At 60.7% G+C, this 55,689-nt stretch carries 54 protein-coding genes (2 of these 54 cut by a window edge); 29 read left to right on the top strand and 25 right to left on the bottom strand.

Going from position 1 to position 55,689, the window contains the following annotated elements:
- A protein-coding gene (locus BMZ35_RS13560; RefSeq protein WP_093094476.1) for a CoA-acylating methylmalonate-semialdehyde dehydrogenase crosses the window boundary here: on the bottom strand, positions 1-1,420 show its 5' portion. The gene continues 80 nt to the left of window position 1, outside the view; the window shows 1,420 of its 1,500 coding nt (coding positions 1-1,420); the start codon lies at positions 1,418-1,420; the stop codon falls past the left edge of the window.
- A gap of 100 nt (positions 1,421-1,520) precedes the next feature.
- On the opposite strand from BMZ35_RS13560, the gene BMZ35_RS13555 reads away from it, so the two are divergent.
- The 5 genes from BMZ35_RS13555 to cysK all read left to right on the top strand — a co-directional run bounded on the left by BMZ35_RS13555 (position 1,521) and on the right by cysK (position 5,979).
- Complete coding sequence (locus BMZ35_RS13555) at positions 1,521-2,417, top strand: LysR family transcriptional regulator (RefSeq protein ID WP_093094389.1); 897 nt, start codon at positions 1,521-1,523, stop codon at positions 2,415-2,417.
- Positions 2,418-2,476: 59 nt separating this feature from the next.
- Positions 2,477-2,911, top strand: coding sequence for a CBS domain-containing protein (locus BMZ35_RS13550; protein ID WP_093094388.1), 435 nt, complete (start codon positions 2,477-2,479; stop codon positions 2,909-2,911).
- Between the two features lie 108 nt (positions 2,912-3,019).
- Positions 3,020-3,517: a pantetheine-phosphate adenylyltransferase gene (gene coaD / locus BMZ35_RS13545; RefSeq protein ID WP_093094387.1), complete on the top strand. Its 498-nt coding sequence runs from the start codon at positions 3,020-3,022 to the stop codon at positions 3,515-3,517.
- Between the two features lie 355 nt (positions 3,518-3,872).
- Positions 3,873-4,832: a DUF808 domain-containing protein gene (locus tag BMZ35_RS13540; protein ID WP_093094386.1), complete on the top strand. Its 960-nt coding sequence runs from the start codon at positions 3,873-3,875 to the stop codon at positions 4,830-4,832.
- 79 nt (positions 4,833-4,911) lie between these two features.
- On the top strand, positions 4,912-5,979 hold the full coding sequence (cysK, locus tag BMZ35_RS13535; protein ID WP_093094385.1) for a cysteine synthase A: 1,068 nt from the start codon (positions 4,912-4,914) through the stop codon (positions 5,977-5,979).
- A gap of 207 nt (positions 5,980-6,186) precedes the next feature.
- Here the strand turns inward: cysK and BMZ35_RS13530 are convergent, their stop codons facing one another.
- Positions 6,187-6,687 (bottom strand): helix-turn-helix transcriptional regulator, encoded by a 501-nt coding sequence (locus tag BMZ35_RS13530; protein WP_131814377.1) that lies wholly within the window; start codon positions 6,685-6,687, stop codon positions 6,187-6,189.
- 35 nt (positions 6,688-6,722) lie between these two features.
- Entirely contained in the window at positions 6,723-7,133 is a 411-nt protein-coding gene (locus BMZ35_RS13525) for a hypothetical protein (RefSeq protein ID WP_093094383.1), read from the bottom strand.
- 304 nt (positions 7,134-7,437) lie between these two features.
- Here BMZ35_RS13525 and BMZ35_RS13520 point away from each other — a divergent pair, with 304 nt between their 5' ends.
- The gene (locus BMZ35_RS13520) at positions 7,438-8,061 is read left to right on the top strand and encodes a 2OG-Fe(II) oxygenase family protein (protein WP_093094382.1); all 624 of its coding nucleotides are present in this window, start codon (positions 7,438-7,440) and stop codon (positions 8,059-8,061) included.
- Positions 8,062-8,336: 275 nt separating this feature from the next.
- On the opposite strand, the gene BMZ35_RS13515 is transcribed toward BMZ35_RS13520, so the two are convergent.
- The 3 genes from BMZ35_RS13515 to tkt form a co-directional block, all read right to left on the bottom strand.
- On the bottom strand, positions 8,337-8,948 hold the full coding sequence (locus BMZ35_RS13515; RefSeq protein WP_131814375.1) for a hypothetical protein: 612 nt from the start codon (positions 8,946-8,948) through the stop codon (positions 8,337-8,339).
- A 327-nt stretch (positions 8,949-9,275) separates the two neighbouring features.
- Positions 9,276-10,004: an SDR family NAD(P)-dependent oxidoreductase gene (locus tag BMZ35_RS13510; RefSeq protein WP_093094380.1), complete on the bottom strand. Its 729-nt coding sequence runs from the start codon at positions 10,002-10,004 to the stop codon at positions 9,276-9,278.
- A gap of 182 nt (positions 10,005-10,186) precedes the next feature.
- Positions 10,187-12,205, bottom strand: coding sequence for a transketolase (tkt, locus tag BMZ35_RS13505; protein WP_093094379.1), 2,019 nt, complete (start codon positions 12,203-12,205; stop codon positions 10,187-10,189).
- Positions 12,206-12,438: 233 nt separating this feature from the next.
- On the opposite strand from tkt, the gene BMZ35_RS20945 reads away from it, so the two are divergent.
- The 3 genes from BMZ35_RS20945 to BMZ35_RS13490 all read left to right on the top strand — a co-directional run bounded on the left by BMZ35_RS20945 (position 12,439) and on the right by BMZ35_RS13490 (position 14,165).
- Positions 12,439-13,113 carry a hypothetical protein gene (locus tag BMZ35_RS20945; protein WP_165610081.1) on the top strand — a complete coding sequence of 225 codons (675 nt, stop codon included), beginning with the start codon at positions 12,439-12,441 and terminating at the stop codon, positions 13,111-13,113.
- Complete coding sequence (locus tag BMZ35_RS13495) at positions 13,113-13,508, top strand: cell division protein ZapA (protein ID WP_093094377.1); 396 nt, start codon at positions 13,113-13,115, stop codon at positions 13,506-13,508. The genes BMZ35_RS20945 and BMZ35_RS13495 overlap by 1 nt, the downstream gene beginning before the upstream one ends.
- Positions 13,509-13,631: 123 nt before the next feature.
- Positions 13,632-14,165, top strand: coding sequence for a cytochrome b (locus BMZ35_RS13490; protein WP_165610080.1), 534 nt, complete (start codon positions 13,632-13,634; stop codon positions 14,163-14,165).
- Positions 14,166-14,230: 65 nt separating this feature from the next.
- Here the strand turns inward: BMZ35_RS13490 and grxD are convergent, their stop codons facing one another.
- The 6 genes from grxD to BMZ35_RS13460 form a co-directional block, all read right to left on the bottom strand.
- Entirely contained in the window at positions 14,231-14,593 is a 363-nt protein-coding gene (grxD, locus tag BMZ35_RS13485; protein ID WP_093094375.1) for a Grx4 family monothiol glutaredoxin, read from the bottom strand.
- A complete protein-coding gene (locus tag BMZ35_RS13480; RefSeq protein ID WP_093094374.1) occupies positions 14,590-14,826 on the bottom strand; it encodes a hypothetical protein in 237 nt (78 codons plus the stop codon). Before BMZ35_RS13480 ends, grxD begins: the two co-directional genes overlap by 4 nt.
- On the bottom strand, positions 14,826-15,062 hold the full coding sequence (locus BMZ35_RS13475; protein ID WP_093094373.1) for a BolA/IbaG family iron-sulfur metabolism protein: 237 nt from the start codon (positions 15,060-15,062) through the stop codon (positions 14,826-14,828). The genes BMZ35_RS13480 and BMZ35_RS13475 overlap by 1 nt, the downstream gene beginning before the upstream one ends.
- Positions 15,063-15,180: 118 nt before the next feature.
- Positions 15,181-17,340: a phosphoribosylformylglycinamidine synthase subunit PurL gene (gene purL, locus BMZ35_RS13470; protein ID WP_093094372.1), complete on the bottom strand. Its 2,160-nt coding sequence runs from the start codon at positions 17,338-17,340 to the stop codon at positions 15,181-15,183.
- A 104-nt stretch (positions 17,341-17,444) separates the two neighbouring features.
- On the bottom strand, positions 17,445-19,718 hold the full coding sequence (locus BMZ35_RS13465; RefSeq protein ID WP_093094371.1) for a mechanosensitive ion channel family protein: 2,274 nt from the start codon (positions 19,716-19,718) through the stop codon (positions 17,445-17,447).
- A gap of 294 nt (positions 19,719-20,012) precedes the next feature.
- The gene (locus BMZ35_RS13460; protein ID WP_093094370.1) at positions 20,013-20,918 is read right to left on the bottom strand and encodes a LysR family transcriptional regulator; all 906 of its coding nucleotides are present in this window, start codon (positions 20,916-20,918) and stop codon (positions 20,013-20,015) included.
- A 173-nt stretch (positions 20,919-21,091) separates the two neighbouring features.
- Here BMZ35_RS13460 and BMZ35_RS13455 point away from each other — a divergent pair, with 173 nt between their 5' ends.
- The 10 genes from BMZ35_RS13455 (at position 21,092) to BMZ35_RS13410 (ending at position 32,527) form a co-directional block, all read left to right on the top strand.
- Positions 21,092-24,505: an indolepyruvate ferredoxin oxidoreductase family protein gene (locus tag BMZ35_RS13455; RefSeq protein ID WP_093094369.1), complete on the top strand. Its 3,414-nt coding sequence runs from the start codon at positions 21,092-21,094 to the stop codon at positions 24,503-24,505.
- A 91-nt stretch (positions 24,506-24,596) separates the two neighbouring features.
- Complete coding sequence (locus BMZ35_RS13450) at positions 24,597-25,469, top strand: lysophospholipid acyltransferase family protein (RefSeq protein WP_093094368.1); 873 nt, start codon at positions 24,597-24,599, stop codon at positions 25,467-25,469.
- A gap of 20 nt (positions 25,470-25,489) precedes the next feature.
- Positions 25,490-26,302, top strand: coding sequence for a glutamate racemase (murI, locus tag BMZ35_RS13445; RefSeq protein WP_093094367.1), 813 nt, complete (start codon positions 25,490-25,492; stop codon positions 26,300-26,302).
- Between the two features lie 105 nt (positions 26,303-26,407).
- Positions 26,408-27,436, top strand: a complete 1,029-nt coding sequence (gene argC / locus BMZ35_RS13440; RefSeq protein WP_093094366.1) for an N-acetyl-gamma-glutamyl-phosphate reductase — start codon at positions 26,408-26,410, stop codon at positions 27,434-27,436.
- A 22-nt stretch (positions 27,437-27,458) separates the two neighbouring features.
- On the top strand, positions 27,459-27,908 hold the full coding sequence (gene ccmE, locus BMZ35_RS13435) for a cytochrome c maturation protein CcmE (protein ID WP_093094365.1): 450 nt from the start codon (positions 27,459-27,461) through the stop codon (positions 27,906-27,908).
- 142 nt (positions 27,909-28,050) lie between these two features.
- A complete protein-coding gene (locus tag BMZ35_RS13430) occupies positions 28,051-28,662 on the top strand; it encodes a holin-associated N-acetylmuramidase (RefSeq protein ID WP_093094364.1) in 612 nt (203 codons plus the stop codon).
- Positions 28,653-29,177, top strand: a complete 525-nt coding sequence (locus tag BMZ35_RS13425; RefSeq protein WP_093094363.1) for a holin family protein — start codon at positions 28,653-28,655, stop codon at positions 29,175-29,177. The genes BMZ35_RS13430 and BMZ35_RS13425 overlap by 10 nt, the downstream gene beginning before the upstream one ends.
- Positions 29,178-29,250: 73 nt before the next feature.
- Positions 29,251-31,224, top strand: a complete 1,974-nt coding sequence (locus tag BMZ35_RS13420) for a heme lyase CcmF/NrfE family subunit (protein WP_093094362.1) — start codon at positions 29,251-29,253, stop codon at positions 31,222-31,224.
- A complete protein-coding gene (locus BMZ35_RS13415) occupies positions 31,221-31,685 on the top strand; it encodes a cytochrome c-type biogenesis protein (protein ID WP_093094361.1) in 465 nt (154 codons plus the stop codon). Before BMZ35_RS13420 ends, BMZ35_RS13415 begins: the two co-directional genes overlap by 4 nt.
- A 65-nt stretch (positions 31,686-31,750) precedes the next feature.
- Positions 31,751-32,527, top strand: coding sequence for an enoyl-CoA hydratase-related protein (locus BMZ35_RS13410; RefSeq protein WP_093094360.1), 777 nt, complete (start codon positions 31,751-31,753; stop codon positions 32,525-32,527).
- 9 nt (positions 32,528-32,536) lie between these two features.
- Here the strand turns inward: BMZ35_RS13410 and BMZ35_RS13405 are convergent, their stop codons facing one another.
- From BMZ35_RS13405 to gltX, 4 genes are all read right to left on the bottom strand, one after another.
- Entirely contained in the window at positions 32,537-33,037 is a 501-nt protein-coding gene (locus BMZ35_RS13405; protein WP_093094359.1) for a DUF2087 domain-containing protein, read from the bottom strand.
- 199 nt (positions 33,038-33,236) lie between these two features.
- Positions 33,237-34,049 (bottom strand): calcium-binding protein, encoded by an 813-nt coding sequence (locus BMZ35_RS13400; protein WP_093094358.1) that lies wholly within the window; start codon positions 34,047-34,049, stop codon positions 33,237-33,239.
- A gap of 180 nt (positions 34,050-34,229) precedes the next feature.
- A complete protein-coding gene (gene gltA, locus BMZ35_RS13395; protein WP_093094357.1) occupies positions 34,230-35,525 on the bottom strand; it encodes a citrate synthase in 1,296 nt (431 codons plus the stop codon).
- Between the two features lie 71 nt (positions 35,526-35,596).
- Positions 35,597-37,021 carry a glutamate--tRNA ligase gene (gene gltX, locus BMZ35_RS13390; RefSeq protein WP_093094356.1) on the bottom strand — a complete coding sequence of 475 codons (1,425 nt, stop codon included), beginning with the start codon at positions 37,019-37,021 and terminating at the stop codon, positions 35,597-35,599.
- Positions 37,022-37,106: 85 nt separating this feature from the next.
- On the opposite strand from gltX, the gene BMZ35_RS13385 reads away from it, so the two are divergent.
- On the top strand, positions 37,107-39,149 hold the full coding sequence (locus BMZ35_RS13385) for a ComEC/Rec2 family competence protein (RefSeq protein ID WP_341350638.1): 2,043 nt from the start codon (positions 37,107-37,109) through the stop codon (positions 39,147-39,149).
- On the opposite strand, the gene lexA is transcribed toward BMZ35_RS13385, so the two are convergent.
- From lexA to BMZ35_RS13350, 7 genes are all read right to left on the bottom strand, one after another.
- A complete protein-coding gene (gene lexA / locus BMZ35_RS13380) occupies positions 39,143-39,847 on the bottom strand; it encodes a transcriptional repressor LexA (RefSeq protein ID WP_093094355.1) in 705 nt (234 codons plus the stop codon). The two genes, BMZ35_RS13385 and lexA, sit on opposite strands and share 7 nt — an antisense overlap.
- Before the next feature lie 148 nt (positions 39,848-39,995).
- The gene (locus BMZ35_RS13375) at positions 39,996-41,171 is read right to left on the bottom strand and encodes a molybdopterin molybdotransferase MoeA (protein WP_093094354.1); all 1,176 of its coding nucleotides are present in this window, start codon (positions 41,169-41,171) and stop codon (positions 39,996-39,998) included.
- Positions 41,168-41,644 (bottom strand): cyclic pyranopterin monophosphate synthase MoaC, encoded by a 477-nt coding sequence (gene moaC, locus BMZ35_RS13370; RefSeq protein ID WP_093094353.1) that lies wholly within the window; start codon positions 41,642-41,644, stop codon positions 41,168-41,170. The genes BMZ35_RS13375 and moaC overlap by 4 nt, the downstream gene beginning before the upstream one ends.
- Complete coding sequence (gene trpC / locus BMZ35_RS13365) at positions 41,644-42,456, bottom strand: indole-3-glycerol phosphate synthase TrpC (RefSeq protein ID WP_093094352.1); 813 nt, start codon at positions 42,454-42,456, stop codon at positions 41,644-41,646. Before trpC ends, moaC begins: the two co-directional genes overlap by 1 nt.
- Positions 42,453-43,121 carry a uracil-DNA glycosylase gene (locus tag BMZ35_RS13360; RefSeq protein WP_093094474.1) on the bottom strand — a complete coding sequence of 223 codons (669 nt, stop codon included), beginning with the start codon at positions 43,119-43,121 and terminating at the stop codon, positions 42,453-42,455. Before BMZ35_RS13360 ends, trpC begins: the two co-directional genes overlap by 4 nt.
- 175 nt (positions 43,122-43,296) lie before the next feature.
- Positions 43,297-44,319, bottom strand: coding sequence for an anthranilate phosphoribosyltransferase (trpD, locus tag BMZ35_RS13355; protein ID WP_093094351.1), 1,023 nt, complete (start codon positions 44,317-44,319; stop codon positions 43,297-43,299).
- The gene (locus tag BMZ35_RS13350; protein WP_093094350.1) at positions 44,316-44,909 is read right to left on the bottom strand and encodes an anthranilate synthase component II; all 594 of its coding nucleotides are present in this window, start codon (positions 44,907-44,909) and stop codon (positions 44,316-44,318) included. The genes trpD and BMZ35_RS13350 overlap by 4 nt, the downstream gene beginning before the upstream one ends.
- Positions 44,910-45,055: 146 nt before the next feature.
- On the opposite strand from BMZ35_RS13350, the gene BMZ35_RS13345 reads away from it, so the two are divergent.
- Both BMZ35_RS13345 and BMZ35_RS13335 read left to right on the top strand, forming a co-directional pair.
- Positions 45,056-46,426, top strand: coding sequence for a divergent polysaccharide deacteylase family protein (locus tag BMZ35_RS13345; RefSeq protein ID WP_093094349.1), 1,371 nt, complete (start codon positions 45,056-45,058; stop codon positions 46,424-46,426).
- A 529-nt stretch (positions 46,427-46,955) separates the two neighbouring features.
- Positions 46,956-47,768, top strand: coding sequence for an alpha/beta fold hydrolase (locus BMZ35_RS13335; RefSeq protein ID WP_093094348.1), 813 nt, complete (start codon positions 46,956-46,958; stop codon positions 47,766-47,768).
- Between the two features lie 35 nt (positions 47,769-47,803).
- Here BMZ35_RS13335 and BMZ35_RS13330 read toward each other — a convergent pair whose 3' ends face one another.
- On the bottom strand, positions 47,804-48,259 hold the full coding sequence (locus BMZ35_RS13330) for an Lrp/AsnC family transcriptional regulator (protein WP_093094347.1): 456 nt from the start codon (positions 48,257-48,259) through the stop codon (positions 47,804-47,806).
- A 126-nt stretch (positions 48,260-48,385) separates the two neighbouring features.
- Between BMZ35_RS13330 and BMZ35_RS13325 the strand changes: the two genes are divergently transcribed.
- Positions 48,386-49,588 carry a methionine gamma-lyase gene (locus tag BMZ35_RS13325; RefSeq protein ID WP_093094346.1) on the top strand — a complete coding sequence of 401 codons (1,203 nt, stop codon included), beginning with the start codon at positions 48,386-48,388 and terminating at the stop codon, positions 49,586-49,588.
- Between the two features lie 12 nt (positions 49,589-49,600).
- A complete protein-coding gene (locus BMZ35_RS13320) occupies positions 49,601-51,997 on the top strand; it encodes a 1-deoxy-D-xylulose-5-phosphate synthase N-terminal domain-containing protein (RefSeq protein ID WP_093094345.1) in 2,397 nt (798 codons plus the stop codon).
- A gap of 19 nt (positions 51,998-52,016) precedes the next feature.
- Here the strand turns inward: BMZ35_RS13320 and BMZ35_RS13315 are convergent, their stop codons facing one another.
- The gene (locus BMZ35_RS13315) at positions 52,017-52,817 is read right to left on the bottom strand and encodes a glutathione S-transferase family protein (RefSeq protein ID WP_093094344.1); all 801 of its coding nucleotides are present in this window, start codon (positions 52,815-52,817) and stop codon (positions 52,017-52,019) included.
- A 112-nt stretch (positions 52,818-52,929) separates the two neighbouring features.
- Here BMZ35_RS13315 and BMZ35_RS13310 point away from each other — a divergent pair, with 112 nt between their 5' ends.
- From BMZ35_RS13310 to BMZ35_RS13290, 5 genes are all read left to right on the top strand, one after another.
- Complete coding sequence (locus tag BMZ35_RS13310; RefSeq protein ID WP_093094343.1) at positions 52,930-53,856, top strand: LysR family transcriptional regulator; 927 nt, start codon at positions 52,930-52,932, stop codon at positions 53,854-53,856.
- 54 nt (positions 53,857-53,910) lie between these two features.
- Positions 53,911-54,357 (top strand): MarR family winged helix-turn-helix transcriptional regulator, encoded by a 447-nt coding sequence (locus tag BMZ35_RS13305; protein WP_242654795.1) that lies wholly within the window; start codon positions 53,911-53,913, stop codon positions 54,355-54,357.
- On the top strand, positions 54,354-54,974 hold the full coding sequence (locus BMZ35_RS13300; RefSeq protein WP_093094341.1) for a cysteine hydrolase family protein: 621 nt from the start codon (positions 54,354-54,356) through the stop codon (positions 54,972-54,974). Before BMZ35_RS13305 ends, BMZ35_RS13300 begins: the two co-directional genes overlap by 4 nt.
- A 309-nt stretch (positions 54,975-55,283) precedes the next feature.
- Positions 55,284-55,490, top strand: coding sequence for a cold-shock protein (locus tag BMZ35_RS13295; protein WP_093094340.1), 207 nt, complete (start codon positions 55,284-55,286; stop codon positions 55,488-55,490).
- Between the two features lie 35 nt (positions 55,491-55,525).
- On the top strand, positions 55,526-55,689 hold the 5' portion of the coding sequence (locus tag BMZ35_RS13290) for a DUF982 domain-containing protein (protein WP_341350635.1). Its footprint extends 190 nt past the window's final position; the window shows 164 of its 354 coding nt (coding positions 1-164); it begins with the start codon at positions 55,526-55,528; its stop codon lies beyond the right edge, outside the window.

Below are 55,689 nucleotides of genomic sequence, written 5' to 3'. Positions count from 1 at the left end.
TGTAGAACTTGAACGCGTCCGGGCCATGCTGGTTCAGGTCACCAAAGGCCGATTTCTTCCAGCCGCCGAAGGTGTGGTAGGCCAGCGGAACCGGGATCGGAACGTTGATGCCGACCATGCCGATGTTGATACGGTTCGCGAAGTCGCGGGCCGCGTCGCCGTCACGGGTAAAGATCGCGGTGCCGTTGCCGTACTCGTGATCCATGGCATAGCCGATGGCCTCTTCGTAGGTTTTGGCACGGACGGTCGACAGAACGGGACCGAAGATCTCTTTCTTGTAGATGTCCATGTCCGGAGTCACGTTGTCAAAAAGGTGCGGACCGACAAAGAAGCCGTCTTCATAGCCCTGAAGCGAGAAATCACGGCCATCGACGACCAGCTTGGCGCCCTGTTCGACACCGGATTCAACGAGGCGGAGGATGTTTTCCTTGGCCGCCGCGGTCACGACCGGACCGTAGTCGACGTCATCACCGGCGGTGTAGGGGCCAACTTTCAGCTTTTCGATGCGCGGCACGAGCTTTTCGATCAGGCGGTCGGCGGTTTCGTCACCCACCGGAACGGCAACCGAGATCGCCATGCAGCGTTCACCGGCTGCACCGTAGCCTGCACCCACAAGGGCGTCTGCGGCCTGGTCCATGTCGGCGTCGGGCATGATGATCATGTGGTTCTTGGCGCCGCCAAAGCACTGAACGCGCTTGCCCTGGGCGCAACCGGTGCCATAGATGTATTCGGCGATCGGGGTCGAGCCAACAAAGCCCACCGACTGAATGATCGGATCGTAGAGGATCGCGTCCACAGCTTCCTTGTCGCCGTTCACAACCTGAATGATGCCCTTGGGCAGGCCCGCTTCTTCGAGCAGTTCCGCCAGCATCAGCGGCACGGAGGGGTCACGTTCGGACGGCTTGAGGATGAAGGCGTTGCCGCAGGCGATGGCCGGGGCGAACATCCACATCGGAATCATGGCGGGGAAGTTGAACGGGGTGATACCCGCGGTCACGCCGAGTGCCTGGCGCATCGAGTAGATGTCGATGCCGGGGCCGGCGCTGTCGGTGAATTCGCCTTTGAGCATCTGCGGCGCGCCGATGCAGTATTCCACCACTTCCAGACCACGCTGTACGTCGCCCTTGGCGTCGGGGAAGGTCTTGCCGTGCTCGCGCGAAAGTGCTTCGGCCAGCTTGTCCATGTCCCGGTTCAGCAGGTCCACGAACTTCATCAGCACGCGTGCGCGGCGCTGCGGGTTGACGGCGGCCCATGCGGGTTGGGCGGCGGCTGCGATGGCCACGGCGTGGTCCATTTCCTCCTTGGACGCCAGCGGACATTTGGCCTGCACCTCACCGGTGGCCGGGTTGTAAACGTCCGAGAAACGCCCCGACGTGCCTTTGACATGCTCGCCGTTGATGTAGTGGGTCAGTTCTTGCATGAGATCCTCCATCATGGTTTGGCCGGAGAATAGACTTGCAAAAATCCCCTGAAAAGGGACATGTTTTCAAAACGGCATTGCAAAAATGCAAGGGGGGTGAATGAAGACGAACTGGGATGACCTGAAAGTCTTTCTTGCCGTGGCCCGCGAGGAGAGTCTTTCGGCGGCGGGGCGGCAATTGTCGGTGGACCCGGCAACGGTGGGGCGGAGGGTGGCGCGGCTCGAAGCGGCCTATGGAATGCCACTTTTTGCCAAGTCACCAACGGGTTATGCACTGACGGATGCCGGGCAGAGGCTCATGGGGCATGCGGTGCGCATGGAGCAGTCGCTCGAGGAAGCCGCCGAGGAGATCGTTGGTCAAACCTCTGGATTGTCGGGGCAAATCCGTATCGGTGCGCCGGACGGGGCGGCAAATTACCTGTTGCCACAGGTTTGCGCCAAGATTGCCGAAGACAATCCCGACCTTGAAATCCAGATCGTCGCCTTGCCCCGCGTTGTGAGCCTGTCGCGCCGGGAGGCCGATCTTGTCGTGGCCGTAAGCGCCCCAACCGCAGGACGGCTGACAGTGCAGAAGATTGCCGACTACAAGCTGCACCTGGCGGCGGCGCGCTGGTACCTGAAACAGCACCCCCCCATCAACACGCTGGAAGATCTGAGGCACCACATGGTCGTGGGATACATTCCGGACATGATTTTCGACAAGGAACTGGACTATCTGCATGAAACCGGGGTGGAGCGGGTGCGGCTGGCGTCAAACTCGGCCTCCGTGCAGTTCAACTGGGTCCGGCGCGGGGCAGGGATCGGGATAGTGCATGATTTCGCGATCCCTTCAGCCAAGGCGCTGATCAAGGTTCTGCCGGAGCAGGTTTCGCTGACGCGCAGCTTTTATCTGATCCGTCACGCGGATGATCGGCGGCTAGAACGGATGAACCGTTTTTCGCAAGCATTGTGCGATGGGTTGCGACAGGAAGTCGCCAGACTGGAAGCACAAACTTGACAAGACCGATTCTTGCGGCAACGCTTGATTTTACGAATTATTTTTAGGGAGGTCCGCCTATGCTTGTTCACCAAATTCTCAAGTCGAAGGGCTCGGAAGGGGTCTTGACGGTGAAGCCCGGGACGTTGGTGTCCGAGGCGGCGGGAATCCTTGCGGAAAAAGGGATCGGGACCGTGGTCGTGTCACCCGATGGTGAAACCCCGGCGGGCATCCTGTCGGAGCGCGATATCGTGCGGGAACTCGCGCGCAAGGGCGTGGGCTGCATGGGGGACACGGTCGATGACTACATGACGACCGAACTCGTGACCTGTGGGCGCAATGACGACGCTGTGACCGTGCTGGAAAAGATGACGGCGGGCCGGTTCCGTCACATGCCGGTCATGGAAGACGGTAAGCTCGTGGGCCTTATTTCTTTGGGGGATGCGGTTAAGGCGCGGCTCAGCGAACTGGCCATGGAAAAAGATGCGCTTGAAGGCATGATCATGGGCCACTGAGGCCCGGTGACGCGGTCTACCCCGTAGGAATACCCATGTCAGAATGTCCACTTGCAATCGCGCACGCAATAATGTTGCGTGCGCGCGAGTGATTTGCGGAGTTTTGAAATGCGAACAGCGCTGTATCCGGGCACATTTGACCCGATCACCCTCGGGCATATCGACATCATCCGGCGGGCCGCCGTGCTTGTGGACCGGCTGGTCATTGGAGTCGCGATCAACCGGGACAAGGGGCCATTGTTTTCGCTGGAAGAACGGGTGGCGATGATCGAGGCGGAATGTGCGGCCCTGTCCAAGGAGACCGGGACCGAGATCGTGGCGCATCCGTTCGAGAACCTGCTGATTGATTGCGCAAAGGATGTCGGCGCGCAGATCATCGTGCGCGGGCTGCGGGCTGTGACCGATTTCGAGTATGAATATCAAATGGTTGGCATGAATCGCGCCCTGGATGACAGCATTGAAACCGTGTTCCTGATGGCCGATCTCAAACACCAGGCGATTGCCAGCAAGCTGGTCAAGGAAATCGCGCGGCTGGACGGGGACGTGTCGAAGTTCGTCACGCCGCCCGTGAATACGGCGCTGATGGAGCGTTTGGGCAAAGGCTGAGGGTTAACCTCGCAGGTCTCGGCTGGCGCTGTCGGCGCGCTTTTGAGTATTTTTGGCAAAATGAAGATGAACGGGGTGTGAACGCGCCGCGCCGGGGCAGGTTCATGCGGTGCTGACGGCGCGCAGGCGTGATCCTTGGAGAATCACAGTTAACAGGCGGGAAAGACGCAATTTTTGTTTTCGGTATCGGGTCGGTATCACGTCGGTATTGCGTCGGTATGCAGTGGCGGTTTTCCGAGGTTAACGGCGCGCGCGCCTGATGCGATGCGCAACGCTGGGCGGGGGTCTTGCACGTTTGGGCCGGGCGGGTCAGGGTGGCGAAGACGGCGTAACAGGGCGAACAGGGGCGAAAGACATGAGTGGATTGCTGGCATTGCTTGACGACGTGGCGGGGATTGCCAAGGTTGCGGCGGCCTCGATCGACGATGTGGCGGCGGGTGCGGCCAAGGCCAGCGCCAAGGCGGCGGGGGCGGTGATTGACGATGCCGCGGTGACGCCGAAATATGTGCACGGGTTCGAAGCCAGGCGCGAACTGCCGATCATCTGGAAGATCGCCAAGGGGTCGATCCGCAACAAGCTCTTGATCCTGTTGCCCGCCGCGTTGCTGCTGGCAAATTTTGCGCCTTGGCTGATTGCGCCCTTGCTCATGCTGGGCGGCGCCTATCTGTGTTTTGAAGGGGCTGAGAAGATCGCGCATGCGCTGTTTCATAGCGATGCCGGTCATCATGTGTTCAAGGAGGACGAGGCGGGCGACCCGGTGCATCTGGAAGAGCAGAAGGCCGCCGGGGCCATAAAGACGGATTTCATCCTTTCCGCCGAGATCATGACGATCATCCTGTCGGGCATTCCTGAAAGCAATTTCTGGATGGAGGCGGCGACGCTGGCCATGGCCGGGGTGGGGATCACCGTGGCGGTCTATGGTTCGGTCGCGTTGATCGTGAAGATGGATGATGTGGGCCTTGCCATGTATGCCGGAGGGCGGTTTGGGCTGACTCGGGCCGTTGGGCGCGGGCTGGTTCGGGGGATGCCGGTTTTCATGAAGCTGCTGACCATCGTGGGTACGGCGGCGATGCTGTGGGTTGGTGGATCGATCGTGGTGCACGGGCTGGAGGAGCTGGGCTTTGGCTGGCTCGGGCACCACATTCACGATTGGGCCTATGCCGTTGGTCACGCGGTGCCCGCCGAATGGACCGGTGCGGTTGAGTGGATTGCGAAGGCAGCGATGGATGGTGTGTTCGGGCTGGCGCTGGGGCTGGGGCTCATTCCGGTGGTGAGCACGGTGGCCGGGATATTCCGCGGTGAGGAGGCCCACTGACCTAAGTTCCAATAATGCCGGATATAGGTCGCGGGGCCTTTTCGTGTATTCTGGGGTGGGACAATGAAAGGATCAGACCATGACCATCCGGCAGACTACGGGGCGGGGCCGCCTGTTTGACAGCGTTCTGGACACGGTGGGGGACACGCCTTGTATCCGCGTCAACAGGATCGCGCCCGAGCATGTGACCGTGTTCGTGAAGTTCGAGGCGTTCAACCCGGCGGGGTCTGTCAAGGACCGGCTGGCGCTCAATATCATCGAGGCGGCAGAGCGCGAGGGGAAGTTGAAACCGGGGCAGACCGTGGTCGAGGCGACCTCGGGTAATACCGGGATCGGGTTGGCGATGGTTTGTGCGGCCAAGGGCTATCCCTTGGTTGTGACCATGGCGGACAGTTTTTCGGTCGAGCGGCGCAAGCTGATGCGGTTTCTCGGGGCCAAGGTGGTGTTGACGCCGCGCGCGCAGAAGGGGTTTGGCATGTATACCAAGGCCAAGGAGCTGGCCGAGGAAAACGGATGGTTCCTGGCGAGCCAGTTCGAGACGGCGGCCAATGCGGACATGCACGAGAACACCACGGCGCGCGAGATCCTTGGGGATTTTGATGGGGGGCGACTGGATTATTTCGTGAGCGGGTATGGCACCGGAGGCACCGTGTCCGGGGTGGCACGGGTGTTGCGCAAGGAGCGGCCCGAGACCAAGATCATCCTGACCGAGCCTGCGAATGCAGCGATTGTCGGATCGGGTTACGTGAACACGCGCAATGCCGATCATCAGCCGACCGAGAGCCACCCTGATTTCGAGCCCCACCCGATCCAGGGCTGGACGCCGGATTTCATTCCATGGGTGCTGCAGGAGGCGCTGGACAAGGGCTATTACGACGAACTGGTGCCGATTGCCGGGGCGGACGGGATCACGTGGTCGCGGCGATTGGCGGCGGAGGAGGGGATCTTTACCGGGATTTCCGGGGGGGCAAGTTTTGCCACGGCGATGAAGATGGCCGAGACCGCGCCGGAAGGGTCGGTGATGCTGGTTATGTTGCCAGATACCGGGGAGCGGTATCTGTCGACACCGTTGTTTGAGGGGATCGAGGAAGAGATGACCGAGGAAGAACGGGCGATTTCGTCCTCGACGCCTTCAGCGCAGATGTAGGTAGGGCACTTTCAAGCGAAGGGTTCCCCGATGTGGCGCCCTTTGCATGGGATGTTGAGATTGGAGGACGAGAAGCCAATTCAAAATCAGCGTGTTCGCGGCGACGTTCCCTGCGCACCAAAAATGGTCCTGAGTTTGGCGGCTTAGATGCATTCTGCTTTGTGGCGCGTCGCAAAGACCGCGAAAGTGTGATTGCGATCAAAGCAGTTAGAGTTGATGCTCGATCAAAAGCCTGTCTATCAGTTTCCCCAGTAATTGCGTTCGGCTTTTTACGTCGGCTTTTCGATATATCGAATTGTTCTGCGCCTTGATTGTGCCCGGGCTTGTGTTGCGAAGCTCTGCTATCTCGTTGACTGTCATGCCTTTCACGGTGAGTAATGCGACATCCCTTTCGGCTTCAGTCAATTGCCACCTGCCGAACTGCAGGTTTAGCATTTCAAAAAATTCACCTTGGGCAGATCGCAATAGTCTTTCAATTTCCTCGCGGCTTTTTTGCGAGAACTGGTAGCTGCGCCAAATAAGAAACCCACCAACTGTGAAGCCGAAAAAGGTCGCGAGTGATATGATTTCGTGAACCATCCAACTGGCGCTGAATAGGTAATAGCCTGAAATCTCTCCGACCAACTCGGAAAGAAAAGCGAATGCAGAGGCGGTGTAGAGCGCCACCCCTGCATAAAATGTTCGGTCGATCGGCCTGTTATCGCTCAAAGCTAAGTCCAGCAACTGAAGTGTTTTGACATAGTTTAGTCATCGCCTTCGCCATCGCCATCTCCTTCGCCGTCGCCGTCACTGTCTCCTTCGCCGTCGCTATCACCATCGCCGTCGCCATCTCCTTCGCCGTCGCTATCGCCCTCGCCGTCTCCTTCGCCGTCGTCATCACCCTTATCGTCGCCTTCGCTGTCATCGCTTTCGCTGTCATCGCTTTCGTCGTCATCGACCTCGTCATCATCATACTCATCATCGGATTCCGATCTGTCACGAACGATGGTTCCGTCTTTTCCAAGAACAATTTCGCGTTCGATACCTGGTCCCGTCGCTTCAAAGCGGGTGTTGCCGAACAGTGTGCGACTAATCTCGATGTGCTTGAAGCCTTGTTGCGTCAGCTCGTCGATAATCTGGTCTCTTGACGTCTGCGACAGTGCTGTGCTTGCCATCAAGACAAACGACGTACTTAACAGGATCTTTCTAGCTCGCATTGTGTTTCCTTTCCTTTGGATTTTTGTTGCAACAAACAAGCATCGAAAAGGGTGCCCAAGGAATATAACTTTGGATGAAATGGGTTGCATTCATCCAAAGAGATATTTTCTGGTTTGCCGCGCTTGTGGATACCGAAGGGCGTCAAGGAAAAGACGCGAACGCTCGGTACCGGAAACCAGAAAAGCCCTTTGTTTGATCTTGGCAATAAGAGCCAGCGTCGTGAAAACTTAAGATTTGGAATGAAACCAGAAGAACCGGAAAATGATACACCAGACAAAATACCAGAAGCTATTCTCCACACCGGTCATTCGGTTCAAGGTCCAGGATTGCGCGGTTTTGAACGCTGCTCTCTTGATGGAGGGCGAGCGACTGCGGGAAGCGAGCCCCGGTGTGTCAAAATCTAACCGCGGCGGGTGGCACTCTGAAGGCAATTTGTTCGAGAACGATGCCCCAAGCATTCAAAGGTTGCGCGACGCGGCACAGAGCGCTGTTTTGCAACTCACGAGCAAGGTAAACGAAAATTTCGACCATGAGAATTTCCACCTGAAACTCTTTGCATGGATGAATGCAAATCCGACAGGTGGGTATAACGCCCCTCATACCCATCCAGGCGCGCACTGGTCCGGTGTCTACTATGTTGCGCAGCCAGATGTCGAAGAAGGTTCTTCGGGAATGATCGAGTTTCTTGATCCACGATCGGATCTCCAACATTGGAAGATCCTCGGCGCAGGGGCTTTTCAAACGAAGAAGAGCTTTCGGCCATCTGTTGGTGAATTGATCTTGTTTCCTTCGTACCTCGTGCATTGGGTTCACCCAAATCAGAGCGACGAAGAGAGAGTGAGTATCGCCTTTAACGCAACCTTCCGACGCAAAGCCAAGAGCTAGTCACCAACCCGATCTCTTGCAGGGTAGAGCGCTTAGATGGCATGGTAAGTTACTGGAAAATTTATAAAAAAGGCGCCCCGATGAGGGCGCCTTTTTCGTGTCTCGTATCCTGAAATGATCAGAGCAGGGCGTTGACCCTGTCCGCCACATTGGGTGCGGTGATGCCGAATTCCTCGAACAACCTGCCTGACCGGGCCGATGCGCCGAAGCGGTCCATTCCGGCGAAGTCGGATTGGCCGGTGCGGCGGTAGGTTCTTTGATCCGATGCTACAGCGTCATTGCAGATCGACGAAGATTTGCGAGTCGACCCCTGCCCGGAAGAGGGCGGCCTTGATCTCGTCAATCGCGTTGGCATCAGCGGAGCTGACGATGACCACATCGTTGACGACGAGTGAATACAGCGGCGCGTCGGGCGAGAGGTTCGCCAGATATTTCTCGGCGGCCAGTTTGGATTTCGGCCCCCATTTGCCGTCATAGCCGACGCCAATCGTGTACTGGGCGTCCATGGTCAGTTCCTTGCTGACCGATCTTCCTGCGTTCAGGTCCTGCAGCACGCCGCGCAGCGTGTTTTCATCGCTAATGCGCTCGGGCACGAATACATTTGTGCAGGTCTCGACGTCCCGGTATTTGGTAACGGTTTTCTTGGCGGTTTCATTGGCGATGACACCGCCGACGATGGCCCCGGCGGCAGCACCGGCATTCTCGTCGGTCACGACCCGTCCGACCACGCCGCCGATAACGGCGCCGCCGATGACCCGCTCGGGGCTGCCGCCTTTGACCTTTTCCTGATAGGGCACAGATTTTGTTTCGCAGCGTGTTTCGTAGGACCCGGCAAAGGCCTGTGTGGCCATCAGCACGACCGCCGTTGTTGTCGCAATAATTCTCATGACTCGCTCCTTGTCATCGCAGGTCAACAATGTCTCATTCCCAACGCTCTACGTCGGACTCCGGTTCCAAGTCTTGCGAAGATAAAGCTTGCCTCGGTGGACCGGGGGATCTTTCGATCTTGTGGGTAACTGGGCATGTCCTCAATTGATATTCAATATCAAGGCGGGAAACCGCTGGTTTACGGATGCGATACGATGCGAGCGTGCAGGGCGGACAAAACGCGTACCCCGCAGATTGCCAAAGCGAGCGTTAAATGGCTGATGGGAGCGGGAAGGGGGAAAGGGCCTTAGGAAAACCTGAAACGAGCGTTCACCGACTCGGGCTGTTTACTGGATGTGTTGTCCACCGTTGATTTCGATCTCGGTGCCCGTGACGTAGCTGGACTGATCCGAACACAGGAAATAGATCACATCTGCGACTTCCGAGGTTTGTCCAATACGACGCATGGGCAGTTTTTCGACGATCCTGTCCGTTCCCGGAGACAGGATCGACGTTTCAATTTCCCCGGGAGCAATGGCATTGACGCGCACGCCAAGCGGTCCGAAGTCATGCGCCATTTCGCGGGTCAACGCAGCCAGTGCTGCCTTGGATGTCGCGTAGGCGGCCCCGGCAAATGGATGAATGCGAGAGCCAGCGATCGAGGTGACGTTTACGATGGCCCCTTGCGCTTTCTCAAGCTCGTGTCTCAGCCCGCGGGCGAGGACAATCGGCGCGAAGAAGTTGACATGAAACACTTTTCCCCAGTCGGTCAGGTCCGTGTCAATCGCGTTCAATCGCGCGCCGTCCACGCCTTTTGGAGAAATGCCGGCGTTATTCACCAGCGCATCGAGGCGACCGTCGAGTCTGTCCTTAATTACTTCGACTGCTTCAATCGTTGAAATCGGCTCGGAGAGATCAAGTTGAATGTGGTTCTCTTCACCGCCCGGCCAAGGGCAACTTGTGTCGAAGGGCTGACGAGAGCAGGTCAAAACCCGCCAGCCTTCTTCCGCAAACCTTTTGACCGTTGCATGTCCGATTCCCCGGCTCGCGCCTGTCAACAGCAGGTTTTTTTGCATGTCGCCTTCAGCTCCTGATCCCGATGGGCCGCAGCATAGTTGGCGGGAGTATCAAGACAAGGTGTTTCGGGGGTGTCTACGGCCGAAAGGTGGATGTTGGGCTGCGCGCTGTCCTGCTTGGCATTTCGCAAAAAAAAGGCGCCCCGCTGGGGCGCCTTGTGGTGTCTCGTGTCGGGCAGGGGTCAGAGCAGGGCCTTGACCTTGTCCGCGACGTTCTGGGCGGTGATGCCGAATTTCTCGAACAGCTCGCCTGCCGGGGCGGAGGCGCCGAAGCGGTCCATGCCGACGAAGTCGGACTTGCCCGGACGGGCGCGTTCGCCCAGAAGCCACTGGTCCCAACCCTGACGCACGGCGGCTTCGATACCGACGCGGACGGCTGCACCTGCAGGGAGGACCTTGCGGCGATAGGTTTCGTCCTGCTGAGCGAAAAGCTCCATACAGGGCATGGAGACCACGCGCGTGCCGATGCCCTCGGCTTCGAGCAGCGCCTTGGCTTCCATCGCGGTGGCAACTTCGGAGCCGGTGGCGATCAGAATGGCCTGACGCGTGCCTTCCGCCTCGGCGAGCACATAGGCGCCTTTGGAGGTCAGGTTGGCAAGCTTGTGTTCGGTGCGCACGGTGGGCAGGTTCTGACGGGTCAGCGCCATGACCGAAGGCGTTTCCTTGGAGGAGATCGCAATCTCCCAGGCCTCGGCGGTTTCCACGGTGTCGGCGGGGCGGAACACATAGGTGTTCGGCGTCGCGCGGCAGATGGCGAGGTGTTCGACAGGCTGGTGGGTGGGGCCGTCTTCGCCCACGCCGATGCTGTCATGGGTCATGACGAACACGGTGGGGATCTTCATCAGCGCGGCCAGACGCATCGAGGGGCGCGCGTAATCGGTGAAGCAGAAGAATGTGCCGCCGTAGGGCCGGACACCGCCATGCAGGGCCATGCCGTTCATCGCGGCGGCCATGCCGTGTTCGCGGATGCCCCAGTAGACATAGCGGCCCTTGCGGTTGTCGGTATCAAACACACCGAGATCCGCCGTGAGCGTGTTGTTGGAACCGGTGAGGTCAGCCGAGCCGCCCACGGTTTCGGGCATGATCGGGTTGATCACTGCCAGTGCCATTTCCGAGGATTTGCGGGTGGCCACGGAAGGCTGGTCTTCGGAAACCTGCTTTTTCAGGGCCTTGATGGCGGCAGAAAGCTTTTTCGGGGTCTCCAGCGCGTAGGCGCGGTTAAACCGGTCCTGTTTCTGTTTGGACACTTCGGCAAAGCGGGCTTCCCACTCTGCGCGGTCGGCAGCACCGCGGGCACCGATGGCTTCCCACTGGGCCTTGACGTCGGCCGGGACGTCGAAGGCGCCGCCGGGCCAGCCGTAGAGCTCCTTGGCGGCGGCCAGCTGATCCGCGTCGGTCAGGGCGCCGTGGCCCTTGGACGTGTCCTGTGCCGCGTGGCCGATGGCGATATGCGTCTTGCACGCGATCATCGAGGGTTTCTTGGTTTTCTTGGCGGCGGTGATCGCGGCGTCGATGGCTTCGGGGTCGTGGCCGTCGATTTCCTGTACATGCCAGCCAGAGGCCTTGAAGCGCTGAACCTGATTGGTGCGGTCAGACAGTTCGACGGTGCCGTCGATGGTGATGTTGTTGTTGTCCCAGAGCACGATCAGCTTGCCCAGCTGGTGGCGCCCGGCCAGACCAATCGCTTCCTGGCTGATGCCTTCCATCAGGCAGCCGTCACCGGCGATCACATAGGTGTTGTGATCCACGATCTTGCGGCCGTACTGGGCGCGCTGCATCTCTTCGGCCATGGCGAAGCCAACGGCATTGGCGATGCCCTGACCCAGCGGGCCGGTGGTGGTTTCCACGGCGTCCAACAGGAAGTTTTCCGGGTGGCCTGCGGTCAGTGCACCCATCTGGCGGAAATTCTTGATTTGCTCCAGCGTGACCTGCGCATCGCCCATGAGATAGAGCAGCGAATAGATCAGCATCGAGCCGTGGCCGGCAGACAGAATGAAACGGTCACGATCGGCCCATTTGGGGGCGGAAACGTCGAACTTCATGTGCTTTTCGAAAAGCACGGTCGCGACATCTGCCATGCCCATCGGCATACCGGAATGGCCGGAATTTGCGGCGGCAACTGCATCAAGGGCTAGGGCCCGGATGGCGGTGGCCTTCATCCAGTGGTCTGGGTTCTTTTCGCGCAGGGCTTGGATATCCACGGCTGCGTTCCTCTGCTTGGGAATTTGGATCGCGTGCTCAATAACAGCCTATGTGTGAAGTGCAAGCATTGAGGGTTGCATCCCCCGCCAAGTGCTTGATGTATATGGGGGCGCATTTTCCCGGGGCTTTGGCTAATATCAAGCCAAGACGGTTGGGGGCCGATTCGCAGGGCTTTTGTGACAGGCACGACCCTTGGGGCACCAAACCCCGAAAAAGAACGAGGACGAGGCATATGAGTGACATCAGTGATCTTGAAAACAGGATCAGCGCCGCAATGGACCGCATTGGCCGGGGGATCGAGGCGCTGTCATCCGCACCCGCCGCCGCGCCGTCGGACGGGGAGGCCAAGCTTGACCAGCTTGAGCGCGCACTTGAGGACGAAAAGCTTGCCGGGCAGCAGCTTGAGGAACGTATCAAGGCTTTGACCGGGCGACAGGAAGCGCTGGAAAGCGATCTGGGTGCGGCGCGGGAAGCGGCGGATGCGGCCGAGGCGGCCAGGGCCGAGGCCGAAGCTGCCAGAGAGAAGGCCGAGCAATCCCGCGCCGAGGCCGAGGCAGCGCTTGAGGCGGCACAGACAGCGGCTGCCGAGGCCGCGCCCGCGGTGTCGGAAGAGGATTTGCAGGCAACCCGCGAGACAATGGAAGACCTGGCCCAGCGCCTGCGCCGGATGCGTCGGATGACGCGCAATATCCGCGAAAACAACCAGCGCCTGCGTGAAGCGGCGGAAAAGGGCGTGTCCGATCCGGAACTGATCAATGCTTCGCTGCGTACGGAGCTGGAAACGCTGCAGACGCTGCGTGAGACCGACTTGGTGGAAACGGATGTGATTCTGTCCGGTCTGCGCCCGCTTCTGGCGGGTCAGAAGGCCGCGCCCGCGCAGGATGGCGAAGTCATGGGGGATGGATAATGCCTGAGGTGGAAATCGAAATCGGCGGGCGCGTGTTCGAGGTGGCCTGTCAGGACGGCGAACAGCATTACCTGCAAAGCGCGGCCAAGATGCTGGATACCGAGGCACAGGTGCTGACCAGCCAGACCGGGCGCATTCCCGAAGCGCGGATGCTGTTGATGGCGGGGTTGATGCTTGCGGACAAAACGGCTGGTGTGGAAGACAAGCTGCGCGAGTTGGAGGCCAAGCTGGCCGAGCAGCAAAAGGAGCTGGACGCATTGCGCAACGCGCCCGCGCCCGAACCGCAGAAGGTCGAGGTGCCGACCATTCCGGTCGAAGTGAGCGAAACCCTTGCCGAACTGGCGGCGCGGGCCGAAGCGCTGGCTGCCGAGGTCGAGGAGAAGGCCGCCGGGTGACCCAGAGGGATGGAAAATGGAACAAGCCGGGCCGGGATGCCCGGCTTTTTTGTTTTTGGGGCGACGGAAGGGAGGGCGTGCCCCGTATCAGGCAAGAGGATTTGCCGGATACAGGAGATACGAATGAGCCTTTCAGCACAAGTTTATGACCGGGTCAGCCGGATCAATCATTGGGGTGTCGCGCTGTTGATGATCGCGATGCTGATCATGGGGATTTACGTCTTCAAGATTATGCCCGACGGGCCGGACAAGGGGGCGATGGTGGGGCTGCACAAGTCCTTTGGGCTGTTGATCCTGATGCTGGGCAGCTGGCGCGTGGCGTGGCGGTTGCGGCAGGGGTTCCTGCCAAGCCTGCATGGAGGATGGCAGGCGCGGCTGGCACACCTGATACATTGGCTGTTGCTGGTCGGGATCGTGGTGATGCCGGTGTCCGGGCTGCTCATGAGCTATTTCGGTGGGCGTGAAACCGGGTTCTTCGGGCTGTTCACGTTCCCGGCGGGGCCAAAAATCGGCCTGCTGAACGAGATTGGCCATATCGCGCATGGGCTTTTTGCGATGCTGATGATCGCGGCGGTGCTGCTGCATGTGCTGGGGGCGGTGAAACATGCGCTGATGGATCGGGACAGCACCATGGCGCGCATGACGGGACGTATCTAGGCGCAAAGAAAAACCCCGGTCCGAAGGGACCGGGGTTTGATGTTCTGTTGCTGGATCTGACGGGATCAGCCGTTAGCTTCGCGAATGCGGTCAGCGGCTTCCTTGTCATAGGCGACACCGTTGTCGTCGAACATGGTGTCAAGCTCGCCCGAAAGGGTCATTTCCGTGATGATGTCGCAACCGCCCACAAACTCGCCCTTGATGTAGAGCTGGGGGATGGTGGGCCAGTCGGAATAGTCCTTGATGCCCTGGCGGATTTCTTCGTCGGCCAGCACGTTCACATCGGTGTAGTCGACGCCCATGTAGTTGAGCACGCCGGCCACGCGGGACGAGAACCCGCACTGCGGCATGTCCTTGGTGCCCTTCATGTAAAGCACCACGTCATTGGCTTTCACGGTTTCGTCGATGCGGGTTTTTGCGTCGGTCATGATCCTGATCTTTCTTTCAGGGCGCTGCCCTGTTTTCGGCGTGGGCTGTCTTCGAGGATGTCCTGAAGCAGGCTGGTATCGGTTGCAAGCTGCCCCGGCGCCCTGTGCATGACCCGTGTGGGACGGCTTTGGGCAAGGGGGCGTCTTGTCTGGCCTCTGACATAGGCTTCGATCCCGGCGGCGACAACCACCAAAAGGATCACGATGCCAATGAGCAGAAGCGCAGTGTTCATCAGTCGGGCGCCTTTGTGGTCAGGCCGAGGGCGTGAATCTCGCCATTCGAGCCGTCCATCTTGCCCTTGAGCGCGGCCATGACGGCGCGCTGTTGTTGCACGCGGTTCTTGCCGCGGAAACTTTCGTCGATCACCTCGGCAGAGAAATGCACCCCGTCATCCCCGACGACAGTGATCTTGGCATCGGGGAAGCTTTCGCGGATCAGGGCTTCGATGTCAGAAGCGAGAACGGCCATGGATTTATCCCTTGTTGGTTGTTGCCTATGAATTTAGGCGCGCGCAAAGACAGGTGCAAGCGGCCAAAACGGCCACCTGCCTCTTCTTAATGGTCAAAAATACCCATTTGCGGGCGGGTCAACCAATCGACTCGGCGAAGCTTGCACGGAACAGCGTCGCCAGTTCCTCCAGCGGCGCGCCGGACTTGCCGAACCAGACCTGATCGCCGGTGAATTTGCCCACGGAGGTGATCGGAACCCCAGCCTGACCTGCGGCGATCATCAGCGCCTCGGCCTGATCGAAGTTGCAGGCCACGAGATAGCGCGCCTGGTCCTCACCAAAGAGCGTGGCGGTGTCGTCGCTGTCGATCTGGACGCCCACACCGGCGGCTTCGGCCATTTCGAAGGCGGCCAGCGCCAGGCCACCATCTGCGAGGTCCGTGCAGGCCTTGATCATTGCGCGGTTGGCGCGGATGAATTCGCCGTTGCGGCGCTCGGCGTCAAGATCGACATGCGGCGCATCGCCGTCTTCGCGGTTGAACACCTCTGCCAGAAGGGCCGACTGACCCAGATGCCCCTTGGTTTCGCCGATGACGAGGGCGACATGACCGTCGCGCGCGGTGCCGTTGATCGGCTCTTCGTCGGCGGCAATCAGGCCCACGGCACCGATGGTGGGGGTGGGCAGGATGGCGGAGCCGTCGGTCTCGTTATAGAGCGACACGTTGCCCGAGACGATCGGCATATCGAGCGCGGCCACGGCGGCGCCGATACCCTTGATGGCACCGACGAACTGGCCCATGATCTCGGGCTTTTCGGGGTTGCCGAAGTTCAGGTTGTCGGTAGTGGCGAGCGGCTTGGCGCCCACGGCAGAGAGGTTGCGGAAGGCTTCGGCCACCGCCTGTTTGCCGCCCTCGACCGGGTTGGCGCGTACGTAGCGCGGGGTCACGTCAGAGGTGAAGGCCAGTTTCTTGTCGGTGCCGTGCACGCGGATGATGCCTGCGCCTTGACCGGGCAGGCGGGCGCTGTCGGCCATGACCATGGTGTCATATTGTTCATAGACCCACTGTTTGCCCGCGTAGTTGGGCGAGGAAATCAGGCCCTTGAGCCCGTCGATCGGGTCGATCTGGGGCACGTCGGCGAGTTCTTCGGCGGCAGGAGTTTCGACCCATGGGCGGTCGTATTCCGGGGCGCGGCCCGAGAGAGGCGACAGCGGCAGGTCGGCTTTCACTTCGCCGTTATGCATGATCAGGAAGCGGTCTTCGGCAATCGTTTCACCGACGATGGCAAAGTCGAGGTCCCATTTCTCGAACACGGCGCGGGCTTCGGCTTCAAGCTCGGGCTTGAGGACCATGAGCATGCGTTCCTGGCTTTCCGAGAGCATCATCTCGTAAGCGGTCATGTTGTCTTCGCGCTGGGGCACGTCTTCGAGGTTGAGCTTGACGCCCAGTTGCCCCTTGTCACCCATTTCCACGGCGGAGCAGGTGAGACCGGCTGCGCCCATGTCCTGAATCGAGATCACGGCGCCGGTCTGCATCAGCTCGAGTGTCGCTTCCATCAGGCGTTTTTCGGTGAAGGGGTCACCAACCTGAACGGTGGGGCGCTTTTCCTCGATCGTGTCGTCAAATTCGGCCGAGGCCATGGTCGCGCCGCCAACACCGTCGCGGCCGGTTTTGGCGCCGAGATAGACGACGGGCATGCCGACGCCCGATGCGGCCGAGTAGAAGATGCTGTCGGTCTTGGCGATCCCTGCGGCGAAGGCGTTGACAAGACAGTTGCCGTTATAGGCGGGGTGGAAGCGGACTTCGCCACCCACGGTGGGGACGCCGAAACAGTTGCCGTAACCGCCGACGCCTTCGACGACACCGTTGACCAGCTGGCGGGTCTTGGGGTGGCTGGTTTCGCCAAAGGAAAGCGAGTTCATCGCCGCGATGGGACGTGCGCCCATGGTGAAGACATCACGCAGGATGCCGCCCACACCGGTGGCCGCACCTTGATAGGGTTCGATATAGGAGGGGTGGTTGTGGCTTTCCATTTTGAAAACCACGGCGTCGCCATCGCCAATATCGACAATCCCCGCGTTCTCGCCGGGGCCGCAGATCACCTGCGGGCCGTCGGTGGGCAGGGTGCGCAGCCATTTCTTGGAGGACTTGTAGGAGCAGTGCTCGTTCCACATCGCCGAGAAGATGCCAAGCTCGGTGAAGGTGGGTTCACGGCCGATGATCTCGAGGATCAGCGCGTACTCGTCGGGCTTGAGCCCGTGTGCTTCGATGAGATCGGTGGTGATGGCCGGTTCCTGCATGACAGTCGATTCCCCAAAGGCATGTTTGGGGGTCTCTTAAGCCATGTCACGCAAGGGGGAAAGGGGGCGCGGGCGCGCAGGGGCGCGCCCGCGGGTTTTCTGGATCAATCGGGGCCTTTGGGCGCGGAAGAGGGCGCCTGATCCTGTTGCTGGGCGGCATCGGCGGCGGCACCAGCCGCGGCGGCGGTGATGGCGGCCTTTTCTTCCTCGCTCATGTCCTCGTGATGTTCGAGGCCGGGAATGGCCACGCGCACCTCGCGGCGGGCAAAGTCGATACCGGCCTCGGCAAAGGCGGCCTTGACCTTGTTGTAGATCTCTTTGCGGATCATGAACTGTTTGCCCGGTTTGGCCATGAATTTCCCGCGGATCACCATGCCGACATCGTCGATGTCGAACACACCCTGCGATTTGAAGGGCTGGAGAAAGTCGTCCTTGAAGAGCGGGTCTTCCATCATCTCCTGACCGATCTTTTTGAAGATCTTCTTGATCTGGTTGGGGTTGGTGTCAAAGGGCACGGTGAACTTGAGCTTCATGATCACCCAGTCACGCGAATAGTTGGTGAGCTTGGGGATTTCGCCATAAGGGATCGTGTGCACCGGGCCGCGGTGGTGGCGCAGCTGCATGGAGCGGATCGAGATTTTCTCGACCGCGCCCATGGTGCCGTCGATCTCGACATAATCGCCGACGCGGAACGCATCGTCGATCAGGAAGAACACGCCCGAGACCACATCCGTGACCAGTTTCTGAGCGCCGAAACCAATGGCGAGACCCAGAACACCGGCACCGGCCAGAAGCGGAGTGATGTCGATGCCAAGGTTGCCGATGGCCAAGAGCCCGAACACCACGATGATGGTGGCGCGCGCGGTCAGCAGCATGAGCGGCAGGACCGTGGAGAGGCGCGAGCCGCTGGCGCCGCCCATTTCGGCGTCAGCGTCTTCCTGGCTCATGCCGAGGGCGGTCATTTCAGCAGCCAGGCGCGAGTTGATCCAGAGTGAGACGGCTTCGTATGCGACATAGCCCACCACGACGGTCATCAGGAAGCTGAACAAGTTGTCGGCAATACCCGCGCCACCCATCAGAAGCTCGGCGACAGACATGTCCCAGGCGCGGGCGATCAGGGAGAAGATGATGCCGACGGCAATCACACGCCCGATGCGCACATAGCTGCGCTTGGTCGAAAGATAAGCGGCTTCTGCTGCCGGGCCTTCGCCAGCCATAGGGGGCACAAGGTGCCGGACAAGGCCACGGATCGCTGTGTCGACCACCGGGGCTGCCAGCAGGAGGAACATGGTGGTGTAATGGGCACCCTGCAGAAGTGGCTTGATCGTGCCGAGGCCGATCAGGGTCGTGACAAGCGCCCAGGTGCTGGCCGCGACGACGATCGCAAAGATCGGGTAGGCATCGGCAACACGGCGGTCAAAGCGTGTGGTGTCGGGATCAGAGCCCAGCATCATGGCGCGCAGACCATCGCGTGCTGTCAGGGCGATGAGGATGATGTAGATGTAAAGCGCGCTGTCGAGCATGTAGCCAAGGCGTGTGCTGCCCGGCGGTACGCCATTGGTGGCGAGGAAGGTCACGCTGTAGATCGTGAGACCACCGAGGAAGACAACCCCGACGATATTGCGATGCAGAAAGCGGGCCCAATGGTCGTCAATGCTGACCAGACGCAGGTCGGGACGGTGCGGCGCCAGCAGGAAGCGGGATGCGGCGGCAGCGAGCCGCGGCATCCAGATCAGGTAACCGACAAGAGGTGCTGCGAAAAGCAGCATCTCGGGGGAGAGCAGGCTGCGCCCCAAGGCGCGGATGACCACGTAGAACACGATCAGCCCGAGGATTTCCCGTACGAACCGGCGAAACAGGAACTGAACCGCGTCACGAAGGCTTTCTTCGCCGTTAGGGTTTGCCTTTTGCCGGACGCGGCGCATCAGGAAGGCGCGTACCGCGTATTCAACGGCAAAACCCACAGCCAGAACAAGGGCAATCAGGCCGATCCAGAGCAGCAAGCCACCGGAATTGCTGGCCTTGTCGATCTGGTTCGAGATCGCGACACCAACGAATCGAAGCGTGTCTGGCAGCTTTTGAAGTGTCTGTAAAAGCGGCGTTGTGAAAGCGCCCCAGAGATTTGCCACCTTGTCGGAGAGTGTCACCACCTCTTCGGGGGCCTGGGATTGCATGGCGACCGCGTCGAGCCGTTCGAGCAGAAAGGCACGCACCTCGTCATCGGACATGCGGGCGACCATCGCGTCAATCGCTTCGGGTGTCATGGTGGCCGGGTCGACCTGTGGATCTGTGTTTGTGGTTTCCTGGGCCGCCAAAGGTGTGGCGAGCAGGAAGGCGGCAATAATCAGGCCAATAACCTTTTTAACAAGCGCGGACATATATCCCTCGAATGGTGATTCATTTTCCCGGCAGCTTACCACTGGCCGTGGAAAATGCATTCAATTTAGGAGGGTTTCTGTTTTTGAAACGACCCTGCAGTTTTTTGAAACGGGGCATTCCGGCCAAAAAAAAGGCCGAGCATAAGCTCGGCCGAAGTCCAACAGGGAGGTATGAAGATGATGCGCTGTTAAGCAATCATCGTCTTCGAGAGATGAATTAGTGATCAGTTTGTGAACGATCAAGGGTTTTCATGTCGCAGGTGCAGCAATGCCGCTATGCATTGCGTGCATGGCTTAGGGATTTCCCTTTTGTGCCAATTGTTTGCGATGTGAAATGATTTCTTCCTGAACGAAGTCCCGAAAGGCGGCAATGCGCTTGGATTGGCGCAGTTCCTCGGGATAGGCAAGAAAGACAGGGACCTCGGCTGATTCATGGTCGGGCAGGACGCGCACCAGATTTGGAAAATCCTGGGTCACGTAATCGGGCAACACGCCGATCCCAAGCCCATGCAGAACAGCCTGAAGCACACCGAAGTAGTTGTTGACGTAGAGCAGCGATTGCACATCGTCGGCCAAAAGGCTTTGCACGAAGCTGGCGCCTGCACCGACCTGCTCGGAAGTGATGTTCTGGCAGATCAGGCGATGTGCGGAAAGATCACTCATCCGCTCAGGGGCGCCATGTTCCTGAATGTACTCCGGCGTCGCATAAAGGCGCATGCGCACGCTCATCAAGCGTTTGCGGATCAGGTCGGCCTGGGACGGCTCTTTCATACGGATGGCGACGTCCGCTTCGCGCATGGGCAGGTCGAGCACCTTTTCCTCGAGCATCAGGTCGATATTCAGGTCGGGATATTTTTCGTAGAGCTTGGTCAGGCGTGGAGCGAGCCAGAGCGTGCCGAAGCCGATGGTCGTGGTGACACGCAATTCACCAAACACTTCTTCTTCGCTGTCGCGGATGCGGGCGGCGGCGGCATCCAGGCGTTTGGTCATCGACTTGGTCGCGTCAAACAGCAATTCGCCCTGTTCCGTGAGAATCAGTCCGCGGGCATGGCGGTGGAACAGGGTGGTGTTGAGCGATTCTTCGAGAGCGCGAATCTGGCGCGACACCGCAGATTGCGACAGGTGAAGCACGTCACCGGCATGGGTCAGGCTGCCGGCATCGGCAACCGCGTGGAAGATTCTAAGCTTGTCCCAGTCCATTCCGGCAACTTTCGCGACGTTTTATTTTGTCTAGGCGAAAGACGTGAAAAACGAAACCGATTGTTCGAAGAATGTGTCGAGATCACAAAAAAATAATTGCTTAGGTCAGAAATTATGACCTAATATTGCCCCTATATTGATCTCAAGAGATCATCCAGCGAGGGGAGCGCAAGATGAGCATCCAGAAGGTTTCTTTGAACGACAGGCTCGACCTGGAAAAAAGCCATGTGCTTTTGAACGGGACGCAGGCGCTTGTGCGTTTGATGTTGATGCAGAAGGCCCGGGATACGAAGGCCGGGTTGAATACGGCGGGCTATGTCACCGGTTATCGTGGATCGCCGCTTGGCAATGTGGACGGTCAGATGATGCGGGCCGAGAAGCAGCTCAAGGCCAATGACGTCCTGTTCCAGTCCGGGTTGAACGAAGACCTCGCGGCGACCGCGCTGTGGGGAAGCCAGCAGGCGGAGCTGCGGGGCGAGGGCAAGTTCGACGGCGTTTTTGGTCTTTGGTACGGCAAGGGGCCGGGCGTGGACCGCACCGGGGACGTGATGCGCCATGCCAATATGGCCGGGACATCGCCGCATGGTGGCGTGCTGATGGCGATGGGCGATGACCACACCGGCGAAAGCTCGACCGTGCTGCACCAGTCGGAATGGGCGCTGGTGGATGCCTATATGCCGGTTGTGTCGCCCGCAGGCGTGCAGGAGATCATGGATTACGGGCTATATGGTCTGGCCCTGTCGCGGTTCTCGGGTCTTTGGGTTGGTCTCAAGACGATGAAGGACACGATCGAAGCCACGGCGGTGGTAAATGGTGATCCGCATCGGTTGTCTTTCGTGACGCCCGAGTTTGACATGCCCGAAGGTGGCTTGAATATCCGGCTGGCGGACACGCCGCACGCGCAGGAAGCGCGGATGATCGACTATAAACGCTTTGCGGCAGAGGCGTTCAGCCATGCCAACAAGATGGACAAGCGCATGTGGGGCAAGCCCGGCGCGAAGATCGGGTTTGTCGCCGCGGGAAAGAACTGGCTTGATCTGGTGCACGCGATGGACCTTTTGGGCATCGACGAGGCCGAGGCCGAACGGCTGGGCATCACCACCTACAAGGTGGGCCAGACCTTCCCGCTCGACATGAAGGGTTTTTATGAATGGGCCAACGGGCTCGACCTGATTGTTGTGGTGGAAGAAAAGCGCAAGTTGATCGAGATCCAGATCAAGGAAGCGTTGTTTGATGACAACCGCTACCGCGTTTACGGCTGGTACAAGGGCGGCGCAGGTGGCATGCACCGCGAGGAATTGTTCCCGACGCGCGGGGCGCTGGATCCGATCTGGATCGCGCAGAAGCTGGGCGAGATCCTGATCGAAGAGGGGCGTGGTACGGAAAGCGTGAAGGCCGGGCTTGAGAAGCTGGCCGAGGCGCAGCGGGCCGACAATGCCGAGGATATTGCGGTGCGCACACCCTGGTTCTGTTCGGGCTGTCCGCACAACTCGTCGACCAAGGTGCCGGAAGGCAGCCGTGCCTATGCCGGGATCGGCTGTCACTACATGGTGCAGTGGATGGACCGGGAGACGCAGGGCTTTACCCATATGGGCGGCGAGGGCGCGAACTGGATCGGGGAGGCGCCGTTCTCCAAGACTGGGCACGTGTTCCAGAACCTTGGCGACGGGACGTATAACCACTCGGGCGTGCAAGCCATCCGTGCTGCCCTGGCAGCCAACACGAACATCACCTACAAGATCCTGTTCAACGACGCCGTGGCCATGACCGGTGGTCAGGCCAATGATGGCGGGTTGTCGCCTCAGAAGATCGCCGACGAAGTGCGTGCGATGGGGGTTGAGAAGGTCTTTGTCGTCTATGACGAAAAGGAAGACGTGGATCAGGCGGCGTTCCCCAAGGGGATCACGTTCCATGAACGCGCCGAGTTGATGAACGTTCAGGAGGAATGCCGAAATATCAAAGGTGTATCGGTCATTGTTTATGTGCAGACCTGTGCTGCCGAGAAACGCCGCCGCCGCAAGCGGGGGCTGTTCCCGGACCCGGATCGCCGGGTGTTCATCAATACCGATGTCTGTGAAGGCTGTGGCGATTGCGGGGTGCAGTCGAACTGTATCTCGATCGAGCCAGTGGAAACCGAACTTGGCCGCAAGCGCAAGATCAACCAGTCGAGCTGTAACAAGGATTTCAGCTGTCTCAACGGGTTCTGCCCCAGCTTCCTGACCATCGAGGGCGGCAAGATCAAGAAGGCGGCGACGGCGACGCTGGACCTGCCGGATTTGCCGATGCCGGATATCAAGCCGATTGAAGGCACCCATAACGTGGTGATCACCGGGGTCGGTGGCACCGGGGTTGTGACCATTGGTGCGGTGCTGGCACAGGCGGCGCAGATTGATGGCAAGGCCGCGGGAATGATGGAGATGGCCGGGCTGGCCCAGAAGGGCGGCGCGGTGCATATCCATTGCCGTCTGGCCGAAACGCCTGAGGATATCAGCGCTGTGCGCGTTGCCACCGGCGAGGCGGATGCGCTGATCGGGGGCGATCTGGTGGTGAGTGCCGGGGCCAAGACGCTGGGTCTGACCAGCACCGGGCGCACCGGAGCCGTGGTCAACAGCCACGAGATCATCACAGGGGCCTTCACCCAGAACACGGAATTCCGCTTGCCTACAGGGCAGTTGGAGGTCGCACTTCAGGCCCGGATTCGCGAGAAGCTGGCGATGTTCGACGCTTCGGAACTGGCGCGGATCGTCATGGGCGACTCGATCTTCTCGAACATGATGGTGTTTGGCGCGGCGTGGCAGAACGGGCTGGTGCCAGTGAGCCATGAAGCGATTGTCGCTGCCATCGAGATCAACGGCGCAGCTGTCGAAAAGAACCTGCGTGCGTTTGAGATCGGTCGCTGGGCGGTGCTGTATCCGGAAGAGGCGGCGGCGATGCTGGAGCCGAAAGTGGTGCAGTTGCCCAAGTCGCTGGACGAAAAGATCGCCTTCCGGGCCGATCACCTGGTCAAGTATCAGGGCAAGCGTTTGGCCAAGCGCTATCGCAAGATGGTGGACGGAATCAAGGATGAGCGCCTGAAGGAGGCGGTTGCCAAAGGCTATCACAAGCTGCTGGCTTATAAGGACGAGTACGAAGTTGCGCGTCTGCATCTGGAGAGTCGGGCCAAGGCGGAAGAGGTGTTCGAGGGCGACTTCGAGATCAAGTTCCAGCTGGCACCGCCGATGCTGTCCAAGCAGGGGCCAAACGGGCGCCCTCTCAAGAAGGAATATGGCCCCGGCATGATGCGGTGGTTCAAGCTTCTGGCGAAGATGAAGGGGCTGCGTGGGACGCCGCTCGACATCTTTGGGCGCACGGATGAACGCAAGATGGAGCGCGCGCTGATCAAGCAATATGAGGCAGATATGGCCACGGTGATTGCCGAGCATGGTGACAGGGCCTCGGATGCGGCTGTGGCGCTGGCGGAGCTGCCCTTGCAGATCCGTGGCTTTGGTCCTGTGAAACAGGCCAACGAGGCCAAGGCGGCCAAGCGGCGCGAAGAGCTTTTGGCTGCGCTCAAGGCGGGCGATACGGTCAAGGCGGCGGCAGAATAACGCCGCCTTTCCATCGCGGCAAAATGGGGACTTCTCAGGTTTTTCCAACCTGCGTATATCGCGGGCAGGAAACCTGAGCGGACCCGCGCCCATGCACAGCGATGTGACCCGAGAAATCAGTTATGCCCACTCTGCGGAGACGCGGGGCGGACGCACGGTCATCCGGTTGTTGGAAAACGCCACCGGGCGGCTTGGACTGATCAAACGGGCGGCGGGATACGAGGATGAAGTTGCGCAGGGTCGCGATTTCTGGCGCGTGATGATGGAGCGCTATGGCATCAGCCTTGAGGTCATCGGTGGGTCGCTTCAGGACATACCACAGGATGGCCCATTGTTGATGGTGGCCAATCACCCGTTCGGCATTCTGGACGGGATGATGATGGGCCATATGCTGAGCGAGGTGCGGGGCGATTTCCGAATTCTGGCCAACAGCGTTTTCCAGAAGGCGGAAGAGATCAACCGGATCGTATTGCCGATCTCGTTTGATGAAGACCGTGAGGCGGTGAAGCTCAATCTCAATACCCGGAAAGTGGCGCTGGAGTATCTGCAGAAAGGCGGGGCGATCGGCATTTTCCCCGGTGGAACGGTGAGCACATCGGCCAAACCGTTTGGGCGTCCGCTTGATCCCGGCTGGCGCAGTTTTACGGCCCGGATGCTCGCGAAATCCAAAGCGCAGGTGGTGCCGGTCTATTTCGAGGGGCGCAACAGCCGTCTTTTTCAGATCGCCAGCCATCTGCATTCGTCCCTAAGGCTGGGGCTGTTGATCAAGGAGTTCGGCGCGCGCGTGGATGCGCCGGTGCAGGTGGTGATCGGCCAGCCGATCCCGCGCGAAGAACTGGACCGGTTCGCAAGCGATTCCAAGGGGCTGATGGACTTCTTGCGGCGACGGACCTATGACTTGTCGCCAAGACCTGTCCCAGTGAATGGTTACGGGTACGAATTCGAAGAGAAGCACCGGGCATAAGCCCCTGATTGGAATTTTAAATGGCAGTTGGCATTTTTGATAGTGGACTGGGTGGGCTGACGGTTCTGGACGCCGTGAGCAAGCGCCTGCCGGATCAACCGTTTGTCTATTTCGGGGACAATGCCCACGCGCCTTACGGGGTGCGGGATGCGGATGATGTCTATAACCTGACCACGTCGGCCGTGGAGCGGATGTGGGACGCGGGCTGTGATCTTGTCATCCTGGCCTGTAACACCGCCAGCGCTGCGGCGCTGAGGCGGATGCAGGAAAGCTGGATTCCCACCGACAAGCGGGTGCTGGGCGTGTTTGTGCCGCTGATCGAGGCGCTGACCGAACGCAGTTGGGGCGACAATAGCCCGCCGCGTGAAGTGGCGGTGAAACATGTGGCGCTTTTTGCGACGCCCGCAACCGTAGCCAGCCGTGCGTTCCAGCGGGAGCTGGCGTTTCGTGCCATTGGCGTTGATGTCGAGGCACAAGCCTGTGGCGGGGTGGTGGATGCCATCGAAGACGGTGACATGATTTTGGCTGAGGCACTGGTGCGCAGCCATGTCGACGCGCTCAAGCGCAAGATGCCGAACCCGGAGGCGGCAATTCTGGGCTGTACCCATTACCCGTTGATGCACGAGACCTTCCAGGATGCGCTGGGGGCGGACGTGACCGTGTACAGCCAGGCCAATTTGGTGGCCGAGTCGCTGGCGGATTATCTTGAACGCCATCCCAACATGAAGGGATCGGGCTCGGAGTCGGTTTTCCTGACCACGGGGGACGCGCGCAAGGTGTCGGACCGAGCGACGCAGTTCTTGCGACGACGGATTACTTTTGAGGCGGCGTAAGCGCGCAGCCCTCGTAATTTTCCCCTATCTCGATTACATAACGCCTCGAAGAATGAGGGGCGGCACGCCGGGCGGCGTGTTTCCAAGGAAGGAAGAGGTCTGATCATGACCCATAAAATCGCAATTCTGGGCGCCAGCGGATATACCGGCGCAGAGCTTGTCCGGCTGATTGCCACCCATCCCAATATGAAGATCGTGGCGTTGTCGGCGGACCGCAAGGCGGGCATGAAGATGTCCGAAGTGTTCCCGCATCTGCGTCATCTGGACCTGCCGGACCTGTGCACGATCGACGAGATCGACTTTGCCGGTGTGGACCTGTGTTTCTGTGCGTTGCCGCATGCCACCAGCCAGAAGGTGATCCGCGAGCTGCCCAAGTCGCTCAAGATCGTCGACCTGTCGGCGGATTTCCGGCTGCGTGACCCCGAGGAGTACGCAAAATGGTACGGCGGGCAGCATGATGCGCTCGAATGTCAGGACGAGGCGGTTTATGGGCTGACCGAGTTCTATCGTGATGAGATCAAGCAGGCGCGGCTTGTGGCCGGGACGGGCTGTAACGCGGCCACCGGTCAATATATCCTGTCGCCGCTGTTCAAGGCCGGGGTAATTGACTTTGATCATGTCATTCTGGATCTGAAATGTGCTGTATCGGGCGCAGGCCGGTCGCTGAAGGAGAACCTTTTGCATGCCGAGCTGAGCGAAGGGTATCACGCCTATGCCGTGGGCGGCACGCACCGGCATCTGGGAGAGTTCGACCAGGAGTTCAGCAAGATCGCCGGGCGCGAGGTGCGGATTCAGTTCACGCCGCATCTTGTACCGGCGAACCGGGGGATCCTTGGGACGGCCTATGTGCATGGCAATGCGCAGGAGGTGTATGACACTTTGGCGGCGACGTATGAGGACGAGCCGTTTATCGAGGTGCTGCCCTTTGGCGAGGCGCCGAGCACGAAACATATCCGGGCGTCGAACTTCTGCCATATCGGCGTGGTGGCCGACCGGATCGAGGGCCGCGTGATCGTGATCGCGGCGCTGGACAATTTGACCAAGGGCTCGAGCGGGCAGGCGTTGCAGAATGCAAACCTGATGCTTGGGGAAGAGGAAACAGAGGGCCTGATGTTGGCGCCGGTCTTCCCGTAGGGTCCGAAGAGGGGAAAACAGGATGAAGAACCTCAAGAAACGTCGTCGCATTCAGGTCATCGTCGTGGCCTTTGTGGCGCTGGCCGTTTCGACGGCGCTTATTGGGTACGCGATGCGTGACGGGATCAATTTCTTCCGCTCGCCCAGCCAGGTGGCCGAAGCGCCGCCCGATGCCAGCGAAGTGTTCCGCATTGGCGGGCTGGTCGAGGAAGGCACGCTGGTGCGCGGACAGGGCGAAACCGTCACCTTCTCGGTGACCGATGGCGGGGCGTCGATCAAGGTGGCCTATACCGGCGTGCTGCCCGATCTGTTCGAAGAGAACCAAGGTATGGTGGGCACCGGGCGTTACATCAACGGTGTCTTTGAAGCCGAGGAAATCCTTGCCAAACATGACGAGACCTACATGCCAAAAGAGGTTGTGGACGCGCTCAAGGAGCAAGGCGTTTACGTGGAGCCTGACGCCGAAAGCTAAGATCGGTTTCCTTTTGGAAAAATTGCAAAGCCCGCCCGGTTCGTCCGGGCGGTTTTTTGTGGCGTACGGTGGTCTTTGGGCGCGTTAACCTGTTTGCGGCAGGCTTTGGCGGTGTTTTTTGGAAAAGCCGCGAGGATGCGCCATGCAGGATGTCCGCCAGATTGCCGAGGAAATCGTCGCCCGTGAAGGCGGCTTTGTGAATGATCCGGATGATCCGGGTGGGGCCACCAAGTTTGGTGTGACACTGGCCACAGCACGCCGCCTTGGTTTGGACAAGGACGGCGACGGCGATGTGGATGTGGCCGATATCCGCGCGGTGAAGCGTGAGGATGCGATCACGGTGTTTCTCGAGCACTATTTTCAGGGCCCCGGCGTGGATCGCCTTCCCGAGGTGCTGCAGGCCAGCGTGTTCGACATGTATGTGAATGCCGGTTCGAATGCGGTGAAGATACTGCAGGAACTGTTGGGGCAGATGGGGCAAAAGGTGAGCGTGGACGGAGTGATCGGGCCGCACACCATTGCCGCTGCCGAAGCTGCTGCTGCGGCGGCGCCCAATCACCTTGCCGACGCCTACGGGATTGCCCGGCGCAACTACTATTTCCGGCTGGCAGACCGCCGTCCGGCCTCGCGCAAATTTGCGCGTAGTCACAAGGGCGGCAAGGGCGGTTGGATCAAGCGGGCCGAAGAGTTCATCTCGACGCGTTATCACATGAGCGAGGCGGAGTTTCAAAAGCGGGTGGCAGCATGGGGTTGATCGAGAAGCTCTTTTCGTTGGTGTTCGGAAGCGGGCGCAACGTGGTCAAGGAAACCGCCGAAGTGTTCCGTGAAAACGCCGAGGCCGGTGCGGTTCGGGCCAAGGATGTGCAGATTGCCGCCATGCAGGGGTTTTCGGCCGAGTTTCGACAGGTCGGGCGTGGAAGGTTTGACCGGATCATGGATGGTGTGAACCGGCTGCCGCGCCCGGCCATGGCTTTGGGCTGCCTGGGGCTGTTTGTCTCGGCCATGGTCCACCCGGTCTGGTTTGCCGAGCGTATGGCTGGGATTGCGCTGGTGCCCGAACCGCTTTGGTGGCTGTTGGGGGTGGTGGTGAGTTTTTATTTCGGGGCGCGGCATCAGGCCAAGGGGCAGGAGTTTCAACGTTCGATCGCCGGAACCATGGCGCAGGTGCCGCAGGTGGTCGAGCACATCCGCGAAGTCCGCGCGCTCGAGGCCGGGGCAACGGGCGAAAACCCGGCGCTTCAGGATTGGAAAAACACAAAGAATCGATGAGGCGCGACATTGTGATCGACCTGCCTTGACGAAAGCCATTGGCCACGCCTTTTGGAAAGAATATACAAGGCGCATGATAGTCGAACTTGGCCACTTTGCCCTGATTTTGGCCGCCGTCACCGCATTGGTGCAGGCGGTCGTTCCGCTGATTGGAGCCCACAAACGCTGGCCCGGCTGGATGGCCGTGGCGGAACCGGCGGCAGGGCTGCAATTCCTCTTCACCCTGTTTTCCTTTGCGGCGCTGACCTATGCGTTCGTGATGTCGGATTTCACCGTGCAACTGGTGACGTCGAACTCCCATACACTCAAGCCGATGCTCTACAAGGTGAGCGGTGTCTGGGGGAACCACGAGGGCTCGATGCTTTTGTGGGTCCTGATTCTGACACTGTTTGGCGCGTGTCTGGCATGGTTTGGCGGCAATCTGCCCCCAAGCCTGCGCGCGCGGGCATTGGCCGTTCAGGCAGCCGTCGGCGTGGCGTTTTTCGGGTTCATCCTGTTCACGTCCAACCCATTCCTGCGTATGGGCGTGGCCCCGTTTGACGGGCGTGGTCTGAACCCCTTGTTGCAGGACCCCGGTTTGGCCTTCCATCCGCCGTTCCTGTATCTTGGCTATGTTGGTCTCAGCATGGCGTTTTCCTTTGCTATCGCCGCCCTGATCGAAGGCCGGGTTGATGCGGCCTGGGCACGCTGGGTGCGGCCCTGGACATTGGCGGCTTGGATTTTCCTGACTATCGGGATCGCGCTTGGGTCCTGGTGGGCCTATTACGAGCTTGGCTGGGGCGGATTCTGGTTCTGGGACCCGGTGGAGAATGCCTCGTTCATGCCGTGGCTTCTGGCAGCGGCGCTGTTGCATTCGGCCATTGTCGTGGAAAAGCGCGAGGCGTTGAAAAGCTGGACGATCCTGCTGGCCATTCTTGCCTTTGGCTTTTCGCTTATCGGGACGTTCATCGTTCGATCGGGCGTGATCACTTCTGTGCATGCCTTTGCCAATGACCCGGAGCGCGGTGTTTATATTCTCGCGATTCTGGCGCTGTTCACCGGGGGCGGGCTTGTGCTTTTCGCGGTGCGGGCGGCGGCGATGGAAGCCAAGGGTATCTTTGGCATGGTCAGCCGTGAAAGCGCGCTGGTGCTCAACAATATCCTGCTGGCGGTAAGCTGTTTCGTGGTCTTCATCGGGACGATCTGGCCGCTGGTTTCGGAGATTTTCTTTGTCCGCAAGCTGAGCGTGGGACCGCCGTTCTTCAACATGGCGTTCACGCCGTTCATGGTGATCCTTGGGGCGGTGTTGCCGATCGGGGCGATGTTGCCATGGAAACGCGCAAAGATCGGCAAGGTGGTCAAACCACTGATCCCGGCCTTTGTTCTGGCTCTCGCTTTGGGTGGCCTGGCATGGGCCATGCAGAGCGAACGCAGCCTGCTGGGACCGGTTGGTTTGTTCCTTGGATCGTGGCTGATTTTCGGATCGCTGACGGATGTTTATTCTCGTACCGGGCGAGGCAGCATTGGGGCCCGGCTGGGACGGCTTGCTCGGCTCCCGCGCGCGGATTGGGGCAAGACCATTGCCCATGCCGGTCTGGGTGTGACCATGTTGGGTGTCTCCGGACTGATGGCCTGGGACATGGAAGACATTCGCGTCGCCTACAAGGGTGAGCCCTATACAATTGGGGCCTATGAGATCACGCTTGAGGATGTGCGCGAGGTCGAGGGGCCGAACTATCTCTCGACCATGGGGGATATCCGGGTGCGCAAGGACGGGCGCGACGTTGCGATGCTGCATCCTGAAAAACGCGTATATCCCGTGTCGGCCATGCCAACCACCGAGGCGGCGATTGATTACCGCCTTATGCGCGATGTCTATGTTGTGGTCGGAGATCCGCAGGCGGACGGCGGCTATACCGTTCGGACCTATATCAAGCCGATGACCAACTGGATCTGGATGGGCACGTTCCTGATGTCGCTGGGCGGTTTGTTCAGCCTGACCGACCGGCGCTATCGCGTGGCGGCAGGCGCGCGCAAGGCGCCAACCGGGGGAGTACCGGCAGAATGATCAGAAAGACACTTGCAGCGATTGTGATGGCACTTTGTGTTGCCGGCCCGGTCTGGGCCGTGCAGCCGGATGAGGTTCTTGACGATCCCAAGCTTGAAGAACGGGCGCGGGACATCTCCAAGGACCTGCGCTGCCTCGTCTGCCGCAACGAGAGCATCGACGAGTCCAACGCCGAACTGGCCCGTGACCTGCGCCTTTTGGTACGGGAACGGCTGGTGGAAGGGGACAGCAACGAAGAAGTCGTAGAGTTCGTAGTTGGTCGTTATGGCGAATACGTGTTGCTGCGTCCCCAGACCAGTGGCTCGAACATGCTTTTGTGGCTGGCGGGGCCGGTGGCCTTCTTGTTGGCGCTGATCATGGCCGGGATGTACCTCCGGGGGCGCAGTACTGCGACGCCGCAGAATGTGGCGGGCCTGAGCGCCGAGGAAGAGGCGCGGCTCAAGGAAATCCTGAAAGACTGACGTGAGGTCTTGCTTGGTGCCGGGGCAGCGCAGTGCCATGTTGGGATGCGCAGCGGAGAGGATTCATGGACTATCAAACCATTACGCTAGAGAACACCGACGGTATCGCGATTGTAACGCTGAACCGCCCGGATACGTTGAACGCCCTGACCCAGCAGATGCGGGCCGAGATTACCGATGCTGTGATCGAAGCCGGACGCACGGCGCGTGTCGTGGTTCTGACCGGGGCGGGCAAGGCCTTTTGTTCGGGGCAGGATCTGGGCGACGGGGCGAATGCGGCCGCACTTGATCTGGAGCGCAGCCTGCGGGACGAATACACACCGATGATCCGTGCAATTAGGGACTGTCCAGTGCCGACGATCAGTGCAGTGAACGGACCGGCTGCGGGGGCAGGGGCCAACCTTGCACTGGCTGCTGACGTTGTGATTGCCACCGAGAGCGCTTACTTCCTGCAGGCCTTTGCGCGGATTGGCCTGATGCCGGATGCCGGGGGCACCTATGAGCTTCCGCGGTCAATGGGCTCGGCCAAGGCCATGGGGGCCGCGCTGTTTGCCGACAAGATCACCGCGCGTCAGGCGGATGACTGGGGCATGATCTGGGAAGCGGTTGCAGATGACGCGTTTGACGCGCATTGGCGGGGGCGTGCGGCGCATCTCGCCCAAGGGCCGACGCTGGCCTATCAGCGTATCAAGCAGGCGATCCACGAAAGCTGGGACAAGGATTGGACCGGCCAGATGGAAAACGAAGCCAAGCTGCAGGGCAGCCTTGGCAAGACGCGCGATTTCCAGGAAGGCGTGATCGCGTTTCTGGAAAAGCGCCCCGCGAAATACGAGGGGCGCTGATCCCTTTGCCTATCCCCGCAGGCGCGCCATCAGGGCCAGCGCCTCGGGGGTGGGTTTGCGCTCAATCCGCCGGTAGACACGTCCGTCCACCGTGCGCTCTGCAAATCCGTGATCAATGAGCGACCTGCGCAAAAGCACGTGATCCTCAAAAGCGAGCCCCTGTTTCAGGATCGCGTTCACGTCTTTTTCGCCCAAATCTTCGTGCGCGGGCATGCGCGCCCAGAAGGGCCAGAGGCAAAGGCCCTGAACTTTGGTCTGCTTGGGCCAACGCGTCATGTGGCCCGAATCGTCAAACACACGCATGGCCCTCTTGAGCGCCAGTTCGTCCAGAACCGGGGCAGGGGGCGTGGCGCGCAAATGCTGATGATTGCGATAGCCGGCGGCCTTGGTAATCAGGCCGAGCATGGCCGCATGGCCGGGCACGCTGTCCTGTTCGGACAACGTTTTGCGCAAGGTTTTCGAAAATGCCGACACATCGGCAATAAAGAGGGGTGTCACGTCTCTCGACATGGCCTGTATCCTTTTGACTGATCGTGCCCCCCATGTGGTTGGGGTCGATGGCCGCCCTTGTCGACGGCACGGGTTCAAAAGAACATGCTGTCGGAGGTATTCGGCAGGTTTAGCAGGGTCGTGTGACCGGCGGCGCCTCGGTGAACTGCGGACCGTGGCCGAGACATAGGCGGCGCACGCCGGGATTGCAAGGGGCGGGTCAGATCGGTTGAAGCCGTACGTCACCGGCGAAGAATGGCCCGCCGTCGCCCTGCACGCGCGCGACAAGCTGTCCATCGGCATAGACGTGGCGAGTGTCGTCTTGAATGGAAAGAGTGATGCGCGGTGCGGGCTGGGACTGGGCATAGCGCACGATCAGCACGTCGTCTTCTTCGTCGAAATCGGTGATCAGCGGGGCCTCTTGGTCGGACGTGACATCGACCCATTCACCGATTTCAAACGCGTCATCGCCTTCGCCGCCGACCCCGGTGTCATTTTCACCGAGCAGGAGCGTGTCATTTCCTTCTTCACCCTCCAGAAGGTTACTTTCGGGATCTGTTGGCGGTTGGTAGCGATAGTTCAACTGTTCGGGGGTGGCGCCGTTTCCAAGTGCGTGGATATCGTCTTCGGTCAGGTCCCGATTTGTCGTGTCGGCGCCAACCAGAAGGTCATTGCCTTCGCCGCCCTTCAACGTGTCATTGCCACCGCTTCCCTGAAGCAGGTCATTATCCTGTCCGCCGCGCAGATTGTCATCGCCGTCTCCGCCGATCAGCAGGTCGTCACCATCGCGCCCCTTGAGCAAATCGTCGCCATCGCCTCCAAGCAGGATGTCGAAGCCACCCCGGCCGGTGATGTCATCGTCCCCAGATTTCCCTGCAAGAAGATCGTCGCCATCGCCGCCCACAAGGGTGTCATCTCTGCCGTCGCCGGCTGTGTCATTCTGTTCAGAAGAGTCGGAATCGTCTCCGGACTCGGAAATTACCATAAAACCGGCCAAAACGAGGCCCATCATCAAAAAAGCTGCAATACCCATGAAACCAATACCCAATTGAAATCAAATTGATTTTGCCGATTGCCATGAAGCAGGTCAAGGCGTGGGACGCATTGGTTCGAAATGGGTAACAATGGCACCCTCGGCTGGCATTGTCGCAAAAATGAAAACGCCCGGACAACAAGGTCCGAGCGTTTTGAGATGTCAGGGTTCCTTAAAGGATCAGCGGCTTTCGATGTCCACGTAGTCTCGCGCGGTTTCGCCGAGGTAGAGCTGACGCGGGCGGCCGATCTTGTGGCCCGGATCCGAGAGCTGTTCCTTCCACTGCGAAATCCAACCCACGGTGCGCGACAGCGCAAAGATCGGGGTGAACATCGAAGTCGGGAAGCCCATCGCCTCGAGGATGATGCCGGAGTAGAAGTCGACGTTCGGGAAGAGTTTCTTTTCGGCGAAGTAGGGATCGGCCAGCGCGGCGCGTTCCAGTTCCTTGGCGGTGGCAAGGATCGGGTTGTCTTCGACGCCCAGCAGATCAAGCACTTCGTCGGCGGACTGTTTCATCACGGTCGCGCGCGGGTCGAAGTTCTTGTAGACGCGGTGGCCAAAGCCCATCAGGCGGAACGGGTCGTTCTTGTCCTTGGCGCGGGCGATGAACTCGGGGATGCGATCGGGGGTGCCGATTTCCTTGAGCATTTCTAGGCACGCCTGGTTTGCGCCACCGTGGGCGGGTCCCCAGAGGCAGGCAATGCCCGCCGCGATGCAGGCGAACGGGTTGGCGCCGGAGGACGACGCCAGACGCACGGTCGACGTCGATGCGTTCTGTTCGTGGTCGGCGTGCAGGGTGAAGATGCGGTCCATCGCGCGGCTCAGGATCGGGTCGACGTGGTATTCCTCGGCTGGAACCGCAAAGCACATGTGCAGGAAGTTGGCCGCGTAATCCAGATCGTTGCGCGGGTACACGAAGGGCTGGCCGATCGAATATTTGTAAGCCATCGCCGCAATGGTGGGCATTTTGGCGATCAAACGGTGGCTGGCGACCTCGCGCTGCAGCGGATCGGAAATGTCGGTGCTGTCATGGTAGAAGGCCGACATCGCGCCAACCACACCGACCATCGTGGCCATGGGATGCGCATCGCGGCGGAACCCGCGGAAGAAGTTGTGCATCTGCTCATGGATCATCGTGTGGCGGGTGATCGTGGTCTCGAAGGTTTCCAGCTCGGCCGCCGACGGCAGTTCACCGTAAAGCAGCAGGTAGCAGACTTCGAGGTAATGCGATTTGCCCGCCAGCTGATCGATCGGGTACCCGCGGTGCAGCAACTCGCCCTTTTCACCGTCGATATAGGTGATGGTCGAGTCACAGGCAGCAGTAGACGTGAAGCCCGGGTCGTAGGTGAACACACCGGCCTGGCCATAGAGTTTACGGATGTCCAACACGTCGGGACCCACGGTCGGCGAGTGGATGGGCAGCTCGTAGGACTTGTCGTCAATCGTCAAAGTCGCGGTTTTCTGAGTGTCAGACATTCATGTTCCCTTCGTCTCATGCCCAGGCGCGGACCACGCGGGCGGTTTGTTATGTCGGGGCGCAAATCCGTTCAGCCGGTCTGCGCCTCCGCTTCGTATGTGGTCGCTTCCTCAAGGCGGGCGATGGTTTCATCGCGGCCCAGAACGAGCATCATGTCGAAAACGCTGGGAGTCACGGCGCGCCCTGCAAGTGCCGCCCGCAGGGGGCCTGCCATCTTGCCGAACTTGATTTCCCTTGTCTCTGCAAAGGCGCCTGTGACGGCTTCCAGCCCGTCTCGCGTCCAGCTAGCATTTTGCAGCTGCGGCGTCAATTCTCCCAGTATACCACGGGATACCGTATCAAGGTTCTTTGCGGCCTTTTCATCATAGTCCAACGGGCGATCCGTCAGGACAAAATGTGCCTTTTCAATGAGTTCCGGGAAAGTCTTGGCCCGCTCTTTGAGGCAATACATCGCAGCCTTCATCAAGGTGGACTTTTCGTCGCTGAGGGGGTTTTGGTCGGTGGCCGCAAGGAATTCCTGCAATTCTTGCAGCAGTGCGGCATCATCCGCGGCGGCAATGTGCTGGCCACAGAGGTTTTCGAGCTTTTTTGTGTCGAACCGCGCAGGGCTTTTGCCGATTCCATTCAAGTCGAACCACGCACGCGCCTGAGTGTCGGTGAAGTACTCGTCGTCGCCGTGGCTCCAGCCAAGGCGGGCAAGGTAGTTTCGCATGCCAGCCGCCGGGTAGCCCATTTTCTGGTATTCTTCGGCACCAAGCGCGCCATGACGCTTGGACAGCTTTTTGCCATCCGCCCCGTGGATCAGCGGGATATGGGCCCAAACCGGCACGTCCCAGCCCATGGCTTCGTAGATCATCATCTGGCGCGCGGCGTTGTTGAGGTGGTCATCCCCCCGGATCACATGTGTCACGCCCATGTCGTGATCATCTACAACAACTGCCAGCATGTAGACCGGTGTGCCATCGCTGCGTAACAGGATCATGTCGTCGAGCTGATCGTTGCGGATGGTCACATCGCCCTGCACCTGATCGCGGATCACGGTAGTGCCGTCCTGCGGCGCCTTGATGCGAATGGCATAGGGGGCGTCGGGATGCGTTGCCGGATCAGCGTCGCGCCACGGGCTGCGATAGAGGGTCGATTTTCCTTCGGCACGCGCGGCTTCGCGGAAGGCCGCAATTTCGTCCTGGGTCGCGAAACACTTGTAGGCCTTGCCTTCGGCGAGCAGCTGGCGCGCGACTTCGGCATGACGCGCAGCCCCTTCGAATTGGCTGGTCACGTCGCCGTCATGGTCCAGCCCGAGCCAGCTCAATCCCTGGAGGATGGCCTGGGTGGCCTCGGGTGTGGAGCGTTCACGGTCAGTATCCTCGATGCGCAGAAGGAATTTGCCCCCCCGGCCACGGGCATAGAGCCAGTTGAACAGCGCCGTGCGGGCGCCGCCGATATGCAGGAACCCTGTGGGCGAGGGAGCGAAACGGGTGACGACCTGGCCTGTCATGTGGGGTTTAACCTTTCCGTAACCATGGGTGATCTAGCGTTGGCGTCTGTCTATCGACCCGCCCGAGAGAGGACAAGGCTTGCGCGTGCTCAACATGATCCGGCTGGCCCTTCTGGGACAGAGGGGGCATTTGTTTGCCTGGGCGCCGGTGTGCCTGGCGGCCGGGATCGGGATCTATTTCACGTTGAAGATTGAGCCGCCGCCGTGGGGGCTGGGCGTGGTGGCCCTCTGCGCCGTGGCGCTTGGCCTGCAGGGGCGCAGAGGTGGAGCTGTTGGCGGGCCGGTGATGTGGGCCTCCGCGCTGGTGATGCTCGGGTTTGCGCTGGCAGGCATGCGGGCGCATCAGGTGAGCGGACCGGTGCTTTCCTGGCGGTATTACGGGCCGATTGAGGGAACGGTTGTAGGGATTGACCGCTCTGCGTCGGACGCTCTGCGGGTCACGCTGGCGGACGTGGTTCTGGAACGGGTGCCGCCCGAGCGGACGCCACGTCGGGTACGCGTGGCGATGCATGGGCAAGACGCGGCCATGCGGCCTGCGCCAGGTATGCGGCTGGGGCTGACCGGGCATCTGGCGCCTCCCTCAGGGCCGGTTGAACCGGGGGGCTTCGATTTTCAGCGCCATGCGTGGTTTCAGAGATTGGGGGCCGTGGGCTACACGCGTGCCCCGGTAGTGGAACTAGGGCCACCGGGAAGCGGCGGCGCGGTCTTTGCATTCCGCAGGTGGCTTTCCGAGGCGATCCAAGCGCGCATGCCCGACGATGTCGCCGGATTCGCCGCAGCCGTGACGACCGGTGACCGATCAGGCATTCCCAAGGAGACGGTCGAAGCCTTGCGTATTTCCAACCTCGCGCATCTGCTTGCAATTTCCGGTTTGCATATGGGCTTGTTGGCGGGGTTTGTCTTTGCCGCGGTGCGGATGGGACTGGCGCTTGTTCCCGTGGTGTCGTTGCGCATCAATACCAAGAAAACGGCGGCGGTTGTCGCGCTTCTGGCCTCGGCGGGATATCTGGCGCTGTCGGGGGGAAGCGTGTCGACAGAGCGCGCCTTCGTGATGACGGCCGTGATGCTGACGGCGGTTCTGGTCGACCGAAGGGCGCTGAGCCTTCGGGCCGTCGCGGTTGCGGCGCTGGTGGTGCTGGTTCTACGCCCCGAAGCGCTTTTGGGGCCGGGATTCCAGATGTCTTTTGCGGCGACGACGGCGCTTGTGGTGGCGTTCGGCTGGTTGCGGGAACGTGAAATCGGGTTTGGCCCCAAGTGGTTGCGCGCGGTGGGCGCGGTGTTTGTTTCATCCCTTGTTGCGGGGCTGGCGACGGCGCCGTTTGCGGCCTTTCACTTCAACCAGGTCGCGCATTATGGCTTGCCTGCGAACCTCTTGTCGGTGCCGGTGATGGGCATGGTCGTGGTGCCCTCGGCGGTGGTGGCGGCGCTGTTGGCGCCCTTGGGGCTGGAGCAGTTGGGCTTGTGGCCCATGGCGCTTGGGCTGAGCTGGATATTGGAAGTGGCTGCCTTCACGTCGGGGTTGGAGGGCGCGCGGGGCGTGATACCGGGGGCAGGACGCGCGGTTTTGCCGATGCTGGCCATGGGCGGGCTGATTGTTGCGCTATGGCAGGGGCGTGGGCGATGGGCCGGGGTGGCATTGGCCGGGATGGCGCTGGTGCTATGGGCAAAATCCGAACGCCCGGACGTTTTGATCGCGGATGGTGGTGGCCTTGTAGGGGTGATGACTGACAGGGGGCGCGCTCTGTCCAAGGCGCGTGGTCAGGGGTTCGTGGCGCGCAACTGGCTGGAGAATGACGGGGCGACGATGGATCAGGTGGCGGCGTCGCAATTGTGGGGCGAGGGGACACCGGGTTTAAAAATCATGGACATGGGGACCGGAGCGCGTTTGATCCATGTGCAGGGGAAGCGTGGCCTTGTGGCGTTCGGGGGATGCACGCATGGGGACGTTGTGGTGTTCACCCACGCCTACGACAGCCCGCTACCTTGTGAAAGCTATGATCCTGGACGGCTGGCCAGCCTGGGGGCCGTGGCCATCCGGCTGGGTGGGGCGCAGACACCCGTGATCTCCGCTCGAGAGATGACCGGGCGGCGGCTTTGGAACATGCAGGGCCGTAGGGGCCGTCAGTAGGTGCGGATCAAGCCGACCAGCTTGCCTTGAACCTTGACCTTGTCCTCGGGAAAGACGCGGGTTTCATAGGCCGGGTTGGCCGCTTCGAGCGCGATGGAAGTGCCGTTGTGGTGGAACCGCTTGAGCGTCGCCTCCTGATCCTCGACCAGCGCCACGACGATGTCGCCATTGTCGGCGGTCGAGGATTCGCGGATGATCACCACGTCGCCATCATTGATCCCCGCCTCGATCATCGAGTCGCCCTTGACTTCAAGCGCATAGTGGCTGCCGCCGGATGAGAGCATCTGACCGGGCACGGCGACATGGTGATCGACATGGCTGATCGCTTCGATCGGGACACCGGCGGCGATCTTGCCCATGACGGGCAGTTCGCGGGCAAAAAGCTGAACCTCGTCCGGGGAGATATTCGCGGGTTGCGCCGGGGAAGGATGCGGGCCGTCGATCACGCGCGGTTGGAACCCGCTGGTCGGCGCGCCGCCCATGCTTTCGGGCAGTTTCACGATCTCGATCGCGCGGGCGCGGTGGGCAAGGCGCCGGATGAAGCCGCGTTCCTCAAGAGCGGTGATCAGGCGATGGATGCCGGATTTGGAGCGCAGGTCCAGCGCATCCTTCATCTCGTCAAAGCTGGGTGGCACGCCATCACGCTGGACGCGTTTGTGGATGAACTCCAGAAGATCGAGTTGTTTCTTGGTCAGCATGGGCGCTCCCTCGGATCAGCTTTTGCCTTTGTTCTATACATGTTCTGGTTTTGTGTCAATTAATTGGTGAACAGAAAGGCAACACGCCTTGGCACCGTGCCTGTGCAAGACGTGGTGTTTTGAGTATTTTTGGCAAAATGAAGAGGGATCAGATGGGCAGGTAGGCCAGCGTGTCGCCTGTGTTGCGGGCCGGATCGTTGGGGGGGCGGATGGCAAGGGCATTGGCGGTGGCGAGAATGGAGAGCAGAGAGCTGTCCTGGTTCTCGACGATTGTGAGCTGGCCGTTTTCAAGATGCGCGCGCATGTAATGCTGGCGCGGGCCGTTGGCGCTGACCGGGGCGGCGAGGGGGGCAGACTGGGCCGGGGCCGCGGATTGGCCAAGGCCAAGCATGGCTCGGATGACCGGCGTGACGAAGACATGGCCGCAGACCATGGCCGAGACCGGGTTGCCGGGCAGGCCGATCATCATGGCACCTGTCTTCAGGCGGCCTGCCATAAGCGGTTTTCCCGGGCGCATGGCGATCTTGTAAAAGCTGCGTTGCATGCCGAGATTGGCCGCCACATCGCCGACAAGGTCATGGTCGCCTACCGAGGCGCCGCCGATCGTGATCAGCAGGTCGGCGTCATCGACAAGCGAAAAGGCCATTTCAAGCGAGGCGACGTTGTCGCGTGCGATAGGCAGAAGGCGCGCTTCGGCGCCAAGATCGCGCAGCATGGCCTGCAGGCCGAAACTGTTTGAGGCGATGATCTGGTCCGGGCCGGGGTTCTCGCCGGGCATGACCAGTTCGTCGCCCGTGGCCATGATCGCGACGCGCGGTTTGCGGGTGACGGGCACTTCGGCGATGTTCATGGCCGCCATCAATGCGATGTCAGCCGGGCGCAGGAGGCGCGGGGTGTCGATGGTCTGGCCGGCGTGGAAGTCGCCACCTTTGGGGCGAATATGGGTTCCTTGATCGAGGTTGTCGTTCAGGGTGATGATGTCACCGTCGCGGATCACATCCTCCTGGATGATCACGCGGGAGGCGCCCTTCGGCACGGGGGCGCCGGTGAAGATGCGGACTGCGTGGCCGGCTTCAACGGCTCCATCGAAGCTGTGACCGGCGGCGGCTTCACCGATGACACCCAGCTGGGAGCCGGGGATGGCGTCTTCTTTGCAGATTGCGTAGCCGTCCATGGCCGAAGCGGAAAACGGGGGCTGGTCGCGGCGTGCCGTCACTGGAGTGGCCAGAACACGGCCATTGGCATGGCTCAGCGGCACGGTTTCGACCGGCAGGGTTTTGGCTATGTCAAAGAGCAGGGCGAGGGCTTCGGCGACGGAGATCATTTCGCTTCGTACCGCCCCGATTTGCCGCCGTCCTTGAGGATCACGCGGATGCCGCCGATTTCCATCGCCTTGTCCACGGCTTTGCTCATGTCATAGACAGTGAGGGCGGCGACATTGACGGCGGTGAGGGCTTCCATTTCGACACCGGTCTGGCCGGTGGTCTTGACCGTGGCCTCGATGCGGATGCCGGGGAGGGTCTCGTCGGGAGTGAGCTCCACGGCGACCTTGGTGATGGGAAGGGGGTGGCAGAGCGGGATCAGGTTGGAACACTGTTTGGCACCCATGATCCCGGCAAGGCGAGCCACACCCAGAACATCACCCTTTTTTGCGCGCCCTTCGGTAATGATATCAAAGGTTTCGCGCGCCATCTTCACCCAGCCTTCGGCGGTGGCGACGCGCGATGTCACGGCCTTGTCGGAGACATCGACCATGTGGGCGTCGCCCTTGCCGTCGAAATGCGTGAGGCCGGACATCACATCGCCCCTGCGGTCAGCGGGTTTTCGAGCAGATCACGGGTGGCACTGGCCACGTCATCCTGACGCATCAGGCTTTCACCGATCAGGAAGATACGAGCGCCGTAGCGCGCCATGTCGGCGAGGTCTTCGGGTGTGTTGAGGCCGCTTTCGGAGACGATCAGACGGTCGGCAGGCACCAGTTTGGAGAGCTTGCGCGTGGTGTCGAGCGTGGTCTCGAACGTTTTGAGGTTGCGGTTGTTGATGCCCATCAGTTCGGACTTCAGCAGGCTCGCGCGTTCGAGTTCTTCCTGGTTGTGGACCTCGAGAAGCACGTCCATGTCCCAGGAAAAGGCGGCTTCTTCAAGCTCTTGCGCCTGCGCATCGCTGACCGATGCGAGAATGATCAGAATGCAGTCCGCCCCGAGCGCGCGGGCTTCGGCGACCTGGTAGGTGTCGTACATGAAATCCTTGCGCAGAGCAGGCAGGCTGGTGGCCGCGCGTGCCGCTGTGAGGAAGGATTTGTCCCCCTGGAAGCTGGGCGTGTCGGTGAGTACGGAAAGGCAGGTGGCACCGCCTTCCTCATAGGCCTTGGCGAGGGCGGGCGGATCGAAATCGGGGCGGATCAGACCCTTGGAAGGGGACGCCTTTTTAACCTCGGCAATCAGGCCGTAACCAGAGCGTGACGCCATGCGCAGCGCGTCGGCGAAGCCACGGGTGGGACCGGCTTCGCGGGCCTCGGCCTCGATGGCCTCGAGCGATTTGGCGGCCTTGTCGGCAGCGATTTCCTCGAGCTTGTAGGCCTTGATCTTGTCCAGAACGGTTTCGGTCATGTCGTCGTCCAGTTGATTGCGGGTTCACCGCGCGCGGTGAGCCAAGTGTTGATGCGCGAGAACGGGCGGGAGCCAAAGAAGCCGCGTCGCGCCGAGAGCGGCGAAGGATGGGCGGTTTCGATCAGCAGGTGATCGGTCTCGAAGTTGGGGTCAGTTTTAGGGGATGAAATGTGAGGTGCAAGGGCCTGCGCCTGTTTTCCCCACAGAACAAAGGCGGTCGGGCGCTGTGATACGTCTTGCAGGACGTCATGTGCCAGCTTTTGCCAGCCGAGCGCCTTGTGGCCGTTCGCCTCACCGGCGGGAACGGTTAACACGGTGTTAAGCAGGAGAACGCCCTGGGCGGCCCAAAATCGCAGATCGCCGGAATCAGGCGCATCCCCGAGATCGTCGCGCAGTTCCTTGAAGATATTGTTAAGCGAGCGCGGCAGCGGGCGCACATCCGGTTCAACGGAGAAGGCAAGGCCATGCGCGTGGCCGGGCGTGGGGTAGGGATCCTGGCCGAGGATGACGACACGGACCCGGTCGGGCGGCGTCAGATCAAGCGCCGCAAAGCGTTGAGGAACCGGGGGCAGGATTTCGCGTGCATCCTTGGCCAGAGTGCGTTCGATGGTGGGTAGGGTCTCGGCGAAAAAGGGCAGGTGGGACCATTTGGGCGGTGGGGTCATGCGGTTGGTCCTTTGACCAAGCGCGGAATCAAGGCCCATCGGGCTGCCGCGCATCGCTGCCGCGCCCCCATGCGGCGGCGATTGGGTGAGGCTGGGCGCGAGGCTGAGGAAAACGAAGCGTTTTGCGGCATTAGTTGCCTTCCTTCAGCGAAGCGCGGCTCGGCGCAATTGCGCGTCAAGCTGCTGCCGAGGTGACTTTGGCCAGCGCCTCGACCTTGCTCCGGGCTGCGCCGCTGTCGATGCTTTCGCGCGCCTTCTCCACCCCCGCGCGCAGGTCTTCGGCAGCGTCGGCCACCACCAAAGCGGCGGCGCTGTTGAGCAGGACCGCATCACGATAGGCCGAGTGGGCCCCGTCAAGCAGGGCGCGGAACGCGGCTGCATTGTCCTCGGGGGTGCCGCCGACGATGTCTTGGAACGGGTGCACGGGAAGGCCCGCATCCTCGGGGTGAAGCTCCACATCCTTGATGCTGCCATCTTCTTCCAGCGCCGAGACCCAGCTGATGCCGGTGATGGTCAGTTCGTCAGTGCCGTCCGAACCATGCACCAGCCAGGCCCGCTCGCTTCCCAGCTGGCCAAGGGTTTCGGCCATGGGGCGGATCAGGTCACGGGTGAAGGCGCCGGTCAATTGGCGTTTTGCCCCGGCGGGGTTGGTCAGTGGACCGAGGATATTGAAGATGGTGCGTGTGCCGAGTTCTGCCCGCACCGGGCCGACATGGGCCATGGCGGGATGGTGCATGGGGGCCATCATGAAGGCGATGCCGCATTCCGCGAGCGCCTTTTCCACCACGGCAGGGCCAACCATGACATTGATGCCCATGGCGGTCTGCACGTCTGCGGTGCCGGATTTGGACGACAGGTTGCGGTTGCCATGTTTGGCCACCGGAACGCCCGCGCCAGCCACGACAAAGGCGGTGGCGGTGGAGATATTGAGCGTATGTTTGCCGTCACCGCCCGTGCCGACGATGTCCATCGCGCCTTCGGGCGCTTTGACGGCATTGCATTTGGCGCGCATGACGGCGGCGGCGGCGGCGTATTCATCCACCGTTTCCCCGCGCGTGCGCAGGGCCATCAGAAGGCCGCCGATCTGGGACGGGGTGGCTTCGCCTTCAAACAAGAAGGTAAAGGCAGCCTCGGCCTCTTCGCGGGTCAGGGGGCGGTCTGCGGCGGTGCCGATGAGGGGTTTGATGTCGTCAATCATGCGGGCACACCTTCGGTCTGGGGCATCATGTCGAGGAAGTTCCGCAACATGGCGTGGCCGTGCTCGGACTTGATGGATTCGGGGTGGAACTGAACCCCCTGAATCGGCAACTCGCGGTGTTGCAGCCCCATGATGGTGCCATCTTCGAGTTCGGCCGTGATTTCGAGACAGTCCGGCAGGCTTTCACGCTCGACCACGAGGGAGTGGTAGCGGGTGGCCTCGAACGGGCTGGGCAGTCCCTTGAACACGCCCTTTCCCGTGTGGTGCATCACGCCCATCTTGCCATGCACGATTTCATGACAGCGCACGACCTTGCCCCCGAACGCCTGACCGATGGTCTGATGTCCAAGGCAGACGCCCATGAGAGGGGTGCGGGTTTCCGCCGCGGCCTCGGTCAGGGCAAGGCAGATGCCCGCCTGATCGGGATCACAGGGGCCGGGAGAGAGCAGGATTCCCGCAGGGTTCATGCCCATCGCGTCCTGCACGGTCAGCGCATCGTTGCGCCAGACCTGAACATCTGCCCCCAATTCGCCGAGATAATGCACAAGATTGTAGGTGAAACTGTCGTAATTATCGATCAGGAGCAGCATTTTTCTGGTTCTTTTCCCAAAGATGCGAAACGGGGTAGAGGCCGGGGCCCACGTCGCGGTATACATGTTCAGGCTTGACGCACAGGGTCAAGGGGGGCGCGGGCAGTATCGCCTCATAAAGCAATGCCAAACAGAGGGCAGGACAGATGTTGCGTGGATTTTTGTCAGGGATTTTCTGGGGAGCGATCGTTGTGGCCGTGGTTGTGGGAATCGCGTCCCTGTTGGCGCCGCTCCCGGCGACGGTGACGCCGCAGACCTCTGCGGTCGAGGGAACAGCCGGTGCAGTCGAGGCCGCCGATAGCGGCGCGCCGGAAACGACGTCGCGGACCGACACAACCGTGGACGAGCCGGTACAACCCGAAGTGGCCGCACCCAGCGAAGATGTGGAGCCGCCGCTGACGGACACGGCGCCGGCGCCCAAACCGGAAGCCGGGATGGACGAAGCCTCGCTGATGCAACCGGAAAGCCCGGATGCAGACGGCGCGGTAAAGGTGGAAGGCGAAAGCCCGGTCCTGCCCAATCCGCAGGCCGAAACCCCGGATGCGCCCAGCACCGAGGACGAACCGTCGATCTCGGTCAACCCACCGCAGCCGCAGGCCCCGGAAGTGAGCGAGGAGGGTGCTTTCCCGACACCGGCGAAGGACCCCGAGCCGATGGAAGAGGAGTCGGCCGAGGACGTGACGCCCGAGGCCGAGGCGGGCTCGCCCCCTGCAGGAGAAGACGATGGGTCGATGCTGAAACCGGCAGGTGATCTTGACGAGACCTTCCCGCAGCACAAATCCGAACGCCTGCCCACGGTCGGCGGCGACGAAAGTGTCGAAGCGACTGTGGCCCCTGCAGCACCGCGCCCCGTGGTGGCCAATGCGGAACCGCTGGAGAACCCGGAAGGCAAGCCGGTGATGGCGATCGTGCTGGTGGATGTGGGCGATACAAGCGTCGATCCCGACGCGCTGTCCGCCTTTCCCTATCCCTTGAGTGTCGCGGTGTCGACGCTGGACCCGGAGGTTCGGGAAAAGGCCGCAATGTATCGGGATAAGGGCTTTGAAGTTCTGGCCATGGTGGATATTCCCAGCGCCGCGACGGCGTCGGACGTTGAGGTGGCACTGAGCGCGCATCTGTCGGTGATGCCGCAGGCGGTGGGCGTGATGGAAGGGCTTGGCGATGGCCTGCAGGGGACCAAGGTGGTGTCGGACCAGGTCGCCGGTATGCTCGCTCAGAGCGGTCACGGGCTGGTGATGTTCCCCAATGGGCTCAACACCGCGCAGAAGCTGGCCGCGAAGGAAGGTGTGCCCTCGGCGACGGTGTTCCGCGACTTTGATGGCAAGGGGCAGTCGGCGGTGGTGATGCGCCGTTTCCTGGACCAGGCGGCCTTCAAGGCCGGGCAGGAGGATGGCGTGATTATGCTGGGCCGCCTGCGCGAAGAGACGGTTGCGGCGCTTCTCGTCTGGGGATTGCAGGACCGGGCGGGAACCGTTGCGTTGGCCCCCGTTTCGGCCGCGTTGAACACGATCGACTGAGTCAATTTCCGGCATTCTTGGGAAAACTGGATTAACGCGCTGAAAAGGCGCGTTTTTCCGGTTCGGTATCACGTCGTTATCACGTCGGTATTGCGTCGGTGCGGGATCGGGATTTTGCCCAGATCGGCAAGTTTAACGCAGCGCTCGAAAGGTTTTGTTAAGCAGATAGACGCCTAGCAGGGAAGCGGGGCAACGATCCGTCCCCCCGGGGCAGCGCTTTGGACGACTTGTGGCACGAGACTTTGCCGACTCCGTCGCTCCAGAAATAGTTCGGATCGACATGGCATGTGGGCCAGTCGTTGCAGCGGCGCACAGCAAAATGAATGTGGGGGGTGCCAATACTGGAGCGGTTGGCCTTTTGGATATACCCGACCAGTTGGCCGGCCTTGACCCGTTGCCCGACGCGCAACCCCTTGAGCGGGAGGATATGGACCATCTCGACAAAGATGCGTTGGGCTTGGGTTCCCGGATGCCGGAGCCGTGTTAGGCTGTGCAGGACGCGAACACGACTCATCACGGAGATTGTCCCATGCCCCATGCCGATCTGAACGGTGCCCATATTCACTATACCGATACCGGGGGGGATGGTGAGGTGATCGTCTTTTCCCATGGCCTGCTCTGGAGCGGGGCCATGTTCGAGGCACAGGTGGCGCATTTCAGCGCGCTCGGGTTTCGCTGTATCACGTTTGATCATCGCGGGCAGGGGCAGAGCGGGGTGACGGCGGATGGCTATGACATGGACACGCTGAGCGAGGATGCGGCGGCGTTGATCGAACATCTGGGGGTGGCGCCCGTGCATTTTGCCGGGCTGTCGATGGGGGGATTTGTCGGGATGCGGCTGGCGGCGCGGCGGCCTGACCTTCTGAAGGCGCTCATGTTGCTTGAAACCTCGGCGGACGGTGAACCCGAGGAAAACGGGCCAAAATATCGCAAGCTCAACTTCGTGGCGCGCTGGATCGGGCTCTGGGCGGTGGCAAACCAGGTGATGCCGATCATGTTCGGTCAGACCTTTCTGAACGATCCTGCAAGGGCCGAGGAGCGGGCGCGTTGGAAGGCGGCGATGATCGCCAACCATCGGATCGGGATCACGCGGGCGGTCATGGGGGTGGTCGAGCGTGCGCCCATCATGCCTGAACTTGGGCGGATCGACCTGCCGACGCTGATCGTGGTGGGGGATGAAGACGTCGCGACGGTGCCAGAGAAATCCGAGCGAATGCACGCCGCAATCAAGGGGGCCGAGTTGGTTATTGTGCCACGAGCCGGGCACAGTTCGACGATCGAAGAACCAGAAGCGGTGAACGACGCCATGGAGCGGTTCCTGATGCGGAACGCGCGTGCCTGAGGGGCATTGTCGGCGCGGCTTGGGGGCACACCTGGTCAGAGCATCGGGAAGACCGAGGTTTTCTTGACTGTGCCATAGACAAAGCTGGTGTCGATGGAGGCAATGCCGCCGATGCGGTGGATGCGGTTGCGGATAAAGTCTTCGTAGGCATCGAGATCGGCCACCGCGACGAGAAGCTGGTAGTCCGACGCCCCGGTGAGGACGTGGCATTCCAGCACTTCGTCAATATCCATCACCCTGCTTTCAAAGCGCTTGACGTCTTCTTCATTGTGCCTTTCCAGCCGGACACGCACGAAAACGGTGATGGGGAGCCCGTAGGCCTTGGCGTCGACCTCGGCGCTGTAGCCCCGTATTGCGCCGCTTTCCTCGAGCAGGCGCAGGCGACGCAGGCAGGGAGAGGGCGAGAGGCTTACGCGCTCGGCCAGATCCTGGTTTGTCATGCGGCCGTGGGCTTGCAGTGTGCGGATGATTTGGCGGTCTTTGCTATCCATTACGGGTATCCTTGGCAGATAATGCCAAAGGATTAACTATAGGTGGCATAATTGGCAAGCAAATGCCCTTTGAGGCAGGACAGAATACCTGTGTTGTCCAGTCAGGAGGTCACCTAGGAGGTCGCCATGAAAAACAGTTCCGGTTTCGCCACGCGCGCCATTCACCACGCCTATGATCCCATGCAGAACGAAGGCGCGTTGACGCCTCCGCTGCATCTGACGTCGACATTTGCCTTTGAGACCGCAGAAGCCGGGGGCGAGATGTTTGCCGGGGAGCGGCAGGGCCATATCTATAGCCGGATTTCCAACCCGACCTGTGATCTGCTGGAACAGCGGATTGCCGTTCTGGAAGGGGCCGAGGCGGGGCTGGCGCTGTCTTCCGGGATGGGGGCCATCACGGCGGTTCTCTGGACGCTTCTGTCGCCGGGCGACGAGGTGATTGTGGACAAGACCCTTTATGGCTGCACATTCGCCTATATGCGGCATGGGCTGGCCAAGTGGGGGGTGACGATCACCCATGTGGACATGACCGATCCCGCAAAGCTTGAGGCGGCGATCAGCGACAAGACCCGGGTGGTTTATTTCGAAACCCCGGCCAATCCGAACATGCGGCTGGTGGATATCGCGGCCATGTCGGCCATTGCCCATGCGGCGGGGGCCGTGGTTGTGGTGGACAACACCTATGCAACGCCCTATCTCACGCGGCCGATCGAGATCGGGGCTGATATCGTCGTGCATTCCGCGACCAAGTACCTGGGCGGGCATGGCGACGTGGTTGCCGGGCTTGTGGCGGGCAGCGCCGAGTTGGTCGAGCAGATCCGTCTAGTGGGGATGAAGGACATGACCGGCGCGGTCATGGCGCCGTTCAACGCGATGCTGATCCTGCGCGGGCTGAAAACGCTGGCGCTGCGGATGGAGCGGCATTGCGCCTCGGCCCAGGTGGTGGCGGAATACCTGGAGGGCCACCCGGCGGTGCGCAGCGTGTCCTTTCCGGGGCTGGAAAGCTTTGAGCAGCATGGCCTTGCCCAACGGCAGATGGACAAACCCGGCGCCATGATCGCCTTTGAAGTCGAAGGCGGCATGGCGGGCGGGATCGCCTTCATGAACGCGTTGGGGATGATCAAGCGGGCCGTATCGCTGGGCGATGCGGAAACGCTGATCCAGCATCCGGCGTCGATGACGCATTCGACCTATACACCCGAGGAGCGGGCCGAACACGGGATCAGCGATGGGTTGATCCGCCTGTCGGTCGGGCTTGAAGAGGTTGAAGATATCCTTTCAGATCTGGAACAGGCGTTGCGCCTGCCGACCCGCCACGCCGCTGAATAAGGAGCCGGGATCATGAGCGCCGACATTGCCCATCTGAAAACCATCGAACAGCGCCTGCTGTGGTTGTCGCACTGGATGATCCACCATGCCAACCACGTGCGCCCCAAGGTGGATGGGATCAAGATCGGCGGGCACCAGGCCAGCTCGGCCTCGATGGTGTCGATCATGACGGCGCTCTATTTCCACACGCTGAGACCCGAAGATCGGGTGGCGGTCAAGCCGCATGCCTCGCCCGTGTTCCATGCGATGCAGTATCTCATGGGCCAGCAGACCCGCGAGAAGATCGAGAATTTCCGCGGCTTTGGCGGGGTGCAGAGCTATCCCAGCCGCACCAAGGACATTGATGACGTGGATTTTTCGACCGGGTCGGTGGGGCTGGGCGTGGCGATTACGTCGTTTGCGTCGATCATTCAGGACTATGTCGCCGCCAAGAGTTGGGGCGGGGCGTTGCCGCTGGGCCGGATGGTGGCGTTGGTGGGGGACGCCGAGCTTGACGAGGGCAATATCTACGAGGCCCTGCAGGAAGGCTGGAAAAACGATCTGCGTAATACCTGGTGGGTGATCGACTATAACCGTCAGTCGTTGGACGGGATCGTGCGCGAGGGGTTGTTCGAACGGATCGAAAAGATCTTTGACGCCTTTGGCTGGGATGTGGTGCGGGTCAAATACGGCGCGATGCAGCGCGCCGCTTTTGAAGAGCCGGGTGGGGACCGCCTGCGGGACTGGATCGACGCCTGTCCGAACCAGGAATATTCGGCGCTGACTTTCATGGGCGGGGCGGTCTGGCGCAAGCGGCTGATGGACGATCTGGGCGACCAGGGGGATGTGAGCGCCCTTCTGGAACGGCGCAGCGACGATGAGTTGGCCGCGCTGATGGAGAACCTTGGCGGCAATTGCGTCGAGACCATGGCCGAGACCTTTGACGCCATCGATCACGACCGTCCGACCTGTTTCCTGGCCTATACCATCAAGGGCTGGGGCACCCCGATCGCGGGCCACAAGGACAACCATGGCGGGCTGATGAACAAGAGCCAGTTCGCCGCGTGGCAGGCGCATATGGGCGTGGCCGAAGGCGAAGAATGGGATCCGATGGCGACTGTCGAGGACGTGGACGGTTTGCGCGGGTTCCTGTCGGAGGTGGCGTTCTTTTCCAAGGGCCGCCGTCGCTTTGTCGACGACAAGCTGGCGGTGCCCGAAATCGGGGTCGACACGGCGCGGGAAACCTCGACCCAGATGGCCTTTGGCAAGATCCTTGACGATCTGTCCAAGGGGGACAGCGTGCTGGCCCAGCGGATCGTGACCACGTCGCCGGATGTGACGGGGACCACCAACCTCGGGCCCTGGGTGAACCGGCGCAAGCTTTTTGCGCGCACGGCGCAGGCGGACGCCTTTATCGAGAATCGCATTCCATCGACTGCGAAATGGGAGTTTGACCCCGAAGGGCAGCATATCGAGCTTGGGATTGCGGAGATGAACCTGATGCTGCTTTTGGGCGCGGCGGGCTTGTCGCATTCGCTGTTCGGAAAACGGCTGATCCCGATTGGCACGGTCTATGATCCCTTTGTGGCACGCGGCCTCGATGCGTTGAACTATGCCTGCTATCAGGATGCGCGTTTCATCCTTGTCGGGACACCGTCCGGTGTGACGCTGGCGCCCGAGGGCGGTGCGCACCAGTCGGTCGGCTCGCCTCTGATCGGGATGAGTCAGGACGGGCTGGCGAGTTTCGAGCCCGCCTTTGCCGACGAGCTTGCGGTGATCATGGCATGGGCGTTTGACTATGTGCAGCGCGATGGGGAGGGCGATCCGGACGAGCGCACGTGGTTGCGGGATGAAACCGGCGGGTCGGTTTACCTGCGCCTGACAACCAACCCTATTGAACAACCGGGCAAGCGTAACGATGCGGGGTTCCGGCAGGGCGCGATCGACGGGGCCTATTGGCTGCGCGAACCCGGTCCGAATTGCGAGGTCGTGATTGCCTATCAGGGCGCGGTTGCGCCCGAGGCGATCAGGGCTGCGGGCATGATCGGTGAAGAGCGCCGCGATATCGGGGTGCTGGCCGTGACGTCAGCAGATCGGCTCAATGCCGGGTGGACGGCCGCGCAGAGGGCGCGGTCACGCGGGAACAGGTCCGCGCGGTCCCATATCGAGACGCTCATGGAGCCGCTGCCGCCCCATTGCAGGATTGTCACGGTGATTGACGGGCATCCGGCAACGCTTTCGTGGCTGGGGGGCGTGCAGGGGCACCAGACATTACCGCTGGGGGTCGAGCATTTTGGCCAGACCGGCACCATTGGTGATCTGTACCGGCATCACGGCATTGATGCCGCCGCAATCGTTGAGAAGGTGAACGGGCTGACGGATGGAAAGCGCACCCGGCTTGGCGGCTTTCCCGAAGTGCAGAGGGGGTGACCCCGCAGAAGACGGGATCTTAGCCTGCGAGCCCCAGTTCCGCGTCGCTGGCCATGTGATCATACTTGTTGCGCGGCGGCCAGGGTCGATCCTGCCATGCGGGGGAAAAGGCAAAGCTTGAAACGCTTCTTCCCTTTGGCAGCGCGCCATTTCCGGCACCAAGCGCATAGTCGTAGTAGAGCTTGACGATTTCCTCTTCGCTGACCTGTGCCGTTGCGGGATGATCCAGACAGGCGCGGCGCCATTCACGCACCCGGTCGTACTCCTTACCTTCGGGCAGTTCAAAGCCTTCATAGTAATCGAGGAACCAGAACCGTTTGAACATCGGCGCAAAGACAGCCTCGGCCAGACCGAAGCATTCGAAAAGCCACGGGCCCTGTGGGGCGTGATAGGCGAGGAAATCGTTTATGTCGCGGTAGAGCGCCAGTAGCTTTTTGTTGTGATCATCGCGACCGGCACGGTCCTGGTTCATTACGTAAAGATAGCCGGCCATGGTGAATGGGCCTTCCTTGGCAATCAGCATGGATTCAATCGCGTGTTCCGTGGGATCGCTGCGTCGAAGCGCGGGGCCTTCGAGGACCTCGTCGAGAAACCGCAGGATGACGAGGCTTTCCTTGAGGATGGTGCCATCCGGTGTTTCGAGCACGGGCAGGGCGGTGGTGCCCCGCGTTTTGGCCAGAAGCTCGGGATCGCGGGGCTTGGTGATGTCGACAACCCGGAACTCTACGGCGTCTTTCTGGCCGCGCAGTGTGAGCAGGATCTCAAGACGCTGGGAAAACGGGCAGACGGGAATGTGATAGACGATGGGTTTGCTGAGCATTGGGGTCTCTCTGCCGCTGGGAAAGGCTTGGATGGTGCTTGTGTTGACAGCAGGGTACGGGTCCGCCACGGTATTGGGCAAACCGATTTTATGAATAATAGGTATCGACAAGGTGAATTTCGCAACTTTTGACCTCAACCTGTTGCGCGTACTCGACGCCCTGTTTCGAGAAGGGTCGACCGTAAAGGCCGGAGAGCGGCTGGCCCTCTCGCAATCGGCGGTGTCCGGGGCGCTGTCGCGGTTGCGCCAAGGGTTGAATGACCCGCTTTTTGTCCGGCACGGGAACAGGCTTGTGGCAACCGATTATGCAAACGGGCTTCGTGAACCGGTGCGCGAAGAGCTTGAAAGGCTTGAGCAGATACTTGCGCCGCCCGCCGCGTTTGATCCCGCAACGGCCTGCGGTGCATTCAGGATCGCGGCCAGCGACTTCTTTGCCGACCTGTTGATGCCGAAGCTTGGCGATCTGTTGCAGAAGCGCGCGCCGGGTATTCGCGCGCAGCTTGTCGACCTGGTGCCGCATGACTATGTCGCCAGCCTTGAACAGCGCAACGCCGACATCGCGCTTATCCCGGATGCGGCTATGCCGGAATGGGTCAACCGGGCGCCGTTGTTTCATTCGCCGTTCAAGGTTATCGCGCGGCGCGCCAATCCGGGTCTGTCTGGGGTGATCCCCGGCGCGGTCATGCCGATGGACGTCTTTTGCGCATTACATCACGTGTTGTTTTCGCCCGAAGGCAATCTTGCGGCAATGGGGGATGCCGCACTTGCTCAGGTCGGCAAGAAAAGACAGGTCGCCATGACGGTGCCGGTTTTTTCCGGGGTCTGTCGCGCGGTGAGTGAGAGCGACCTGATTGCGCTGGTGCCTGCGCAGCTGGCTGAAAAGGTGGCCCCGACGTTCGGTTTGCGCGTGTTTGAGCCACCCATGCAGATCGACCCGCCGCTGATCATCGGCATTTGGCACAAACGGTCGGATCGGACACCGCTGGCCGTCTGGATGCGGGAGCAGGTCTTTGATCTTTTGCGGGCCTTGGAGGTTTGACGTTCTTCCATTTTTGACATTGCACATGTCAAAACGACAAGTATAATGTCAAATATGAAAAACGCAGACCTATACCGACTCGTCTGGATGTCGCGCCCTCTGATGCAGGCCACCGAAGCTTGTGTAGAGGCGGGACTCCGGGAAACGGAATTGACCGTGCGCATGCGTGCGGTGCTTGAAATTTTGCGGGAGCATGGCGATTTGACCGTGCCAGACCTTGCCCAGCGGCTCGAAATCAAACGGCAGTATGTGCAGGTGATGGTGAACGAGACGCTGACGTCCGGGTTCACGGAACAGCGCGCAAATCCACGACACAAGAGATCGCCGCTTGTGGCACTGACGGCGCGCGGGCGGGACGTGATCGAAGAGATCATCTCGCGGGAAATGGCGTTGCTGGACAGGATCAGCGCGGGGTTGGACCCCGAGGAGATCGCGACGGCCTTGAAGGTGGTTCTGGCCGTGACGGACAAGATGAAACAAGCCGCGGGAGACGGGAAATGACCTATGTCTATGCAGGGGGGTTGGCAGTTCTGATCGCCGTGGGATGGCTGGGGCATGGTGTCTGGCGGATCGGGGCGGTCAGTCAGGGCATGCCGATCGGCGCGCGCGCCGAAACGGCGCTCTTGCTGGTCGATCTGCAAACGGTTTTCTGGGACGACGGTCCCTATGACGACGCGGCCAAGGCGGCGGCGCAGGTGGCGATTTTTCGGGAGATCGACGCGGCCAAGGCGGCTGGTCATCCGGTGGTCGCGCTGCGTCAGGAATGGTCGATCCCATCCACCAAGGTTGTTGCGCGCCTGTCCATGCAGGGCGCGGCAGTGGAAGGTACGGCAGGGACCGGGTTGGCCGATCCGTTTGTCGGGGTGGCGGATCACGTTCTGGCCAAGCGTGTGCAGGACGGGTTTGAGACCGGCGAACTGGACGCGCTGTTGGAACAGCTCAACGTGGGGCGCTTGCGGATTGTGGGGCTGGATTTTTGCTACTGCGTGCAGAAAACCGCGCTTGCCGCGCGCAATCGCGGGTACGAGGTCACGGTGGTGCGGGACGCAACGCTGGCTTCTGGTCCGATGGCGAAGGCCACGAGCGCCATGTTGTCCCAAAATGTTGTGCTGAACTAGGAGCCGAGTAGGGTCGCGCGATATGCAAGAGAGATCTTTCCGTTTGGTCCATGATCCGCAAGGGCCTTGAGACCGTCAGTGTCCGCGCGCGCACATCGGTGCGTCTTGCATTTGGCATATCGCGCCAATCGCTCGTTTTGACGCTCACAATTCAAGGCCCTTGCAATCGTGACCAAGTCAGCCTACATCTACTGTGCAAGCTTCTTCTTAAGACCTTCTGTTTCCTAACGGCCCCAGTTGATTTTACGACGACACTGGGCCGGGTCATCGCGTTGTGTGGATGGCAAAATATTTTTAGGAGACGACACGATGGCAAATGGCACCGTGAAATGGTTCAACGCTCAAAAAGGTTTTGGCTTTATCGCCCCTGAGCATGGCTCGAAGGACATTTTTGTCCACATTTCCGCGCTTGAACGCGCCGGACTTCAGCAGCTCGACGATGGTCAAAACGTGACTTTCGACATCGAGAGCGGTCGCGACGGACGTGAATCTGCGTCGAATATCGCACTGGCGTAAAACCACGCCGAAAAGAATTCAAGGCGGGTACAGCTTTGTTGCTGTTCCCGCCTTTTCTTTTGATGCGGCGCTGTCGTGTGACGGCGCCGCGTCCAAAAAATACAGGAACCATTACCTTGATAGAAATTAACTGGGGAAACCCCATGACATTTGTCCTGTCACCGGAAGGTGGCAAGCAAAAGTTCACAACGATTGAACA

The organism is Shimia aestuarii (assembly GCF_900114635.1).
In the GTDB taxonomy this organism is placed as follows: domain Bacteria; phylum Pseudomonadota; class Alphaproteobacteria; order Rhodobacterales; family Rhodobacteraceae; genus Shimia; species Shimia aestuarii.
Note: the sequence above shows the minus strand (reverse complement) of the source record. Positions and strands in the feature narration are given on the sequence as shown.

Bases quoted from the DNA above. Each gene is read 5' to 3' on its own strand.
- BMZ35_RS13515 (WP_131814375.1), bottom strand. From the start codon at position 8,948: ATGAGAATTATTGCGACAACAACGGCGGTCGTGCTGATGGCCACACAG.
- cysK (WP_093094385.1), top strand. From the start codon at position 4,912: ATGACCATCCGGCAGACTACGGGGCGGGGCCGCCTGTTTGACAGCGTT.
- BMZ35_RS13415 (WP_093094361.1), top strand. From the start codon at position 31,221: ATGATCAGAAAGACACTTGCAGCGATTGTGATGGCACTTTGTGTTGCC.
- BMZ35_RS13490 (WP_165610080.1), top strand. From the start codon at position 13,632: ATGAGCCTTTCAGCACAAGTTTATGACCGGGTCAGCCGGATCAATCAT.
- ccmE (WP_093094365.1), top strand. From the start codon at position 27,459: ATGAAGAACCTCAAGAAACGTCGTCGCATTCAGGTCATCGTCGTGGCC.
- BMZ35_RS13550 (WP_093094388.1), top strand. From the start codon at position 2,477: ATGCTTGTTCACCAAATTCTCAAGTCGAAGGGCTCGGAAGGGGTCTTG.
- murI (WP_093094367.1), top strand. From the start codon at position 25,490: ATGGCAGTTGGCATTTTTGATAGTGGACTGGGTGGGCTGACGGTTCTG.
- trpD (WP_093094351.1), bottom strand. From the start codon at position 44,319: ATGATTGACGACATCAAACCCCTCATCGGCACCGCCGCAGACCGCCCC.
- BMZ35_RS13520 (WP_093094382.1), top strand. From the start codon at position 7,438: ATGATACACCAGACAAAATACCAGAAGCTATTCTCCACACCGGTCATT.
- BMZ35_RS13325 (WP_093094346.1), top strand. From the start codon at position 48,386: ATGAAAAACAGTTCCGGTTTCGCCACGCGCGCCATTCACCACGCCTAT.
- coaD (WP_093094387.1), top strand. From the start codon at position 3,020: ATGCGAACAGCGCTGTATCCGGGCACATTTGACCCGATCACCCTCGGG.
- BMZ35_RS13460 (WP_093094370.1), bottom strand. From the start codon at position 20,918: ATGGACTGGGACAAGCTTAGAATCTTCCACGCGGTTGCCGATGCCGGC.
- BMZ35_RS13375 (WP_093094354.1), bottom strand. From the start codon at position 41,171: ATGATCTCCGTCGCCGAAGCCCTCGCCCTGCTCTTTGACATAGCCAAA.
- BMZ35_RS13305 (WP_242654795.1), top strand. From the start codon at position 53,911: ATGAAAAACGCAGACCTATACCGACTCGTCTGGATGTCGCGCCCTCTG.
- trpC (WP_093094352.1), bottom strand. From the start codon at position 42,456: ATGACCGAAACCGTTCTGGACAAGATCAAGGCCTACAAGCTCGAGGAA.
- BMZ35_RS13480 (WP_093094374.1), bottom strand. From the start codon at position 14,826: ATGAACACTGCGCTTCTGCTCATTGGCATCGTGATCCTTTTGGTGGTT.
- lexA (WP_093094355.1), bottom strand. From the start codon at position 39,847: ATGCTGACCAAGAAACAACTCGATCTTCTGGAGTTCATCCACAAACGC.
- BMZ35_RS13430 (WP_093094364.1), top strand. From the start codon at position 28,051: ATGCAGGATGTCCGCCAGATTGCCGAGGAAATCGTCGCCCGTGAAGGC.
- BMZ35_RS13300 (WP_093094341.1), top strand. From the start codon at position 54,354: ATGACCTATGTCTATGCAGGGGGGTTGGCAGTTCTGATCGCCGTGGGA.
- argC (WP_093094366.1), top strand. From the start codon at position 26,408: ATGACCCATAAAATCGCAATTCTGGGCGCCAGCGGATATACCGGCGCA.
- BMZ35_RS13555 (WP_093094389.1), top strand. From the start codon at position 1,521: ATGAAGACGAACTGGGATGACCTGAAAGTCTTTCTTGCCGTGGCCCGC.
- BMZ35_RS13350 (WP_093094350.1), bottom strand. From the start codon at position 44,909: ATGCTGCTCCTGATCGATAATTACGACAGTTTCACCTACAATCTTGTG.
- BMZ35_RS13315 (WP_093094344.1), bottom strand. From the start codon at position 52,817: ATGCTCAGCAAACCCATCGTCTATCACATTCCCGTCTGCCCGTTTTCC.
- moaC (WP_093094353.1), bottom strand. From the start codon at position 41,644: ATGTCCGGCCTCACGCATTTCGACGGCAAGGGCGACGCCCACATGGTC.
- BMZ35_RS13295 (WP_093094340.1), top strand. From the start codon at position 55,284: ATGGCAAATGGCACCGTGAAATGGTTCAACGCTCAAAAAGGTTTTGGC.
- BMZ35_RS13320 (WP_093094345.1), top strand. From the start codon at position 49,601: ATGAGCGCCGACATTGCCCATCTGAAAACCATCGAACAGCGCCTGCTG.
- grxD (WP_093094375.1), bottom strand. From the start codon at position 14,593: ATGACCGACGCAAAAACCCGCATCGACGAAACCGTGAAAGCCAATGAC.
- BMZ35_RS13495 (WP_093094377.1), top strand. From the start codon at position 13,113: ATGCCTGAGGTGGAAATCGAAATCGGCGGGCGCGTGTTCGAGGTGGCC.
- BMZ35_RS13410 (WP_093094360.1), top strand. From the start codon at position 31,751: ATGGACTATCAAACCATTACGCTAGAGAACACCGACGGTATCGCGATT.
- BMZ35_RS13335 (WP_093094348.1), top strand. From the start codon at position 46,956: ATGCCCCATGCCGATCTGAACGGTGCCCATATTCACTATACCGATACC.
- purL (WP_093094372.1), bottom strand. From the start codon at position 17,340: ATGCAGGAACCGGCCATCACCACCGATCTCATCGAAGCACACGGGCTC.
- BMZ35_RS20945 (WP_165610081.1), top strand. From the start codon at position 12,439: ATGAGTGACATCAGTGATCTTGAAAACAGGATCAGCGCCGCAATGGAC.
- BMZ35_RS13405 (WP_093094359.1), bottom strand. From the start codon at position 33,037: ATGTCGAGAGACGTGACACCCCTCTTTATTGCCGATGTGTCGGCATTT.
- gltA (WP_093094357.1), bottom strand. From the start codon at position 35,525: ATGTCTGACACTCAGAAAACCGCGACTTTGACGATTGACGACAAGTCC.
- BMZ35_RS13425 (WP_093094363.1), top strand. From the start codon at position 28,653: ATGGGGTTGATCGAGAAGCTCTTTTCGTTGGTGTTCGGAAGCGGGCGC.
- BMZ35_RS13360 (WP_093094474.1), bottom strand. From the start codon at position 43,121: ATGACCCCACCGCCCAAATGGTCCCACCTGCCCTTTTTCGCCGAGACC.
- BMZ35_RS13450 (WP_093094368.1), top strand. From the start codon at position 24,597: ATGCACAGCGATGTGACCCGAGAAATCAGTTATGCCCACTCTGCGGAG.
- BMZ35_RS13420 (WP_093094362.1), top strand. From the start codon at position 29,251: ATGATAGTCGAACTTGGCCACTTTGCCCTGATTTTGGCCGCCGTCACC.
- BMZ35_RS13400 (WP_093094358.1), bottom strand. From the start codon at position 34,049: ATGGGTATTGCAGCTTTTTTGATGATGGGCCTCGTTTTGGCCGGTTTT.
- BMZ35_RS13510 (WP_093094380.1), bottom strand. From the start codon at position 10,004: ATGCAAAAAAACCTGCTGTTGACAGGCGCGAGCCGGGGAATCGGACAT.
- BMZ35_RS13475 (WP_093094373.1), bottom strand. From the start codon at position 15,062: ATGGCCGTTCTCGCTTCTGACATCGAAGCCCTGATCCGCGAAAGCTTC.
- BMZ35_RS13465 (WP_093094371.1), bottom strand. From the start codon at position 19,718: ATGTCCGCGCTTGTTAAAAAGGTTATTGGCCTGATTATTGCCGCCTTC.
- BMZ35_RS13455 (WP_093094369.1), top strand. From the start codon at position 21,092: ATGAGCATCCAGAAGGTTTCTTTGAACGACAGGCTCGACCTGGAAAAA.
- BMZ35_RS13525 (WP_093094383.1), bottom strand. From the start codon at position 7,133: ATGGCAAGCACAGCACTGTCGCAGACGTCAAGAGACCAGATTATCGAC.
- BMZ35_RS13330 (WP_093094347.1), bottom strand. From the start codon at position 48,259: ATGGATAGCAAAGACCGCCAAATCATCCGCACACTGCAAGCCCACGGC.
- BMZ35_RS13345 (WP_093094349.1), top strand. From the start codon at position 45,056: ATGTTGCGTGGATTTTTGTCAGGGATTTTCTGGGGAGCGATCGTTGTG.
- gltX (WP_093094356.1), bottom strand. From the start codon at position 37,021: ATGACAGGCCAGGTCGTCACCCGTTTCGCTCCCTCGCCCACAGGGTTC.
- BMZ35_RS13540 (WP_093094386.1), top strand. From the start codon at position 3,873: ATGAGTGGATTGCTGGCATTGCTTGACGACGTGGCGGGGATTGCCAAG.